Origin of the sequence: Paenibacillus sp. EKM211P, assembly GCF_011066175.1 — a bacterium.
Classification (GTDB): domain Bacteria; phylum Bacillota; class Bacilli; order Paenibacillales; family Paenibacillaceae; genus Paenibacillus; species Paenibacillus polymyxa.
Genome location: NZ_JAAMNS010000005.1, coordinates 1 through 57,671, shown reverse-complemented (window position 1 = coordinate 57,671; position 57,671 = coordinate 1). Strand labels below are relative to the sequence as shown.

Sequence of the window (57,671 nt, the reverse complement as noted above, 5' to 3'; positions counted from 1 at the left end):
GCAAAGTAGCCAACCAACAATATTGTGAGAACAACCCAGGACATACGGAACATCTTTGGATCTTTTATCGCATTTGCAGGCGTGATTAACTGTGTCGTATCAAACGTTTTAGGAATTCTTTTGCGAAAAAAGAGATACAGTACCACGATACTAGCCAATAAGGAAAACAGATTAGGTACAATCATACGACTCGCATATTCCATAAAACTGATTCCAAAAAAGTCGGCTGACACAATATTAACGAGGTTGCTGACTACAAGCGGAAGCGACGTCGTATCTGCAATAAATCCGCTCGCAATGATAAAAGGAAATACCATTTTCTCATCCAATTTCAGTGCCCGAACCATCGCCAGTACAATTGGTGTCAAAATTAAGGCCGCACCGTCATTGGCAAAAAAGGCAGCAACTACGGCACCCAGCAGGCTCACATAGACAAACATCCGAGTTCCGCTTCCACGGGCTATCCGTGCCATGTGAAGTGCTGCCCATTCGAAGAAGCCGATTTTATCAAGCACCAACGAAATCAGAATAATGGCTACAAATGCCAGTGTCGCATTCCAGACAATATGAGTCACTTCCCAAACATCATGTAAATCGACGACACCCACCAGCAAGGCGAGTATGGCACCGCCGCAGGCAGACCAGCCGATAGACAGATTTCTAGGCTGCCAGATCACCAACACTAAAGTGGCTAAAAATATAATGCATGCCAACAAAATCAATGCTCTTAACCTCCAATATATTACCTTATAAACATATACTTATATAATAGCACCGTTACGCCACAAGGAGATAAACGGAACACGCTTTAGCATGAACAAGCTGAGGAATCCGGTCCACAAGATGCGATCGGTTCCTCTTTATTCAGCGATTTCAAAATATGCTTGGAGTCTGGCATGCTCTCAAGAACAGCTTGTATATGCGGTTTGTCGTCTACGTTTAAGGAATAGTATACCCACTGACTTCGTCGTTCTTCTTTTACAATTCCTTGCGACTTTAATTTTCTCAAATGTTGGCTAATTGCTGGCTGCGACATATTAAAGATATCTACAAATTCGCAAACACACCATTCTCTTTCTCTTAGCAGGGATAACATGATCAATCGGGTTTTATCCCCCAATAGCTTTAAATGATCAGCTACATAACCTAGTTGATCCAATATATGCCCCCCTTTCACCTATATAACTACATGCTTATATACTAATATAGCTCAATTTTAATATCAAGAACGATCAATACTTATTCATTCACCAATTGCAGGAGCCAATCTTTTATATCCACAATTCGCAGTGTTTTGGGTCGTGTATTCGTCCCAGAAATTATTAACGGGACAAGGGAATCTTGTTCATGCAGCGATCCATGAGCTCCCCCACCGATGTGGGTAGGAGAACTTTCGCTGACGAGTTCATATCCCGGTTGGACCGTGACAACAACGTATCTTCCTTCATGTGAATTCATTGCCCCGTGTAGCCTCGCCAAAACGTCTGGATATTTTCCATATTTGATCCGGTTGTTATTGATCGTAATATCCACAAGATTCGTTTCGCCCGATAATGTCCATGATTGTCCATATTCATCGGTAAATTTTCCACCGGGATGATAAGAAAACAGGCTACCATTTCTCCCCTTTGTAACCTGGATATTATTTTTACCGTCTTTCATAGCAATAACGTCGAGCTTATTCTCATGCTGTAAAAGCTTCACCACGTCAGACAAATCTACGTTATTGTCAATTGCATAGATATAGGCCATCCGTTCATTAGCGGCAATCACGATTTGGTCATCACTTCTTACGGGTTGATTTAATTTTGCAATCCGGTAATGGCCCAAAAGAGGCCTTATATCAACAGTGGCTGCCTGTCGATCATTATAAACCGCACTTTGCCCACTGTCCCCCAAGACGATCCATGTAGCATTTTGTACAGCCTCTTCCCAAGAACCGTATGCGTTCAACACAGTTTGCAGTGCTTGATCGGCTTTTTCAATTCCCTCCAGTTGAGTCGGGCCTTTTCTATGCGCCAAATTATCATTCCCTGGAAAGTATGTGATGGTTAGGTTTGGAAGTTTTTTTTGATTGATTAGAAAAGCGGTTTCTTTTGCAGAAAATTCGTCGTTCATCCCAAGTTTTTTCCACGGAGAAGTATTCCAGCTATTCCCCGGATCCAGTTGAGCAAAAGTTGCATATGAAAACCATTTAGGTCCTGTTATTTTCACTTGTTCTGGCACACGGTTACTGTTTGCAATAAAACGAGGCACCTTTAAGGAATGTTCCGTTCTTCCTCTAAAAACAATAGCATTGATGGATGCAGATTCTTTCCCTTTGTCAGCTAATGCTTCATGTATTGTTTTCGTTTTTTTGTTCAATTGAACTTGGTTTAATTGGTAAATAGCGTCATTAAATACTTGCAGTTGGTCGATTTTCAAGGCTTCTTTGGCACCATTGCCGTAGAGAATCATGCGTTTCTTTTGATCACTGTACCAAACGAGCCCAGGCACATGATGTTGGTCTGCATACGTCCCCGTTAATAATGTGCTGTCGATGGTCACAGACATTGTGGGAAATGAGCTGACTACCTGCGGGAAATATTGCCCTTGATGAAGGAGAAATCGCATTGCGGGGGCACGGCCTTCTTGAATCGCTTCTTGCAAAGGCTTATCCATTAAAGAATCAATCAAGATTACAATGACAGGTTTTTTGCCCATTTGATTTGCTGTGTGATGTGGGTTCACGCTCTGTTGCTTTAGCTGTTGACTGGAGTCCGCTCTACAGCCCAAGATCAACAACAATAAACTTAACATTAGTACAACGGTAACTTTATTTTTCATGCTCATGTGTGTGTCCCCTTCTTAGAAAAACAGTGCCCTTGATCCTCTTATTTTTTCATATACAAAAAAAATTATTCCTACATTGGATCTTCGGGAAAAGAGAGAACTCCTGCATTCAAAGTTACAACTCCATGAATTTTTTGAATCTAATAAGCCAAATTTAAGATCAAAATCATTCAGGGAGAGAGCATAGCAATGACCACAACAAACATACACGAATATTTCATGCACTATATAGATTCCGGAGAAGGAACGGCCATCCTATTCATTCACCCTCCGGTACTCACAAGCTCAAATTTCACATACCAAATCCAAGGGCTAACGCCCTATTTTCGTACTATAGCTTTTGATATCAGAGGACACGGTAAAAGTCAGCCTTCCGAACAAACGGTTACTTACCCTCTCATCGCCCAGGATATTAAATATTTGATGGATCGGTTGAGCTTGGATAAAGTATTTTTGTGTGGATATTCTACCGGAGGTTCAATAGTACTTGAATTTCTCTTGACTTATCCGGATCGGGCATGGGGAGGGATTGTTGTCAGTGGAATGTCGGAGGTAAACGAATGGCGACTAAGAAACAAAATTTCTTTGGGCATTGCGCTATCCAAAATCGGCGCAGTCGGTACGATTGCGCTTTCTAATGCTTGGTCACAAACGAAACAATTATCTTTGTTCCGCAAGTTACTCAACGACGCGAAGCAGGGAAACCCTAGGAATGTCGAACAATATTATCGTTACAGCTTGAAGTATAACTGTACCTCACGGCTAGGAGAAATCCATCTTCCTGTTCTGCTCGTTTATGGTGAAGAGGATAAACACTTTCATCCATATGCCAACATATTGCATCAGCATTTACCGAAGAGTGAGCTTGTTTTCATTAAAAAAGCCGATCACCGCCTTCCTACGAAGGCCGCTGGAACATTGAATGAACTGATCAAGCAGTTCATAGATCGCTTCAGCCTTTAAGGCACATCCTACAGGAAAAGTCGCATACACATCTACATCCCACTCCTGATCTTATATCTTTGTCTGTATATGGCCTTGCATATGAGTTGCTCATCAAAGTAAAAAAAATTATATAATATTTTATACAATGTAAATATACAAATTATGCTAAAGTCATATATAGTTTAGGTTGGATAGGTATGTAAGTTCTGCTTCTAAATCTAAAGGGGTGTAAAAATGAAATGCTAAAGCGTATTCAAAATCTTTTCTTTATCCCTAACTACCCACTATTCATGATCTGTATGTTATTGCAAGGTATGGCTATTTCCATAAGCGCACCTTTTTTAGCTGTATATTTTACAAGTACACTTGGCGTATCGGTGGGGACCTTTGGTGTGTTTACAGCGGTGACTTTGATTTGTGGTATATGGATCAGCTCCCTTATTGCCAAACGCTCCGATACTGGATTGGATCGCAAACAAATTTTAGTGATTTGTACGTTATTTAATGCTGTCGCCTTTGCAGGATATCTTGTAATCCAAAACTTTTATGTACTTTTTATTTATATGACGGTCTTTACAGCGATTGGCGCCCCTGGGATGCCGCAGTTATTTGCCAGTGCACGTGAAGCGGTAGATCGCAGTAAATCTGCGGATCATGCCTTTGCGAATTCAACGCTTCGTTCTATGTTTTCTCTTGGCTTTATTACCGGGCCGCTCTTGGGTTCCTTCTTGATTGCACATACGGGCTTTAAAGGTATTTTTGTTGGTACGACCTCTATTTTTGTACTTATTGCCGTTCTTCTATTCTTTTTTATCAAGCAGCGTCCTGTTCAGGCTAAAAATAAGGATCAACTTTCACTTCATCACATTACATTACATAAAAATATGAAAATTCTGATCCCTTTTGTAGTTCTTACTCTGCTTTATACGTCTCACTGGATGAATAGTTTAAATATTTCCTTGTTCATCATTCACAATTTAAAAGGTGACACGAATGACGTTGCCCTCGTATCCAGTATTTGCGCAATCTTAGAAATACCCCTGATGCTCATGCTGGGCGTACTAGCAGCCAAATACTCCAACCGTTTGCTTATATTTTTAGGGGCTTTAACAGGCGTTGTCTATTACCTCCTCGTTCTTATGTCTACGGAGATGTGGCAACTATTTGCGGGACAGCTTCTCCTAGCCTTCTTTGTTGCAGTGATATCAGCCATTGGTATCAGCTATATGCAGGATTTGTTGCCATCTCTGCCCGGATACGCCTCGACACTGTATTCCAATGCGACAACGATCGGAAGATTGGCGGGGAGCTTGATGGGCGGATTGTTTGCTCAATGGATGGGTTATCGAAACTCCTATTGGATATGCTTATTCCTGATTCTCTGTTGCCTTGGTCTGCTGGCGATATCAAAAAAATTAGAGTTTGACCAATCGGCTGCTCTACAAGAAATAAATCACAGCCTATAGAGCACCATCAATAAAAGAAACAGCACGTAATCTGGACGAGAACCTAAAGTCTGATTACGTGCTGCTTTATTATGCTACCCTGCCATGCGTAGCCCAAATTGGTTATAATAAGGAGCTGACGCACACGCACCTTATTTTTCTATAGTAGAGAAACGGCTCATAATTGCATCGGCCGCATACGTATAACCGCCAGCCTGACGGAGTGATTCGCCAATTACATGCGCCTGTTGTTTATAGATGGCTTGATTTAAAACCTCTACCAAAGCAGCTTTTAAGATAGCAGGGGTAAGCTCATTTTTATTCACAGCAATCCCTGCTCCCAGCTCTTGGACCCGATTGGCCACAAGCGGCTGATCCGATGTCATGGGAACCAGAACCATTGGCACGTTGTAATACAAGGCTTCGCTTGCACTGTTCATTCCCCCATGTGTGATAAATGCATCTACACGCTGGAGCATTTCCAGTTGCGGAATATAGGGCTTGATCATAAAATTGTCCGGGATACCATCCGCCAATAACTCCATCTCCGCATATTGGCCTGATGAGAGTACAAATTGCACAGGCAAATCACGAAATGCTTCAAAGCAAAGCTTGTAAAACTCCAAATCTCTATTAAGAATAGTTCCCAATGATATATAAACAACCTGCGGATACAAAACACGAAGCTGGTCGAACGGAAAAGAGGGCGCATCTTTACGAGGTACAATAGATGGACCTGCAAAAATATAGCTGTCATCCAGCTTTTCAGCTTGCGGTTGAAAATAACGGCTTGTATACACGACCTTTAGGCTGTGGGAATGTGAATCGAGTTCATCAATAGCAGGGACGGTAACCTGAAACTCATCAGCTAATTGATGTACTACTTTCATCGTATCATCATAAAGCGCTCTCACTTTTATGTCATGATCATCCCCGCCTTGATCAGAACCCAGAGGCTCTACGAAAGCAAACGAACAGACCGTACATACCGCAGGTATTGCCAGCCTCTCTGCTATAATTTTGCCTCCCCAACCCATCAAATAGTCATAAATCAAATAATCATACACCTTATTTTCAATTGCTTTCATAACCTTTGGAATAATCGGTTCAATCAAACCTTTAACGATCATATTCACGAATTGATAATGATGTTTATATTCAGCCGGCTTTAATACAGGATTGTGAATAAATGCATCCACACTAAATGGATAGGTGATCAGGTTTGCTCCCGTTTGTTGAATTCTCGTACCAAATTCCTCTGAACACACATAATCTACTTCCTCTCCCCTATCGACCAATTGCTTAATTAATCCTAATGACGGGTTAACATGGCCTTCAGCAGGCGTGATCACAACCAACACACGTGCCATCCTACACCTCCGACAACATAATGTATTTAAGAAAAAATGTTAGTTTTGTCCTTGATGATTTACACACTTCCCTCATTCAATATATAAAATATTTACCATAAAAACAAATGGTTTCAATTTTAGATTATGTATGCATCACATCCAAAATTGCTCACAAACACGCACATAAGCGGGGGAAAACGCTTGAAGCGCATCCCCCGCTTATCTATTGAATATACAATTATAGACGCCAATTCCAATGATCTGTCCCGCTCAGAACAGCTTCAACAGTGTACTGGTTTGCTTCGTCAGCCGTAAGCTGTTTGGCCCAAGGTACACGCCCGCTGCTTTCTGCACCTGGTCCAAAGTTATCGTACTCTCCAAATCTTGCAGTCTGCTCATTGGATTCCTTACCCCAATTGTTCCAACCACCTGGCTTGATATGGTCATCCATATAGGTTTTCAAAAAAGTAACATGTGCGTAAGGACGCCATGGTCGCCCAAGATCCACCTTGCCTGTCAAGCCAGCTTCGGTTGTCAGACGACACTGAGTAAATACAAAACCTGGCTGGTTCTCTTCCGTTGAAGCGGCTGTTACGTATCCGGCACGCAGGCTGTGTATGATCGAATTATCAAACACGGCAGGGGCATTGCCAAATATAAAATCTACACTGCCACTGATGTAACTGTCCTTAAAATATTGTCTGCCACGGTTCACGAGCAGTGTATCCTGTAGGCCAGTAATTTTGACATTGTGATACTTTCCACGATCACCTTCGGCATATAACGCTACAGCCTGCACCTGCCCGGTCCCTTCTGTGTTGGCGACCGTCACATTTTCCAACACAAAGTCAGGACTTTGCACACGCATAGTATAGCTATTGCTCGTTCCTAATTCTTTTCCGTCCACTACGGTCTTGGCCGTATCATCAAAAGCAATGATCGTTTTGTCCCGATCTTCCCCGATAATACTCAGATTTTTTTTGGAGGAATTTACTTTTACTTTTTCGCGGTACGTACCGTTTTTGAGATGGATAACAGTCCTTGTGTTGCTGTTGTCAGGGACTGCATCAATAGCTGCCTGGAGAGAGGTGTAGTCAGCAGGGCCATAGGTCGATACAACCACACTAGTGGGAGAAGTTCCTCCTGAGTCTGTTAGCTTGCGGACCTTAACATTGCTGAATTCCGACGTATTATAATTCCACACTTCATTTTGTTGTTTGGATGCATCAGTAGCTAACCCGAACAATAGCGGTTGATGATCCGGCAAATCTATAACGGTTTCACCAACCTTCTCCCAGTTCGTCACACCGTCTGCGGATACCCATCCGGTAAGCTTTTGTCCCTGTCGCACCAGACGAACCGAATATGGCGTTGGAATAAACGTCTCCATTGACGCACGCGTGGTTTTACCATCTGTTTGATCACGACTGATAAGAATCCCCTGTTTACCATATTTAACAAATGCTAAAGACATAAAGGCCATTTTTGATCCAGGCTTCAGCGATTCACGAATCATTACCCCTGCCTCGGCATTATCATCCACAGGGGTAATCTTCTCCACACGAGCTGTAATTTCACCGTCTCCCTCCCATTTCTGATAAGCATAATGGAAAAGATCAGCTTTTCCGTCAATATCCCCCGCCGATTTCAGTCGGATACTGCTGCCGTTTGCATCTTCTTTTAATACCTGAGTATGCCCTTTGATATAGCCATCGTTACCATCAGAGCCAACCTCTTCGCTGAGCCAGTTCCCCGTTGGTGCAGTCGTGTTGACATGGATGGTGACAGGATTGGAAAATGTAGCAGTCCTCTTGCGGTCTGTCACCCGTACAATAATGTAATGGGTGCCGTCCGTCACATGATTCCAACTGATTTGATAAGGCGCACCCTCTACTTTTCCAGCAAGTTTACCGTCAATGACAAATTCAACGTGAGCAATGCCATCTTGATCCTTGGCCGTTGCAGTTATGGTCGCATCACGTCCGGCTTCCAAAATATCGTTATGCTTCAGTGAACGTCCACCTTCATCCGATACCTGAACGAAGGCCTCCGGATTATCCACCTCACTGCCATTGGACAGCTTCTCAATGAGATCATTTAAATAAACTTCCAGATTCGTATAGCCCTTGGCAAAATGAGCATACTCGCCTGTACCGGCAAGCTCCTGACCGTTGCGGTCGTCTGCATTTTTGGGATCCAGCCCATGGGCACGTTCCCATTCATCCGGCATGCCATCATGATCACTGTCAGTAAGCTCCGTGTTGGTTACGCTATAATCATCGTAAATCCAGCCTGCCTCACGCGGGGAGTTGATAAACGCACCCGTTCCATTCTTCACATCATTCATAATGCGGGCGTCCACCGCATCTCTTCTTGGCAGCGTGGCTCCTGAACCAGCAAGCACCTCAGTGTATGCGGTCTGTGCATCTGTCGCTTGATATGGACCATACGCATCCGGTGAAATCCCGTTGTCGTATTCCCCTCTGACTTCAATCGGCTCTGCCAAACGAGTGGAAGGGTCAATAATCGATCCAATGGATGTTCCAAGCTGCCAGTTGTCCTTAGTAACCGATTCGTTGCCGTACATGTAGTTGCCACCAATAAACATGCGTGTTTTATATTTTTTACTCCCCACGTCTACAAAGATTTGACTCCGCACGTCCTTATATGTGTTGGGGCCATACTTATAATAGTTATTCAGCACATTATACGATCCTTCACCGCCACCGTAGGAAGAGAAAAATCCCCAGTTATATATGACATTATTGGTCATTTCCACAGCGTCGATTTGTTTTTTATCAGTTGGGAACCGTGGATTGCGGCTTGCATTGTGAGCCAGCAAGTTATGATGATAGGTGGAATTCCGACCACCCCATATACCGCCATAGCCGTGGCGGCCTTTCTGGTGCGTAGTCATTAGCATACTTTCGGATGCAATAGACCATTGTACTGTCGTATTCACGTTATCGTACAAACTTAGTACCTCATCCACCGACCAGCTAAAGGAACAGTGATCAATCATAATGTTTTTATGGTACCTGGCTCCTAACGCGTCATCCTCACTGGGGTAACGATCAGTTAATCGAAAACGCAGGTAACGGAGAATGACGTTATCTGCATCAATCCCTGTTGTGTAATCGCTTACAATTATGCCGTCGCCAGGAGCTGTCTGACCTGCAACCGTCAGGTTGTTGCCCAGGATTTTAAGTGGCTCCTTCAGATGAATGGTTCCACCCACCCGGAATACGACCGTCCGATTATCGGAGCTGACCGCTGCACGAAGAGATCCGGGGATCACCTGCTCACCTTTGCCGTAGTCTGCCAGCGTGGTAACTTCGTATACTTCACCTCCGCGTCCACCGGTAACATATTTACCGCCACCTTCAGCCCCCGGAAACGCCGGAATATTCGTCGCTATATTTTCTACTTTCTCCACTTTCCCCATCTCTGTCCCTACCGCAGTCTCTGCTTGGATCAATGGTGGGCACAAGGTCAACAACATTGAACCCACAACCACATTGCATAGCACCTTTCTCCATGTACGCTGCTTGCTCATATTCTGTTTCCTCCCTAAGATTTTCTTTCACATCAGCGCATACTTTTATAAAAGAATGATCCGAGACGTTCAGAAGTGTCTTCACCTCCTTTCATCAATCTTTTCTGCTTTTACCGTGGGCAGGTGTCATATATACTATGGATATATGAATGCGCTTACTTATCTTAATTTGCAAAGGAAGAAGCACATGAATGAAATAAAGGAAGACAAATATGTCATCGGAGAACAACAATTCTCCATTCATCACATCTACCGTACCGGCTTCACCGTTATGCCCAGACCTCATGTTCATGACAATTATGAGCTGTATTTTTTGCTGCAGGGCGAACGCATCTACTTTATGAACGGCAAGGTATACACCGCTCGCAAGGGCGATCTGATATTCATCCTCCCTCATGACTTACACTCTACCGCCAGTACACAATTGGAGGAAACAGAACGCATTTTGATTCATTTTTCCCCGACGTTTCTCCCACAGCAGGATCATGACATTCTGGATCTACCGCCGTACCAGCAATCTGCGTTGCTTCGCTTACCGGCTAGAGAGCAAGTCGAAGTTGAACGGCTGTTCCTACAAATGAATACCGAATGTAGGAATAAGCAGCCTCTGCATGACCGCTGTGTACAGCATTTGCTGCTGGAAATGCTTATCCTGGTGCACCGATCGGAAGCGGCCGAGCGTAGTGAACTTGTTTCCTCTCATCCCATGCATCAGAAAATCACAGAAATCTCGTCTTTTATTCAGGACCATTTCAATGAGCCGTTAACTCTCGAACAAGTGGCCGCCTGCTTTTTTATTAGTCCGGCTTACCTAAGCCGCATCTTTCTAAAATTGACTGGCTTTCATTTCAGCGAGTACATCCGCGTAGTGAGGGTCAGGGCGGCTCAAACCAGACTGCGAACCACCAAAGACAAAATCCAGCACATTGCGGAGGATGTCGGCTTCGGTCATGCCTCCCATTTTAGTAAAATCTTTAAAAAAATAACCGGACTCTCCCCTCTTCAATACCGTAAACAGGTTCGATAGGTATTCAGTGTAAATAATTAGGCGTTAATTTTATACATCCACTCTTGTCTTGTTTTTCCATTTTTATATCTGCTTGCTCTTTCATGGAACTAAAGACAAGCCACTTGGATTAGGTAAATTACATAACAAAAAAGCCATACTTCGCTGCAATGTATGCAACGAAGTATGGCCTATTACATCATCCATTCTATAATTTCAAGATGATATTCATCGTTTATCCATGACCTTTATTGTAATGCTTTGATATCCTGTAGCAGCATTTCAATATTTTCTTTCTTTGTGGCCCAACTGGTGCAGAATCGAACAGCAGTATGGGTATCATCAGTCTTTTCCCAAAAGGAGTAAGTATATTTTTCGCTCAATGCCTGTAATATACGATCTGCAATAATCGGAAACTGCTGATTGGTTGTTGAATGATATTGGAAAGAAAATCCTTGCTCGGATAATCCTTTTTGCAGCAGCATGGCCATATCTATGGCGTGTTTGGAAATCTCAAAGTATAAACCGTCTTCAAACAGCGTTTCAAACTGAATGCCCAGCATTCTCCCCTTAGCCAGCAGCCCTCCTTTTTGCTTGATCATGTATCTGAAATCTTGTTTCAAAGCATCATTTAGGATAACTACGGCTTCGCCCATCATTGCTCCAATTTTAGTGCCGCCTATATAAAACACATCGCACAGCTTGGCTATATCTGCCAAAGATGCATCACTATCCTCTGCAACCAAACCATAGCCTAAGCGGGCTCCATCTATAAACAGCGGTAAACCATATTCACGACAGACTTTACTTAACACTTCCAGCTCCGATCGGCTATAGATCGTTCCATTCTCGGTCGGTTGAGAAATATAAACCATCCCGGGTTGTACACAGTGCTCAGGAGCAGAATCACTCCAGTGAGCGTCGTATAGTTCCTTTACCTGCTCACCCCGGATTTTCCCATCCTCGCTTGGCAATGTCAGTACTTTATGTCCAATAGCCTCAATTGCTCCGGTCTCATGCACAGCAATATGTCCAGAAGTTGCCGCAATCACACCTTGATGCGGACGCAAAATCGAAGAAATGACCGTTGTATTGGTCTGTGTGCCTCCAACCAAAAAGTGTACATCCGCATTTTCGGAGTCACATGCTTTTTTAATATAAGCTTTGGCTTTTTCACAATGATCGTCCACACCATAGCCTGGGGTTTGTTCCTCATTCGTCTCCAGTAGTCGCTTTAAAATACGCTCATGAGCACCTTCGGTATAGTCGCATTCAAATCGTATCATTCTGTATCCTCTCCGAAATATCCAATTTCTTCTGAATTAACAACATAGATGCATGTAATTCTGTAATCTCTTCTTCTGAAAGTCCTTGAACTAATCTTAGAATTTGTTCATCAGATCTTTCATTCAATTGGTTGTAGAACGTTTTTCCTTTGGGTGTCAGACGAATTAGATTTGTTCTATTATCCAACGTTGAATTTTCCTTAACAAGAAAGCCCTCTTTGCAAAATTTAGCAATGATCCTGCTCATATAGCTGCGATCAATTTGAAGAGATTCGACCAGAGTATTCGCAATACACGGTTCGATCAACCCGATCTCTATAATGACACGTGCCTCGGTAAAGGAATATCCGCTATCCAGCACATGTCTGTCTAAAACACCAAGTAAATTCGTATAGAACCGATTAAAACGCCTCATATCCGCTATGATATTAGCATCGATATTGACCATAACTCCCCCTATTTAGTGGACTTTTGCAACAATTATAGTAATGATATTTGTTGACTCTGTCAACAAATAAAAAGATCGTACATAAAGACATTCGCCTCATGTACGATCCGTATTTATAAGAAAAATTGCAGTATATTCTTATCTGTATTTACCTACATGGTCAATGAGCTATCGGTATTTATAGACTTTTCCTGCTTCTGCTTCCGCTTCAGCTTCAGATGAGCTACGACCATATACAGAGTCGGTACAACAAACAAGGTTAAAATGGTCGAAAAGATCAGTCCAAAAATAATGGTCGTTGCCAACGGTTTGAAGAGGATTTCCCCTATTGTGGCAATAGGGATCATACCCACAATCGCAGTTAGCGAAGTAAGCAAGATCGGACGGAAACGGGCAGAACATGCCATAAGAATTGCGTCTGTCAGTTCGGCTCCTTCACGCCGCGCATCTTCAATAAACTCTATCAACACAATACCGTTGCGCACGACGATACCGGCCAGTGAAATGATACCCATAATACTCATGAATCCAATTGGCATGCCTGAAATAAAGCTTCCAAGAATTCCGCCTGCCGCTGCCAGATACACAGTGGTCATAATAATGAGCGGTGTGGAGACGGAGTAAAACTGCATCGTGATCAAGAGTAGGATGAGAAACACAACAATAATAGCTAACTTGCCCAAATCTGTAAAAATATCAGATTGCGCGGATGTTTCTCCGCCCATCTCCCAGGTATAGCCTGGTTCAAACTGTGTATGGGTTAGTTTGCTACGGATGTCATTAGTGAGTTCTGTAGCCGTACGCCCATTTGCATTGGCTGAGATCGTTACTGTCCGCTCCAAATCATAGCGGTGGATTTGCTGAATGGAAAAGTCCGGTTTCATCGTGACTAACTGGGATAAGGGAATTTGCTCTTTTGCCGCATTGGTTACACTTAATTGCTGGAACAATACCTCAGGATCATCGTTTGGTTTATTCATGTATATATTGATATCCAGTAGTTCCTTACCTGTATCAAAATCCGTTACATTAACTCCGTCACCCATTAACAGCAGCGTACGTGTCAAATTGGAATAGCTAACCCGATATTTATCCAATGCTTGTGGATTGACTTGGAAATTCAGATTATAGCTTTGCATTCCCATATTATCGGTCACATCAACAGCTCCGGGGGTCGCCGCAACCATTTCTTTGACTTTAGCTGTCATGTTTTGCAGTTTATCGATGTCTTCTCCCTTCATACGGATAGACACCGCACTGCCGACCGGGATACCTAATTGAGGAACCCGAATGCTGATCAATGCAGATGGATATTTGGCTTGAAGCGTATGAGTCCAGCTATCCACTGTTTTTTGGAGATCGAATAGCCCCTCTTTTCCAACGACAGCAAGTTGACCGTTGACCGCTCCCCCGGAGCCGTGACCGCCTGCAACATCGCTATACATCTGAGGCGCTCCTCCACCTGCCGTTGCCGACAGCCGTTCTGTTTCTGGTTGTTTTTTGACCCACATGCCAATCTCGTTAATAACCCGATTGGTTGCCTGCAACGACGTTCCTTCTGGCATCGTTACGCTGATGGTGGCATCTGCTTGATCGGATTCTGGGAATAGTTGAATGGGAACAACCGCAAGTAGTCCATAAGCGGCTGTACCAATCATAAGACCAACCAGCGCTGTTAAAAGTGGACGCCGTAGTATTCTTGGCATCCAGTTTTTAGAGTACACATTGGATAGAGACTGGATTTGATGCCCCAGAAGCCCAGGTGGCTTAACGGTTTGGTTCCTCTCTTTTCCTTTACGACGTTGATCATACCATTGGCGGAAAATAGGAATAATCGTTAGTGACATAATCATGGAAGCCAGCATGGTTAACGAAATAACGGTAGGGATCGGTTTAATAAAGTCTCCGATATTACCCGGCAGGAATAACAGCGGGGCAAATGCTGCAACCGTAGCTAGCGTAGCTGTAATGATCGATAAGGACACCTCTTTGGTTCCTTTAATGGCTGCCTCCGTAGCATTTTCCCCAAATTCAGAGCGTCGGCGTTCAATGTTGTCATTGACCACGACCGCATCATCAACCAATATCCCTAGCACGATGATGAGTCCGATGACTGATATTTGATTCAGCGTAGTTCCTGTCATGGGCAAGAAAATAAAGCCGATGGCGATGGAAACAGGAATGGCCAACGCTACAAATGCAGAAGTTAGCAAATTCAAACCTAAAGTACATATCACAATGACCGATAAAATAGCAATAATCATCTCTTTGGTCAGATTTCCAAATATTTCACTCACTCGATCATTTTGTGCAAAAAGCAGTTCAAAATGTACATTCTTCGGCAAACTGCTCGCAAGTTCATTGATTTTAGCTGTTGTTGCCTTGGAAACTGTAGGCACGTCTGTGCCTATATCTCCACTCACACTGATCGAAATAGCAGGCTTGGTATTCACATACGTATAACTAGCTGCTTTTTTAAAAACAAGCGAGGCAGTACCTATATCCTTCAAAGATATCGGAAATCCATCGTCATTGCTTGAAATCTGGACATTATTCAGAATCGATGGGTCCGTTGAGGCATTTACCGTCAGCTGATAAGTACGCTCATTGAAATCCATACTTCCTGTAGGAACTCTATCATTCTCATCCTTGATCGCTTGGACAACCTGCTCCCAGGAGAGGTTATATTGTTGCATCTTTTGCGTGTCTAAACTAACTCGTACCTCTTGCTCGGGTACTCCTTGAATATTGACCTGCGAAATACCAGGGACTGTTTTTAATTGATCTTTCCATTTGTTCATTAATTCATTTAACGAATATAAATCCTCCACCTTATCAGAAGTAATCGCATATGAACCAATGAAAGAGCTAGTCATGCTATCATTGATCATAGGCTGCATCGCGTCCTCTGGAAGCTCAGATTGTGCATCCTGCACCTTTGTACGAAGATCAGCCCATACTTTGGTCGGGTCCGCATCATTCAAAGCTTCTATGATGATACTGGATTGGCCTTTCGATGAAGTAGAGGAAATCGTTTTGACACCTTGTACTGCTTTAATTTTCTGTTCCATGATCTTAGTAATGGTTTGCTCGATTCTTTCAGGTGAGGCACCCGGATAGATCGTTGTAACACTAGCTGTCATAGGAATAACATCAGGCTGCTCCTGTTTGGGTAATGATGTAAAATTGAAGAGCCCTAGCAGTATGCACATGCCAAAGAAAATAAGCGTAATTTTCTGCTTTTTAACAATATATTTAATCATTCGGACGACTCCTCCGCTTTCCCAAGCACATCATTCCCAATTAAATCGCCATTAAATAAGGTTCCTGCTCCTTGTGTAACGATTTGATCGCCTGCCTGTAGTCCGGAGAGAACTTCGAATTGATTATTCGTCACTTTTCCCACTTTAATCGTGGTTTTAACAGCCTTACCATTCACAGCTTTAAATATATAAGGGTCACTTCCATTGCTAATCACGGCTTCCACAGGCACTAACAGTGCTTCCGCTTGATTCACACTTTTAGATGCGCTGATGACTTGACCAGGTTTCCAATTCAGTTCAGGATTAGGAATGCTGACTTCCACATTAATACTGCCCGTTTTGGTATTCGTGGATGGATAGATCTGAGTAACAGTCCCTGTTCTAATTTCATCATAGAGAGAAATATTTACTTTTTGGTTTTTCTTCCATGATAAGATTTCGCTATCCGGTACGGGCAGAAGTACTTTTAAGGTCTTGATATTCCCGACAATGAATGCCTCACTTCCACTGGAACCCAGTTGACCATCGGCTACTTTTTTTTCAATGACCACGCCAGTGATCGGGGAGGTTAAAGTCGCTTTTTTAAGTGACAAGGATGACTGTTCATAAGCAGCCAATGCATCCTCATAGGTAGCCTGCGCTTGAGCTTTACTGGCTAGCCCTTGCTGTTTCGTAGCAATAGCGGTCTCCAGCCCTGCTCTGGCCTGCTCTATACCAGCTGAAGCCTGGGTACGTTGTTCCTGCGAGGCGCCTGCAAGCAAGAGAGACAGCTGCTCTTGTGCGTCACTTAAACTTTTTTGTGCATTCGTTAATTCCAGCTGTGCATTCTCATTTTCCGACAATGATGCTGCGCCTGCCTGGAACAGGCTCTGCGTCCGTGCGGCATCCGCCTTTTTCTTATTGTAAGCATTGGTTGCCGCAGTAACCGCATTTTGTGACTGGGCAATTTCCTGTTTTTTGGCGCCATTGTTCAATTCCTGCAATTTCGATTGGGCCGCATCGACCTGGGATTGCGAACTATGAATACCCGCCTGTGCCGATTGAACAGAAGCCTCCGCTTGGCTAAGACCAGCCTTTGCCTTCTCCATGGTTGCCTTGGCCCGATCCAGTTGCAACTGGTAAGCAGATGTATCCAACTTCGCAAGGACGCTCCCTTTTTCTACGGAGTCCCCTACCTCCACCATAGTGTTCAATATACGTCCATCCGCTTCAAAGGAAACACTAGCTTCATTACTTGCCTGCAATGTTCCCGCCAAATTAAAATCATTGGCTAAAGGTTTCATTACAAGTTTCTCTACTTTTACTGGGTGACTGGCTTGTGTTACAGAGTTCTCCGTTGCACTGGAGCAACCGGAAGCTACTATAGCTAATGCAATCCCTGTAATCATGATCCTGATTTCTTTTCTCTTCAACTTCATGTCATCCTCCCTGATTCTCTCTTCTAAAGGTGCTATCAGCAACCCGTGGGTCAAGTAAACTTTTTCATTTCTTGTTTCATGTTATAACAATGAACACACAAAAAAATCGTACAAAGGGGCAAGCACCTTATGTACGACTGGGCAATGAAATAACATATATTTAGTTAACATCTCTAAAGCTGTAAAATACCACGCTCCAACGAAACAGCAACGGCTTCGGATCTAGAATCAACACCAAGCTTGTTATAAATATTCGTTAAATGCGCTTTGACGGTACGCTCGGAAATTCCCATATCAAAGGCAATTTCTTTGCTTTTAAAACCGTGTGCAACCGACTTTAATATGTGCCTTTCCTTATCAGTAAGAACTAAGCTGCTTTCGTGCGGCTCTGGCTTGGCTTCTTTCTTATTCGTTGCAGCGAACACCCTAGCTGTTATTTCTGGCTGAAGCAACGTTTCGCCTCTAAGTGCTGACTCAATCGTGCGAAATAAGTTTTCCCGACTGGTATCTTTTAATAAATATCCCTTTGCCCCTAAAGAAAGTCCTTTAATCATGAGATCATCTTCGTTATAGGTAGTCAGGATAATGACTGGCGTTTCATTTTGTTTTTCTCTGAGGGCTTTCATAGTTTCCAAACCACTCATTTGTGGCATATATAAATCCAACAATATGACATCCGGTTGGAGTTCTTCGATCAGTTTAAGAGCTGTTGTACCTTCTCCGGCTTCACCAATAACTTCATAGCTGTCATTGGTCTCCAACACCAGCTTTAACCCTTCTCTAACGACCCAATGATCATCGACGATTAAAATCTTGTATTTCATGATAGGTCTCCTTTAGTAAGAGGCGCCTCTATTTTTATAGCTGTACCTTCTTGAACTATACTGTTGATATTTATGTTTCCACCCAGCATCCGTACACGTTCATGCATACCTATAATTCCGTAATGTCCTGTCTGCTTGGCAATAATATCCTTATCAAATCCTTTGCCATCATCGCGAATCTCGATTTCAATCTTGCCTTCGTTATCTAAAATATGAATCCATACGGTATTCGCATGTGAATGCTTCGCTACATTGGTTAAACATTCGCTTATTATAAACAATCCATGTTCGAACAACAGTCTGGGGACGGAAGCTTTAATTTTGATGTTGCGTATTACTCGAATGCTCGTAGCCATAGTAAATCGCTGTATTTCTTCCTCCACGGCCTCTGCAAAATCAACCTCCGAGATGGTTTTCGAACGCAGATTGTCTATAGCTCGTCTCGAATCAGACAATGTTCTTCGCACTTGTGACATCGATTGTTGGACGATCTCCTGAGCCCTTTGCGTACTTCCTTTTGTCAGATGAGCATCAATGGCTTCAAGCTGCATGATTAGCCCAGCAAGCCCTTGAGCCAGCGTATCATGCAGATCACGAGCCATACGTTGTCGTTCATTGGCAATTGTAAGTTCTTCCACCTTTTGATGTGCGGCTTCAAGCTCTTTCAGAACATTTTGCGTGCGGATTCGTGCTTTGACTTGTTTGAGAAAAAGAACCGCATAAGCTACTATAACAACGACAATTAGAAAAAATAGCGGGATGAACAACACAAATTGCCTGCCCTCATTGTGAGAGACCACAGCCACACAAAAAAGCACATAGGAGATCAAAAATACAAGAATAACCTTGAGCGGCTTATAATAAATACCTATACTCTGACCCACCAAAACGGGCATTAGCCCCACCAGTACTATGGAGAAACTGTCAGGTAGAAGAAATGCACTTGCAAAGATCAAGCCCCCTTGTACAACAAAATAAGCCCATGAAAAATATTTTGCAACTCTATGAGCATGCAAGTACAAGAGGATGTGCAATATGATGATTACAGTAAACAAGGAACTTTGCAGCAGATATAAACCACCGAACAAATGTTGAAGAATGACAGACTCACTATAAATTATAAAAATCCATATAATAGTTAATATTTTCGAAATGTCCTTGTTCTCAACTTCACCTGCACTTATTTCCGGATCTAGATTTTGAACCTGTACATTGAATTCATCGTTCATAATTCCCTCCTACAATTCTGAATTCATGCTTTTCAACTTATTAGAGACAATGCCGCTATGAGCAGCTGGTCCATTTCGTTTGAACAGAAATCATGTATAACTTATTTTACAAAAAAACGAAAAGAAAAAAACGTACACACGGGCAGCTTCACTTGTACGTTTGGGCATTGAATACTTTTTGTTCGATACGATCCAATTATACGTCATATAAAAAGCACGCAACAGGTTATCCTGTGCGCGCTTGTCCACTCCCTATTCTTCTTCCAACTCATCTGGTACATCATATTTATTGATATGCGAGGTCATTGCTGCAACAGCTTCGCTGGCATCTGTTGTGGCCGGTACTTCTCTGACCACATCGTCCGTCTGATCACGAAAATTCAAACGATCTGCCTCGATTTCTTTCTGTTGATTGGGTTTCACTTTTCATATCGCTCCTTTCTATTCAAGGGTTTGATCTCGTTCTGTTAACGCGTACAAAGGCACTTCCCGTTCCTCTTCCGGATTGTTCAGCGCATAGATTCGTGCCGTCTCACGTTGTTCGTTCACATGCTGAATGTAGATGGGTAACCCATCGCACAACACATTTGCCATGATGGAAGAGGACGCTATTTCTTGTGCTCTTTGGACATTCATTTAGAAAAAACCTCCCTCGCTAAATAGGTTCGTCTTTACTATGCACGAGGTAAATATTTGTTATACACATTTCATGCCAACATGTCCTTGTCTTATTCTTTTGAATTATGTTGACTGTTTTAAAACGCAATTATGAAAGGATATCATTTGAAAAAATAAATATTATTGTTATTATGGATTGAGAGATTCAGTTAAAACTGCATCTTAAATGAAAGAGAAGGAAAGGAGTAAGGATGGATGTTAAATGTATTAATGGTTAATTTTCCGGCAGAAGGACATGTAAACCCCACGCTTGGGATCACACAAGCCTTTGCAGCACGAGGGGACCAGGTTCATTACATTACAACTGAGAAATACAAGAATAGACTCGAAGCAGTTGGAGCGAAGGTTCACCTGCATCCTGATCTGGTCAGGACTGCTTCCATTGATACCAACACTCCGGCAGGACTGAACGCATTTTTGAATATTCATATCCAGACTTCGATGGACATCTTAGCCATCACTCAGGAGCTGTCCGAGCGTATTCAATTTGACTTGGTGTTCTATGATCGATTCGGAGCTGGTGAATTAGTAAGAGATTATTTGAATATTCCAGGCATTTCTTCATCCCCATCTTTTCTCATTTCAAATCATCTGATGGCTGCCAATCTCTTCCGCTCCGACGCTAAAGTACCGTTTCAGCCTGATGAACAAGTCACATCTTCACTGCATCTCATGAAAGAAAGGTTCGGTGTTGCTCCCAAAGAGCTGGTTCAATTTATGAACAATTCAGGAGCTTTGAATGTCGTATATACGAGCAGATATTTTCAACCGAATGGTGGACAATTTGGGGACGAGCATCTTTTTATTGGCCCCAGCTTCCCGGAGCGCAAAAGAGAAAATTCATTCCCGCTAGACAGACTACAGGGTAAAAAGGTTTTGTATATTTCGATGGGAACTGTTCTAGACCATACTGAGGACTTTTTTAACACCTGCATTGAGGCTTTTTCCGATTTTGAAGGCATCGTCGTGATTGCGGCTGGCGAAAAAGCTAACTTTACGAAAATTAATCCTGCCCCTGAGCACTTTATCATCTCACCCTATGTACCTCAATTGGAGGTATTACGTCATACAGATGTCTTTATTACTCATGGTGGAATGAACAGTGTGAATGAAGGAATTCACTTTAATGTCCCCTTGGTGGTGCTGCCTCAGGACAAAGATCAGCCCATGGTCGCACAGCGATTAACTGAACTTCAGGCTGGCTATCGAATAACTAAAGATCAAATCAATGCACAATCGTTAAGAGATGCCGTACGTGAGGTCGTGTCAAACGCAGCGTATAAAGAGGGCGTACAAAAAATTAATGAAAGCTTCCAGCAATCCGGCGGTACAGAAGAAGCCCTCACCAAAATTGATGCTTATCTTGATGCTTATCTGCAAAATAAGCGCGCCTAAAATTACACAAGCAAAATGGCCACAAAAAACAGGAACCTGACCATCAACGGTCAGGCTCCTGTTTGTCATGCGATTCTATGTGAGAATATCCCATTTCTGGAACGAGGCCAACGTACATTTTCCGCTTGCAAATGCACGAATACCTGTTGATTCCATTCCGGGATACACTCTTCCTGTGAGGACGTATTCACCGTCACCGATGAATATTTCCACAGAGCTTTTATCGACGAAAATCCGAAGCTCCAAACGTCCCTCTTGTAAGCCCAAGGGTACTCTTCTCTCTCCGCCCGGTCCGATACCGGCACGCTCACGGTTAAAACGGAACAGACCGTCATCGGGACGATACGACAGTACCGTCTCCTCTTCGTCGCCCACTCTCAGCTTCAAGCCGAATTCCTCCGTATGGCCAGCCTCGAACTCAAATACCGCCTTCAGCTCGTAGCTATCTCCGGACGTTTCCATAATATGCTCGCCTGTCAGTAAGATATCATGCTGCTCGAACAGATTGGATCGGTAATTCTCCACCTCTTCAAGCGGACGGAACAGCAATCTGTCGTGGTCGATCACCGCTTCCCGCGGAAGACTCATCGCCCCAGCCCAATGGTGCCCCTGCTGGGTCGGCATCTCCGACTCCCACATATCCATCCATCCGATGATAATACGCCGCCCTTGATCATCCAAGGTTGACTGCGGGGCATAGAAATCGAATCCGTGATCTACCTGAGCATACCGCTCTGCCGTAAATGTTCCAGCCTCCGCATTGAAATCACCTATACCGTACATGGTGGAATGCAGATTACGGTATGCTTCTCCCTGAGCAGGCATGCGCTGTGGAGATAGCATGAATACGTGCCGATCGCCGAGCGGGAACAAATCCGGACACTCCCAATTATCGCCGTAGCGTCCGTCACTCACAGCCAGCACATTGACATACGTCCAGTTTCTCAAGTCTTTAGATCGGTAAAGCAGTACAAGCCCGTTCCCTTGGGCATCATTAGATCCAAGCACGACGTAGTAATGATCTTCGTGCCTGAACACCTTGGGATCACGAAAATCTTTGCGGCTGACCCTGTCCGGTATGGCGTCATAACCGATGACCGGGTTGCCCTCCCACTTATCGAAGGTTACCCCGTCTTCTGATACTGCAATCCCCTGCGACTGCTTGTAATCCTTATCTTTGTCGGGCCCGGTTACAACATGTCCGGTATACATCAGGACAAGCTTCCCGTCCTGCTCAACCGCACTGCCGGAGAAGCAGCCATCCTGGTCGAACTCACTGTCTGGAGCCAAAGCAACCGGTAGATAGTCCCACTTCATAAGATCGCGGCTGACTGCGTGTCCCCAGTGCATCGGTCCCCACACCGATTTATACGGATAATGTTGATAGAACAAGTGATACTGCCCGTTATATTGAATGAAACCGTTCGGATCATTCATCCAGCCAAATTCAGCCATTAAATGATAGTTCAGCCGATAATCCGGCCGAAGCATATGCTTGGATTGGGAAATAAATTGATCAGCATTTTCTCTCGTATACACTCTAGTATGTTTGATAAGGCATCCTACTCCTACAGTTATTTAATCGAACCTTGCATAACACCCTGAATAATATATTTTTGGGCGAACAAATAGATGATAATGATCGGAAATATCGTGAGTACCAAACTTGCCATCAATGGCCCATAATCCACTGTGTAGGTTCCATAAAAGTTGTATGTGGACAATGGAAGCGTCCTTTGCTCGGGATCGACCAGAATGAGCGATGGCAGCAGAAAATCATTCCATATCCACAGTACATTGAGAATGGAAATAGTGGCCGTCGTAGGCATCAATACCGGAAACACGATTCGGAAGAAGGTTTGAATCCGCGTGCAGCCGTCAATCAGCGCCGCTTCCTCCAGTTCCTTCGGAATACTCTTTACAAATCCATGATAAATGAAGACGGCCAGCGAGCTACCAAAACCGATATACATGTAAATCAGCGACCATTTGCTGTTCAGCAGATCAAGTGAGCCGTAAATTTTCACCAATGGAATCATGATGGCCTGGAATGGAATAATCATGGAAGCTACCATCAGCATAAATGTATATTGGTTGAACTTGGTATTATTTCTGACAAAATAATGAGCCGTCATCGCCGCGAACAGGGAGATAAACAAGACACTTAACACCGTTATGACCAATGAGTTAGTGAAGGCAGTGATATAATTCATTTTATCAAATGCATTCATATAGTTGCCCATATTGAAGCTCTCTGGTAGCGATAACGGATTCGAAGTGATGTCTATATTATCCTTGAACGAATTAATCAGCAGAAAGACGAACGGTACGATGAACAATATGAGTATGATCGTCAGCACAATGAATTTGATCATGGAGGAAGCGATTTTTTTGCTTGCCATTACGCCTCCACCTCCAACTTCTTGCTAAAATAAACCTGGAGCAGAGTGATGAGAGCAACCATCAGGAACAGTACGAATGCTTCTGCCTGTCCCACACCATAATCACGGGAAAGGAATGCCTTTTCATACACATGCATCGACACCATTTGAGTACTACTGAACGGTCCGCCTTTCGTGAGCGCGAGGTTGACGTCATAGACCATAAACCCACGCTGCAGGGACAAAAATATACATACGATGAAAGAAGGAACCATCAAGGGCAGCACCATTTTCCGCAGTCTGGTCCAGCTGTTCGCCCCATCAATGCTTGCAGCCTCCATAATATCATTCGGTACACCCGTCAATCCTGCAATATAAATGACCATCATGTAACCCGCGTTCTGCCACACGGTTACAATCACGAGTGTCCAGAACGCTTTGTCAGGATCAGCCAGCCAAGTCGTGCTGAGCGCCTGAATATCGGCATGTTGCCCCAAATAGACCAGCACGTTGTTGAAGATGAACTGCCAGATAAAACCGAGTACAATGCCGCCGACAAGGTTGGGCAGGAAAAATCCTGCCCGGAAAATACTCTGTCCTTTTAACCCTTTAGTCAGAACATAAGCCAGCATAAAAGCGATGACATTGATAAGAACAACGGTATAAAATACATATTTGAGCGTCAAGGCGAACGATTTCCAAAACTCAATATCCCGAAAAACGGCCAGATAGTTTTGGATGCCAACCAGCGTTAGTGTCGTGGAAATACCATCCCAATTTGTGAACGTCAGATAAATGCCGTACAAAAATGGAATGATCATTACCGTTATGAAGGCAAACAAGGTTGGTCCGGTGAACAGCAGCCGTGACCGTAGCCGGTTCCATACTCCTTTTTCCGCAATCATGGTGATCCCTCTCTTTGTTTCGGATTTCTCTCTCTATTTCCGGGTAATTTGAAATAAGCCTTATTTTACGCTTTTCCAGTAGTTTTCGATTTCCTTAGCCAGTGTTGCGCGATCGCCCTGCTTCGCCAGATATTTTTGCATGGAAGATCCTAGCTTAGACCAGTGATCGGCCGGCAGCAAGCTCATCGACTGCTCTGACTTGCCTTTTGCAATATAATCCTGAATGGATTTGCCAAGTGGATCGGCCGCAGGCAGTGTAATATTTTTGAACGCTGGGATAATGTTCGCTTTGTTTACGAGGAAATCCTGGCCTTTCGCATCATAGACGATCCAGCTCAGGAACTTCTTCGCTGCCTCTTGCTGCTCCGGCGTACTCTTCTCCTTGTCAATGACAATACGCTTGGAAACAGCGGATGAAATTTCCTGATTGCCGTAGTCATCAGCATTGTTGCTGATGGGTACAGGCAAGAAACCATATTCTTTGTTAGCCGTATCAAAACCGCTGATTTGCGGCCATGCCCAGTTGCCCATGAACCAAATACCAACTTCGCCTTTACCAAGCAGTTCTGGTCCACGCTCATAAGCGCCTGCCAGTGGGGAAGCCTGATCGATATTGTATTTCATCATGACGTCGAATGTATCCATAAGTCCGTTAAATACTGGATTGGTAGCCAAGTTAGCCTGGCCCGCTTTCAGTGATGCCATAAATTTGTCCACTTCAGCCATGTCTTTGTTCTGGCCTGCATAAGCAAGTGGCAAATAATGAGCGCCTAGGGACCAATCCATTGGTGAAATCACCAATGCTTTCTTCCCAGATGCCTCGATTTGCTGAAACAGCTTTTCAAGATCATTTCGGGTTTTAATTGTGGTGGGGTCAAAGCTTCCGCCTACCGCTTTATCAACAACCGCTTTGTTATAGATGAATCCGTAGCCTTCAACAGCCAGCGGAAACGCGTAATTTTTACCGTCAAACGTCGTCGTTGTGGTAGCGTTTTCAACAGTGTCCGCATTCCACTTTTCTCCGCTTAGATCGAGGATACGATCCTTGAATTTCTCCACATCACCTGTATCAAGCATGATCATGGTCGGCGGGTTTCCGGATGCATACAATGCAGAGGCACGCTCAAAAGGCGATCCACCGGCCGGAACCGGCTGGATTTCAACAGTAATGCCGGGATTGTCTTTCTGGAACGCCTTGGCGGCATCCTCCAGTTGTGAAAGGATTTCACCCTTAGAGTTCAAAAGTGTAATTTTCACATTTCCTGAATCCGCTGATCCCCCTCCAGAAGCTGAATTGCCTTCTCCTCCGGAGCTGCCGCATGCAGACACCACCATAACCAAAAGAAGCAGCATTACCATCCATTGAACTCTTTTGAATTTCCTCACTGTTGTCATCCCCCTATTTCTGTAATGGCTCTGAACGCTTAAATAAAACGCTTACAAACGGATTATATGTCAAAGAATCATTCTATGTCAATCGTTTGACATGTTAAACCTTTAACATTCTCTAAAAAAAAATCTGTTCCCCTTGTTAGAGGAACAGATTTCATTCAGGTCGTTGCACGCTCAATCAGTTCAACAGGCAGCCGATTAACAGGCTGTACCTGCTCTCCCTCTGCCTGTCTACGAATCAGCTCGACCGCCAACCTGCCGATCTCTGCAATTGGCTGTCTTACCGATGTAAGTTCAGGCGTCAGCCAGGAAGCAGCGCTCACGTCATCGAAGCCTACAATACGCACATTCTCCGGTACATGCCGTCCGGCGCGGATATATTCTTTCAGCGCAAAGGCTGCAATAATATCGCTTGTTGCAAACACCCCATCCACATCTGGATGTTCATGAACGAGTTTGGAAATCAATCGCTCGTACTCCTTTTGGTCGAACACATTCAGGTCTGTTTGAACGATTACATGCTCGACACTATTCCTGTTCACGACATCCCGGAAAGCTGTGGTCCGCTCATTGGACAGCATGTTCAGCTCCAGATTTCCACATATATGCGCAATTTTCCGGCACCCTTTGCGAATGAGCAGTTCCGTAGCCAGCTCACCTCCGCGATAATTGTCCGAAGATATGTACGGGATTTGTGGATCAATCTGTCTGTCAAATGTCACAATTGGTGAATTCAAATGTCGGTACTCTTCTACTTCCAAGGTATGGCTGCCCATAATGATGCCGTCTACCCGGTTTCGTTTTAACATATCGATATACACTTTTTCCTTCACAGGGTCCATATGCGAATTGCAGAGTAGAACCTTGCACCCCTGCTGATAGGCATAATACTCCACCTGGTTAGCAAGCTCACTAAAGAAAGGATGCGAGACATTGGGAATAATAAGACCGATGATATTGGACTGCTTGCGTAGCAGGGATCGTGCTATTTCATTTGGTTGATAATTAAGCTCTTCCATTGCATCGAACACTTTTTTGCGTGTAGCTTCGCTGATATAGCCCCGGTTATTCATTACACGGGATACTGTAGTGACCGACACGCCCGCTTTTAACGCCACATCATGAATTGTTGCCATATGAACCTCTTTCCGAGCAAAATACATACATATAAACTATACCCCCTCCTCATCTTTTCGACAACCTTAGGTATTATGTGCTTCTCAGACATGAAAACAGCGACAGTTGAGAACTCGTCCTCAACTGTCGCTGTTTCATTAACTACCGTATCCCTTTAGTCTCCGTAACAATCCCAACACCATTCCTTTACATTGCCAGACATATCGCAAATTCCTAACTCGTTGGGTTTTCGTGTACCGATCGATTTTGTTTTATTATTGTTGCTCTCTATGATAGCCCAGTTCCAGTTTCCAGATAAGTATTTGTCTCCGGCGTTATTACCTTGTTTATGTTGTAATACGGTTATGTGCCCTCATCCTGCTTTCCCCGTGATGAAATGCCAATCGCTCCCGTTCGTTGAACCGTTTGCAGTTGAGTGGTTACCACACCGTTACGTTAGAGCTTCCACTACTCTGATATCCTTCTGTTGCTAACACTTGGTAAGACCAGTTGTTCCCCAGATGCATTCCTTTGCTCGCCCATGCGTTCACGTGGTTGCTGAAAGTGATCGTGGAGTTGCCCCCGGTCGGTCTTTTCGTCTGTCGAACACTCCAGTACTGAATAAACGTCGTTTTTTGGCCTTCAATGGAAGGTGCGTCGTATCGCATTGTTGTGTAGATGTCATATGTGCCTCCATCACTGGTCACCGTACCTTTATACGTTCCGGTAGGTCGATAAGTTCCCCAGCTATCCACGACGTAGTATTCGATAAGTGAGTTTCTCGTCCACCCGTAGAGAGCCAAATATCCATTACCAGACGGCGCCCAGACACCGGCATTGTAGTTAATCGTTCTGTTGGGCGATCCAGTAGTCCAGCCTTTACCGACAACAAAATTCCCGGTATCCTTCCATGTTACGCTGTAATTACCGCCTGATCCATTAACAGCATTGACCGTCCCACCACCATCGGTCCAATTTTGCCAATAGTCTGTCGCTGCACTTGAGGTTGTTGCAAACACCCCAAAACTCATGGAAGCTGCAAGAACTACCGTTAACATTTTCTTACTAAACTTAAACATACTTTACCTCCTGAAATTTTTATATTTGCATTCTACACCTGCTTTTCAGTCGATTCTCTGTTGCAGTACATCGCTTATGTGTACCATATTCCGTGTTTTCTTACTTTCACCTCCTTTCTAAGTAAAATTATATAATGATAGCGTTTACATAAAAACTCGACAAATTAAACATTAAACTCTATTATGTTTAGATTTCCTTAAGTTTTATAGAACCCGTCGAGCGTATATCAGGGTTTCTTTCTTCAGATTTTCTTTAGATATATCCTCGTAAAATCCTTAGATTTTTTCGTTACTATTTTTATATCGAAACGAAAAAAATAGGGAGAAAATAAATCATGGAGAAGAAACAAGAAACAAATGAATTTCAATGAATATCTACTTTTTTTGCAAGGTTTCCTCACAAATCCACAACGAGTGGGAAGCCTCATACCTAGCTCTCGATTTTTGGCAGCTAAAGTGGTTGAGTCTGTACCCTGGGATGAGGTAAAGACAGTTGCAGAGCTTGGGTCAGGTACAGGTGCTATCACACGTTGCATGAAGACACAATTAACTGGATCAACAAAAGTGTTATTGTTCGAAAGAGATAAGAAAATGAGAGAGAATCTGAAGGCAGAATACCCGGATTTCGTGTGCCATTCTAATGCTTGCCAATTAGTTAAAAAATTAAATCACGATGACATCGGCCAGCTGGACTGCATTATTAGCGGATTATCATTTTCTAATTTCACGAGTGAAATGCGAGAAACTTTACTTAATCAGATTATGAAGGCACTAAAACCTGGAGGAATTTTTGTTGCTTTTCAGTACTCGTTACAAATGAAAAAAAGATTTGCCGCAGACTTAACTATTGAAAAAATTGAGTTCGTGCCCTTCAATTTCCCTCCTGCTTTTGTATATATCTGTCGCAAAAAAGAGGTGCCATGTAATGGATACAATACTTGTTGTAGCTGACGATTCAGAGATTCAAGACGTTTTTCATGCATATTTGCGCAATGAGGGATACTTTGTCATAAAAGTTGCAGATGGTCTGGAAGCGCTAAATCTAGTAAAATCAATCTCTTTCGAACTGGTCATCCTAGATATTAAGATGCTACGAACGGATAGTATCCAGGCCTGTATTAAAATATGGAAAATGTCTGACACCCCTATGGTCCTCATCAAAGACCTAAGTAAAAAAACTTAAGCCCGAACAAAATATGTTCCTGGCTTAAGTTTTATTTTAGAACCTTTCGATTCAATTTTTCTCGAACTCATGTACTTAGCCCGTTTAACGATCAGCATCTACTCTATGAAAGGAATACCCTGTATATAATGCTTCAGTGATAAATTCATTTAGTGCCTCCAACATATATGCAGGTGCCTCCCTGTCTGCTCCGAACGTCTGTCCACTATCATGAAGAACAATGACAGCTCCCCCCTTTAGCTTGGACAGCAGCCTTTGCTTAATTTTTTGCTTGCCGCCAGAGCTTTTCCAATCACCTACAATAACAGACCAAAGAATCATACGAAATTTCCTCATCAAAAAAAAGTCAAACAGGTTGATAACTCCCCATGGGGGCCGATAGTAAAAGGTTCTTTTCCCAATAATACGATCAATGACGTTGGCCGTTTTGTTTACCTGCTCTCGAACCTTCTTTGGACTCATCAAGGCATTGGACCAATGCACGTAATTGTGGATTCCAACAAGATGTCCTTCACTGTGCATTCGTTGGATTAGATCGGGATATTGCTCTGCTTTTCGACCAAGGACAAAAAAGGTTACCTTGATGTTGTGCTTCTTTAATAAATCAAGCAAAAGAGGCGTATATTCTGGGTCTGGACCGTCATCAAAGGTCAAAGCAATGGGCTGCTTGCTCGTTCCTCTTTTATAAACCCCGATTCCAAATAGTCGAACCATAAGGGTTGGAATAATCGTGTAGATGAGTAATCCACTGATGATAATTATGAATGTCTGCTCCATAATCCTGCTCCTTTTTAACAGTAATGAATCAATGCTTGTCTTTCTTTAGGAGCATATATTTATTCCATTGACTCTATTGTTCATTTTCACAATTCCAAAAATAACTTCTAATGACGCAAACGCGGACTCTTTAGGATGGAACCGTTTAGTATTTGTCTTCATTTCCTGAAGAAGTTTTGCATCATTTAGCAATTTCGATAGCCGCTTTGTTAAATCCCGAGATGTCTCTGCATGAATGGCTACACCGGAGCGAACTAAAAAATCGACATTATCCTGTTCTTGACCAGGAATTGGCTTACAAAGTAGCATCGGCAGCTCCATAGCAATCGCCTCAAAAGTCGTGACTCCTCCTGGTTTGGTAATCATAATGTCAGATACGGCCATTAATTCATGAACATAATGAATATAACCTGTTAAATGGATGCGATGTTTGGAACCTTTCAGCTTCTCACTCAATTTAATTCGAAGCTTTTCATTATGCCCACAAACAATGATGAATTGTACAGGTTGAGGCAATTGATCAAATTCCTGAATCGTAGAGCTTCCATCGCCAATCATGCCGCAACCTCCTCCCATCACAAGCACAGTAGGCATATAAGGATCTAAACCATGCTTCTTTGCCGTTTTCACTCTTTCCATGGACTTAGAAAATTGCGGCCGAATAGGAATTCCTGTATCCGAAATCTGCGTCTCTTCAACACCTAACTGAATCAAAGAATCACGAACAATTTTGGAGCCTACGATATATTGATCGGTATAGGGATAGATTACTTTTTTCATTGATTACAGTTCTCCTTATATCGTTTCAAAAAATCAAACCGTGTTGTCTTATTTATTTCATTCATCGTTTCATGCAGTAAAGATCAACTTGAACCACTTCGTTATGATAAAAGTGCCAACGGCTATTATTAGGGCAGCCACGGCTAATTTAGGATCGATTGTATCTAGCAAATTTAATATATGATGTCCAAAGAATTTGCCAAAAGCAAAGAATGTAGTGGTCCAAGCAAACGCGCTCAAATACGAAATCAAAGCAAACTTCTTGTACGAGACACCGTTGAGACCAACAAATACAGGCAGAATATACCGAACGACTGGAATTAACATTCCAAGACACATTGCAATATCTCCGTGTTGCTCAAAAAGTTTCTCTGCTTTCAAGAAATGACGGTTGTTTTGAAACTTGGGTTTGAATTTCTCTCCAAAAATTCTGCCTGCAAAATAAGCAAATGTAATTGCTACAAACAAACCAGCGAGAATAACCATATATACAATCCACGGGTTTAAAACTCCGTTGTTACTCAAAATTCCACCTGTTAGTATAGTTAACTCATTAGGAACCGGAATCCCAAATGGGCCTAGGCAGAAGGCTAGGAAAAAAAACAAATATCCATAATGATCGACTAGCTGTAAGACAATATCGCTAATCATGTTCTAACCTCCTCGTTATGTCGATGAGAGTATATTAGTATAAAAATCTTAGGAGATTATAGGGATATTTCTAAAGAAATTCTAAAGTAATTAACTGTTTCTTCTTATAAAAAAGCCTTACCAACTTGATTGGTAAGGCTTTTTGGGTTGGATAACATAGACTTTAAGCCTTCCATAGATGAATTCTTTAGATTTTCTTTAGAAATATACTCATAAAATCCTTAGTTTTTTTCAATATGATTTGTGTATATAAACCGTAATGGAGGATAATCAGTTGAAACTCAATGAAAATCTTTTATTTTTGCGGAGCTTTATTCACAGTCCAAAAAATGTGGGAAGTGTTATACCAAGCTCCCGGTTTCTGGCGACCAAAATGGTTAAACAAGCGCCTTGGAACGAGGTTAGGGCAGTCGCAGAGCTCGGTTCGGGTACTGGTGCCATCACACGTTGTATCAATACCCAGGTAAGTGAGGCAACAAAAGTGTTATTATTTGAGATGGATGAGACGTTGAGGAATAATTTACAGACAGAATATCCAGACTTCTCCTGTCATCCGAACGCTGAACGTTTAGTAGACGCAATGAAGCAAGAGAACATTCAGCAGTTGGATTGTATTTTTAGCGGACTACCTTTTTTTAATTTTGAACGTGAATTGAGAGATACCTTGGTTGAACAGATTTATAAAGCTCTCAAACCTGGAGGCCTATTTATCGCCTTTCAATATTCACTTCAAATGAAAAAGCAGCTTTCCGAAAAATTTATCATCGAAAAAATTGATTTGGTGCCTCTCAATATCCCTCCTGCTTTCGTTTACGTTTGTCGTAAAAGGGAAACGATGTAAACGGTGGAATGAACGTGGGCTGATTATGGATAACAATTTAATATGGCACCTTTAATATCTTAATTCTACCAATTTTTAAAAAAGGAGCAGTCAGTAATGAATACAATCCTTGTTGTGGATGATGACTCCGAAATTCGAGATGTCATTCATGTATATCTACGCAATGAAGGATACCAGGTGATTGAAGCGGCTGACGGGGAGGAAGCTCTGAATGCTATAAAGAAAACATCAATTCATCTGGTTATCCTAGATGTCATGATGCCACGAATGGACGGGATCAAAGCATGTCTTAAAATAAGGGAAATCTCGAATATTCCGATTATCATGCTATCAGCCAAAGAAGAAGATATTGATAAAATCAATGGGCTGACTACCGGGGCCGATGACTACATGATCAAACCGTTTAATCCGTTAGAATTGCTTGCTCGCGTAAAAGCGCAGCTACGGCGTCAGTCATTAATAGGAAAAGAAGAATTTAATTCGCTTATCCTTATTAAGGACCTGGTGATTGATAAGAGTAAACATTCGGTAAAGTTAAAGGGGAATGAAATTTCGCTGACTCCTCTAGAGTTTTCTATCCTGATCTTGCTTGCCAGCCACCCTGGACAGGTTTTTAGTTCAGAGCACATTTACGAAAATGTATGGAAAGCGCCATACGGGTTCTCTGACAATACGGTGATGGTTCATATTCGTAATTTACGAGAAAAATTAGAGCAATTCCCAAGAAATCCACAATATATTAAAACGGTGTGGGGAGTTGGCTACAAAATTGAATGAACATATACAAAAGCCAAAACGAAAAAAACGCATCCAGGTCAACATTTTAATCAGGATGGTGCTGAGTCTCATTATCGCTATTGCTATAAATGATATTCTCATTTTACTTTTCCTGGAAATTAGCAATGTCATGGAATGGCATTGGTTTCGCAATTTTTTTACTTATCTTCTTACCCCCTTGTTTATGGTTACGTTTATCTTTACTTTTTTAGTTTTGACACGACGAATCGTTAGAGACTTAATTACATTGGAGCAAGGGCTTCAATTTATTTCTGAAGGCAATTTACATTATCGGGTACCTGTGGTTCGGCAAGATGAACTTGGACGGGTCGCGCACAACATCAATCGAATGACCGAACGTTTAGAGCAGCAGATTGTAAAAGAACGTGAAATAGAAAAATCCAAGATGGAGCTGATCACTGGTATTTCACATGACTTGCGTACGCCTCTGACCAGCATTATCGGCTATATCGAGCTTTTAAGAACAGACTCATATCAAAATAAAGATGAATATACGCGCTTTGTTCAGAACACCTATAACAAAGCGATTCATTTGAAGAAGTTGCTGGATGACTTGTTTGAATATACAAGGCTCACTTCGGTCGATACCCATTTAAATCTGAGAAGGATCAATTTATTTCAACTTTTGGATCAATTGTTGTTCGAGTTCGAACCCATTGCTCAAGAAAACGGTGTATATATCGTAAAGGATATCGGTGATTCCTCGATCATTACCTCCGTTGACAGCGATAAAATGGCCAGAGCAATCGATAATCTTCTCATGAACGCCTTAAAATATTCCTTAAAGCCGGGAGGCATTTGCATTCGACTGCAAGCAACTCCTGAGCAAATTACGATTGAGGTCGAAAATGAAGGAATTCCTCTCACGCAAGATCAAAAAGAGAAGCTGTTTGACCGTTTTTATAAAGTTGACCACTCAAGAAGCAGCGAAGGTATCCAAACAGGAGCAGGGCTGGGGCTTTCCATAGCAAGGAATATTGTTGAGTTACATCAAGGCACCTTAACGCTCAATCACACCAATAACACATTTATATTTCAGTTGAACTTACCTACAGATAGAAGCTTCAGTTCATAATCACTAAAAAGCATGAAAAAGCGGATGGATATTCAAATGGGAACATGTTTAATTGCACTTGGCGTTCCAACAATGTCAATTTTACTAACGATGGCAAAATGGAGCTTGGCTTAACGAGTTCTGCATACAATAAATTTGACTGCAGAGAATATCGATCTACGAACACTTACGGATATGGCTTATACGAGGTCAGCATGAAGCCTACTAAAAATATAGGTACCGTATCTTCCTTTTTCACGTATACGGGACCTGCTCATGGCACGCAATGGGATGAAATAGATATTGAATTTTTAGGTAAAGGCACGACCAAAGTTCAATTCAACTATTATACAAATGGGATCGGTGGTCATGAGAAGGTTATTGATCTGGGCTTTGATGCATCGAAAGGCTTTCACACCTATGCCTTCGATTGGCAACCAGGATACATTATGTGGTATATTGACGGGGCTCTAAAACATACAGCAACTACAAACATACCGAGCACGCCAGGCAAGATTATGATGAATTTATGGAATGGTACTGATATCAACGACTGGCTAGGTCCGTATAATGAAGTGAATCCGCTATACGCCGAATACGATTGGGTAAAATGCACGAGCCATTAGCCTGTAATATAAAAGCAGCCCTGAGTGGCTGCTTTTTTGATACGTTTACTCACCTTGTTTCGGCCATAAAGATAATCGCTGAAGTCTATTCAAGGCTGGCGATCCCCGATGCGTAGCTTGAATATAATCAAGTGTTTAATAAATTCCACAGTTTACCCCCATACATTTGCAAGCAAGTGGTTTATTTAGCATCTAACTGTAAGTTCAACAGTGTATCAAAATTTTGAATAGAAGAATATTGCTTTCTCATCTTTGTATTTTGAGTTTGAATAGAGCATAGTATCCACTGCTCGAATTTCAAATCCATTCTTCAAATAAAATCGGCAAGCGAGTAAATTAACATCCTGAGTTTCAAGCGTAAGTCCCTTCATACCTTTTGTAATGCCCATTCCTTTGCCTTCTTAAGCAATGCAGTCCCTATTCCTATTCCTCTGTTATTCTCAAAACGATTAGTTTGTCGATGGAAGCAAATTGGGGTTCGTCTATTGTTCCGAGTCTTATATGTCCTAAACATTCCCCTTCGGATTAGTCTAAAAAAGCAATGTTGTTATTGTTATCAATATATTCATCAAGCTCCTTGTTCTCAGGGTATTTTGACTCATATGGTTGTTCAAAAAGCTCCTCTTGATAACTCCATTCTCCGTTTTCTAATTTAGAAATAAGCCTTCCTATAGACATGAAAGGATAATCTTTTAGTTCGTAATCATCCTTGTTTTTAAATGTCATTTCAACAATTTCAATTTCTCTATGTTTTTCCAACCATATCTCCCTTTTTTCTTTTGATATTAAGGTGTATGTTTATGTAATTATAGTAAATAATTAAAACATACTGAAAGGTGAATTCAGACCTTGAACGTGCCTAATTGATTTGATCTCTTGTATCAATTTAGACACGCTTTTGATTTTGCTACTTTATCTACATAGAATTTCAATTGCTGCACTTGAACTATACTTCCAACTTAGAAACCATAGATGCTTAATCCACCGTCCACCAGTAAGGTTTGCCCAGTAATATAATTTGCTGCATCAGACGCTAGAAAAACAACAGGACCAACAACTTCCTGAAGTTGGCCAATCCGACCGAGTGGCGTCCTGTCTTCAATCTCTTTCAGGTACGCTTTATCACTAAGTACTTTCTCCGTAAAGGTGTTCTAATGTACTAAGGCCCTACGGAATTCACGTGAATGCCATATTTCCCCCACACCAGCGCTAGAACCCTCGTCATATGGATTATCGCTGCTTTGGTAGCTCCATAAACAACCCCAGTTCTTAATGCGGTATGTCCGCCAACCGATGATATGTTAAAGATTCGTCCACCCCCATGGTCTTTTATATATCTGCCCGCGATTTGCGATGCCAAGAACCCATTTCAAGTTGGTCTGTACAATAGTATCCCACTGACTGTCTGTTACACCTAACGCAGGGGTTCTAATATTCATCCCTGCGTTATTAACCAGAATGTCCAGCCTTTCTACACGAGAAACTAATTCCTCTATTGCTCTTTCAACCTCTTGACGATCTGTAATATCTGCCGGAAGTATATAAGCTTCTGCTTTAGTATAATCTCGGATAATAGATGCGGTTTCTTCAAGAGCTGATTTGGTGCGCGGGACAAGTGCTACATTCGCTCCAGCTTCGGCCAACCCGACAGCGATGGCTCTACCAATGCCTCTGCCTGCTCCGGTTATAATAGCAGTTCTCCCCTGCAAAGAAAAAGATGGTAGGTACACGTTCATTTCCTCCTAATTTTATTTTTTTGTTTTTTTCAATACGCTTTTACACTAGGGATAATGAACTATGCTCACTAAGAAAAATTACTCCCCATATTAGACCAAAAACAGGAACTAAAAAATTGACGATCATGGTCGGCCGATAACCAGTTCAATTGGCTTTTCTTTTTTTAATGTGTTGAAGAAAAGATTCGATGGTAGCTGATTTGAGAAATCAACATAAGCATTATTCCACCTGGTATGACCCGCAGTTTTCATTAATACTCTGGCCCAAGTGCTGTCGAGCCGATCCGAATAAACAGGTAGGAAGCCCCCCAGAGCCCGACAATTTAACCAGCATGGTAAAACTTTCTTTCCCCCTTAGCTCTTCCTTTCTTTATCCCTCTTCTCAATTCATTTGATGATGGTTATTTACGAATTGCCTTCATTATATGGTATGATTGACTATAGATAAAATTGAGGTTTGACAGACAATTATCATTTTTTCCAATACATAGTTAGACTAGGAAATGGAACTTAGGACTATTATTACATTTTAATTTTTTTCGAAATAGGAAGTTATACAGAAGCTACCTCAATCCTAGGCTATACTCAATTTACTCTGATATCTCATATACAGACACTTGAAAAAGAGATCGAGAACTGTCCAATTTTGCGAACAGAATTTTATAGCTTACTCATTTAGGTAAAGAATTACTGCCGTTAGCAGCCAATTTGCTTCTACTCATGAGCATATAAAGATCATTCGAAATACCCAAGAAGCAAAAAGCGTCTTAAAAATAGCTGCACCCCGAATCTTGCATTTCCTAAGGGCAATGCTTCCTCACTGATGTACTACAACTGCATTTTATCCTTTCAATTTTCCTCCTATCCCTTCGTCTCTAAAATATAAACTGGACAAGGAGCATATAGAGCAGTGTACCGCTAGCAATAGAAAATAACATATCTCTTTTCCAATAATGAAGTAAAATAATAGTAATGATTGAAATTAGCTCTGGTGACCCGTGGTTGCCAGAAAAAAAAGCAACGTCTCTAACGCTATAAACAACAAGCAGGCCTATTGCTGCTGAGGGAAGCGCGGTACCAAGGTATTGGACATACTTTGGCGAGGGGCGTCCTGCTGGAAACAAAATAAAAGGCATGAATCGGGTCATCATGGTACCCAAAACAACCCTGCTAATAGTGATGATTTTCTCCAACAAAGTCATCGTCACGTCATTTCACCTGCTCGCTTACTTTAATTTGGCTCGCATACGAGATAGAACGATAAGCAGTCCCAACATTGATGGAATGATAAAAAAATTCTCACTATTAAAGATAAGCAGGCATAAAAAGGAAATTGCTAAACCGAGCAATGCACTGTGATGTGTACTTTCCTTCATCCATTGCTCCATAAAGATGACAACAAAAAGTGCAGTCATAACAAACTCGAGTCCTTCCATATTGATCGTAACTAGAGGTCCAAAGAATCCGCCGATTGCGGTACCAATTACCCAATAGCTATGATTAAGCCAGGTAACGAAAAACATGTACCATCCTTTATCCCTTCTTTAAGAATATCCGCTGTGTAATTAATGGAAAAGGACTCCTCGCACATCCCAAAATTAAATACACCTTCTTAAAGCTTGTTCCTTTAAATTTTTTCCAGCATAGATACCGTAAAATAAGTGCCGTGCGTTCACCATCAAGGTTAACAGCAGTGCTCCTACTGGATTAAATGGATCAATAAGTAAATTTACTTCAAAAAATTCCTTTATCGTAAAAAAAGGCAGAGCCATCAGAATCGCATACTCGGCACCGAATCCGAACAAGTTCATTAAATCAACTAAATCGTCCACTTTACCGCTCTCTCACCTTATTGCTCGAATATGATATCTCATATGGATTTTTGGCTCCGGGCACCAAACTTCCTCCGCAACGGGAACTTGCCGATTATCTGGATGTGAATTTCACCACAATTACGCGTGTATACAAGCTGTGCGAGCTTAAGGGATTAATCTATGGGGTAACCGGAAATGATATTTTGTTTCAACCAATGCAGCGCGTTCGATAACCATTTCGAAAGATCCGTGTTTAAAAGACTCTATTGACCTTGGCTTCGTTACCCCATTCGAGCAGACTAATGCTCTGGTTACAGATGTTGTAAAGAGTGTGGTGCAAAAGAGCTATCTAGAACAGTTATTGAACTACAATGATCCTTCTGGAATCCCTCATCAGAAGCTGGCTACGCTTAATTGGTTGAAGGATTGGGGTATTGCATCCAGTTGCTGGAAATGGACTGGCGACTGGTTATTTAGTTTTTTTGAATGCGAATTGAGTTATAGTAAGTAATGTAGTCTCGAATGGTCCCTTCGACGATGGGCGTCGTCGTACAGGTTAATCCTTCGAGATAGAACGTTTCAGACTTTAGTGTGGAATGAGACGATTCGATAGGGACATTTTATCAGCGGGCATACCTTTGCGGGACATGCTCATGGTAATGCCTTTTCCTTCTACAGCCTCTTGATATGCCTGAGATGTGTAAACACTGCCCTGATCGCTATGGAGCATCATACCTGCTAGAACGGGTAACTGATTGAGTGTGTCCAGTACAACCCCTGTGTCTTGTTTGCCAGATATACTGTATGCCACAATCTCTCCATTAAACAAGTCCAAGATACTCGACAGGTACAACATTTTTCCGCCAGACGGCAAATACGTAATATCTGCATGGAGGCTCGGCCTTAAACTGGCGCTTTAATAGATGTTCTGCTAAGTAAGCAGGCTGCCCTGTAGCTCTGTGTTTCTTTACCCTGACACGACATTGCAGTCCCTGGCGCTGTATAATCCTCTACACGTATTTGTGATTAATCTTATGCGCTCTTCGAAGCAGTGCCGTGATTTTCCGGTAACCATAGCGAAATTTTGCTGCCTGCAGAGTTCGCCAACCATGTAAACCTTGGATGTGCTCCCATAGACGGCTTTCCAGCGATAGTAGATGGCACGAGGAAGCCCAATCCATGCACAGGACTAAGTCACACTAACCCCCCCCCCCCCCGGATAGACTCGACCCACTCTACTACAATCTTTGGTGACTCCCCCTTTCCATCTCCTCGAACTTTTTTAGTGGATCTAGTTGTTGCTTCAAAAACCGATTTTCATCCTTTACCTTTTAGAGTTCAGATGTATATTCGGGTCCTTTGCCGTAGCTATATTGTTTACCGACTGGCTGATCCAACCGGTTCCATTTACCTCTGAGATACCATCTCATTCAGATTTTCACTTCTACTCGGTAGCTAACTCTTGTTGCCAACGCAAAAACACCTCCAAGATTGTCTCCATATCTTACGACATGGCTGCATTCTCTTTAAGGTGTTTAATTTGTCTCATGCTTTGGGGTCAGCACCAAACATAGATTGAACCTAGAAGGTACTCCAATATCTAGCCTCGAAATTACACGGGAATCATGCGAAAAAAAGGTACAGTCCCTCCATATTCCGAAGGGACTGTACTTTTTGTTCATGCGATAGACTTCTTCCTTAGACTCAAATACACAGCCTTCTTCTGCAGCATTGATCGTCTCTTGAAGAGGCTTAATTTAATAACAGAATTACTTGGGGACTTCCATCAAATCCCGTTGTTGAATGAGTTGTCCTAGTTCCATTTTGATAATATGATCCGCCACATTGAAATATCGGTCATCATGAGTAATCGCAATAATCATTTTACCTCTTCTTTTCAATTCAGGAAGCAAGTCCATATAGAAAAAATGTCTGAATTCCGGATCCTGATCTGCAGCCCATTCATCAAAGAGGCAGAACGGCTTATCTTCGATATAACTGATCATGAGGGCCAATCGCTTTCTTTGACCGGTAGATAGTTTTGTCGTACTGAATGCCTTGTTATGGATGTGGAGCTTGTCCTCGATCTTTAATAATTTTAGATACGTATGGATCTCCGCTTCCTTCTCCCCGCTATCGATTCCGTAAAGCTTATCGAAGATATAAAAATCGCTAAATATTGTTGAAAAATATTCACCTAATGATTCCGAGACGATCTCCTTACCCTGTAACTGAATACTGCCTTCCGTTGGACAATACAATCCCGTAATTAGCTTGGCTAAAGTCGATTTACCGCTTCCATTGCCACCCGTTATAAATGTAATCTCACCAGCCCGAAACGTATAGTTTATCGGACCAACTGCAAAGTGATCCTGATTTGTTGTCGGGTATACATACGCTACATCTTTCAATTTCAACGCGAGGCTAGACGTGTTAACTGCTATTCGCTTAACATGTTGATCAGAATCCGATGCTGGTATTTGCTTAAGTATGGCATTTACTCTTTTCCAACTCACATTGACCTGAACGATATTGGGAATCACATTTAATATCCCATGGATAGGTCCCGTCATATACAGAAGTACAAAGACATAACTTCTTAAGTTTCCACTTTGAAATTCCTTGAAAACAATAGGAAACATAAAAGCCACACTTCCAAGCGCCAGCGTAAACAGCAACTCGCCCATGACATTGACATTTATAAATTTCAATGCAGCTTGTTTTTTCTTTTCTCGATAGATAGCAGACGTCTGATCCATGTCCAGTTGGAACTCTTTCCTCTTTTTCGAATTTAACCTTAACTCCTTAAATCCGCTATCCAAATCGTTTATAAACTTCAAAAATACATTTTGGACATCCCTACTGGCTTCCATTAGCTTACCGGCCGATCTTCCCGCCAAAAAGTAAAGGCTCGCTATGAAGAGTATAATGCAGAGGCTCAGAAGTAATCCATATATGTTAATTACTCCTAAATAGATGAAACAGCATAGTAACGTTACGAAGCTAGCCACAGCTTGAGTCACGAAATTGGCGACATTGCTGATCACCTCCGTATCGTTATTCATAGCGGCATGTATTTTACCTTTGTCCATCTTCTCTATTTCCTCATAGGGACTATTTAGTATTTTATTTAATAATGTCGTCCTCAGCGAGTAAACCAAATCATTTGTCAACTTAACAAGCTTCGTACTCGATATTTTGAGTCCGATGATATAGATGGCAATCCCCAATACAAAGAATATAAAGAACTGGAATTGAAAACCCGCTCCTCTCCCAAGGCTTTCATTAATCATAAATATAATGAAGGAATTTCCTAAACCGCTCAAAATACTGAATAAAATAATACTTAAATACGGTTTAGCATCATGTTTCTTAAAAAGCTGCGTCAATATCAGATTGATATACATCAGCACTCCAAAGATTACAACGCCCCAAACCGCAGCTAATAAGGAACTCGGTGCCCATACCTGAACAAAACTCCATGTTACTCCATTAAAAAAGGTTTTTGGTGCTTCATACAGATAATATCCGATAACCCCTAAAACCAGTAATGACAACAGCAATGTTACAAATTCTTTTAGGCCAATTCTGTTATATTTTCTTTTACCCGAGCGCAGTTGAAGAATCACGAAGCTGATAGAAATTATAGAACCAAGCATGCCTAGAAAGGTCATTAACATGATTGCTGTTGCCGTTTTATCAAGGCTTTGATAAGTATCACCCGATAATGACATGATTTCAGATCCGTTTAACAGCTCGGCGATTCCGTTTGCAATATCTGCCGTATAGGATGAGTTCATATTGGCTAGCACTGCAATACCCATTAGTTTCTGCTGATTCAGCAGCATGTAAGAAGAATAGTTCGGATTGTTTCCCCCATGCGAAACTTCTTTTTTATTCTCATTTACATACCACCCGCTTGCATAGGTTTCCCCACTTTCATTTACCGTCGCATTCATATCCGGTTCGTGGGATTTACGGATCAAATCACGATCGAATTCAGTAGAAGACGTTGCACCTGTATGAATTTTCAACCAAGTCTCCATGGCATTCGCATTGGCAATAAAATAGCCTGCCGGCGTATTTCCTCTATACATCGGCGCTTCATACGGTCTAGCCTTGAGGAAACTTATCTTATAGCCTTTAGAAAAATCCTTCAAAGCAGCTTCTTCTCTAGATAAGTATATCTCTGTTAACCCTAGCGGATTCAGAATATGTTCTTGCATGTACTCCTCGAAGGGTTGCCCCGATACCGTTTGAATAAGATAGCCCAATACATCATAATTGATTGTTGCATAAGAGAATTTGTCCCCTGGAGGGGTATCCAATTCAATGCCAACCAGTGTTTTTACCGTTTGTTCCAACATATCCTCGGTTTCACCAGGAGGAATATCTGCTATCGTTTTAAAGGGAATACCGCTGATATGATGCAAAAGTTGCTCGATAGATACCTTCTGTTCCGTCCCTTTGTACTTCATCTTCAGCCACGGAATATACCGATCAATCGGATCCGTGCCATGAATAAGGCCTTCTTTCTCCATCTGCAGAATTGCCAATGCCGTAAATGCTTTGCTGTTCGAGCCCAGCTCAAATAGCGTTTCAGGGGTTACTGATTGGGAGGCTGACACGTCAGAATACCCAAATCCCTTCTTGTAAAGAGTGTGGTCTCCTTCGGTAATGACAACAGAGGCACCAGGTATATTCCCTTGATTCATTTTTTCTTGCACGAATGTTTCGATGCGACTGATTTGCGTGCTCGACAGCTCAGCCTGTGGCATCGCCTGTACAGGAATCACTAGAACGGACAAGAGTGGCATCATTATCCATATGATTCTTATTATCTTTTTCATCATGTCCCTCCCATACCTCAGCAAACAGAATATCCAGGTCGGCCTGCTCTAAATCTATGGCATCAAAATCAGAAGGCGTAAATTCTCTGGCTTCTTTGTTACAACAATGATCTAATAGCCTTTGAATCTGTGCGATAAATTCAGCCAATAATTGCGCAACCGTTTCTAATTTAAATTTATTACGACTATACTGTATCGAAATGCTCAATTTGCCTTCGATGATGATGACATTAATATCCATTAAACTCGTCAGGTGATTCGCTCCATCCGACTCATTCCCAGAATCTTCCTTCGCGGAAGCAAATACCGTTTGATTCAACGAAGCACCTAAATCGCCTAAGTAATTAAACCGAATGTGTTTATCCGAATTTTCATCAATCTCGTTTTGCATATACGTAATAATTCCGTAGTCGAGGCCTTTCTTCGGAACATGGCGGATCTGTTCTTTTAATCCTTTAATTTGTGAACTTAAGCTGTCACTTTCGACATACAAATTAACAGGATACATACTTGTAAACCAGCCTATGGTCCTTGATATGTTCACTCGATTCGAAATTTCTTCTCGTCCATGCCCTTCTAATTCAAAAGTGACTTTTGATTGCCCCGTATTTTTTGTCGCTGCGAATACCAATGCAATGAGCAATAATTCATGGGCTTCCGTACCGTAAGCTGCATTTGCACTTCTTGTTAATCGTTGGGTGTCTATCTCGTTAAGTTCGCCTTGAAGAATGGCGCATTGGTCTATTCGATCTGCTCCCCGATCATAATCAACCGGATATACGGCCCGATCTCTGCACACTTGCCTCCAATATTCCCGTTCTTCTGCCTGAATGTGATCTCCATAGTTCTGCATCTCTTGGTTCCAAACCTGTAAGGCGTGAGTTTTCGGTGACAGCTCTACAGGCAAACCATTGCGTTGTTGCTGTACGACTCGATTCAAATCTTCTACCAATATCGTCCAGGAAACCCCATCCATAATTAAATGATGTGCCGTGATTAATAGACGATCCCCTCTCACGGGCCCCAAGTGAATTAGAACCGCTTTTAACAGTACATCACGAGTAATTGACAAAGATGACTTCAACTGGCTTCCGATTACGCTCATTTGCACATCTTGCTGATCGTGTAATTGGTCACGGATGTCTACTTCATTGATGCGGAATTCATAATCATCCCTTAGATAACGACTGTTGTAATACAGATGATCTAACTTTTCATCATAGTTCATACGCAATGCATCATGGTGTCGGATTAATTCACGAAACCCTTGTTCAAGCATTGCGCATGTCACTTCTGGATCGATTTTTAGTAATAGCGACTGATTCCAATGATTGGAGTTGCTGAAATGTTGAGCGAAGAACCACTTCGCAATAGGATTGAAACCTATCTCTCCTTCAACTGGTCCTTGTTCCGCTTCAGAAACTTGTTCCGATTTTAAGTAAACTGCCATTTCTTCTATAATCGTATGTGACATCAGTTCTTTTACTTTAATTACCCAGCCAGAAGCGTTTAGCTTATTGGCTATTTGAATCGCTTTTATAGAATCACCGCCTAGCTCATAAAAATCATCCGTCATTCCTATTCTTTCAACATTCAGAACCTCTTGGATCACCTTGACAAGAATTTCTTCCTTCTCATTCCGGTAAGCCACATACTCCATCTGTCCGCGATCTTGAGGTTCTGGCAACTGGCGGGTATTCACTTTCCCATTCACCGTCAATGGAATTTGCTCCAGTCGTTCCATGAAAGCCGGAATCATATAGCCAGGCAAAAATTGCCGAAGATGATTTTTAATCTCTCGATCCGAGATTGCTCTGAGCGATGTGTAGTAAGCATAAAGCTGCTGTTTTCCTTGCTTATCCTCCCTATTCACTACGACGGCATCATAGATACCGTTCATTTTCAATAATTGCTCCGCAATCTCTCCTAATTCGATGCGATGGCCTCTAATTTTTACTTGCTCTTCTCCCCGGCCAATATACTCGATATTCCCGTCTCTTCGGAATCTAGCTAAATCCCCTGTTTTATACATGATACATCCATCGTGAAAAGGATTCGGAATAAATCGTTGTCTGGTTAATTCCGTCTGATTCATATAACCTCTCGCTACACCATCTCCGGAAATATAAAGTTCTCCGGCAAAACCAACGGGGACTGGCTTATGATTTTGATCCAATATATAGATTTGAACATTATCAGCAGGCTTTCCGATAGGGACCGATCCATTCGTATCCATATCCGCCTGAAAGCGGTAGATCATACAACCTACCACCGTTTCCGTTGGGCCATATTCATTATAAATTTCCAGCCCATTATTGAAATTTCTGTGTATTTGAGCGGCAAGACTGCATTTCAGATCTTCTCCGCCTACAATAAAGCGTTTTACTGTAGAACTTTGGTAATCGGTATCTTTAAGTAATGACAGGTGAGAAGGCGTCAATTTGAGAATGTTCGTTTTGTTTTCCCTTAGGATTTTGTACAGCACAAACTCCGATCCATCGTCATCATAAATATGAATTTGATTCCCATTGATTAACGGGGTAAAGAGCGAAGTAACTGTTAGATCAAATGAAATGGAAGAGTACAGCGCAAAGGCCTCATCCCAATGGTTAATATACATTTTTCTAGCCCACCAAATATAATTCGTCAGCCCTCGGTGTTCAACCATTACCCCCTTAGGAACTCCCGTTGAACCGGAAGTATAGATCACATAAGCAAGATCGTGAGGAGTATTCCATTGCCCTAAGTTCCCTGATTCTCCAGAATATAAATCCGGATTGTCCAGTTGTACGATTTCCCCTTTGAAATCAAATCTCTCTTCTATATCCATATTGGTCAGAATAATAGATATTTGAGAGTCTCTAAGCATATAGTTTATTCTTTCTATTGGATAGGCACTGTCTATAGGCACATACGCTGCCCCAGCCTTGATTACACCCATAATTCCAATGACCATTTCCAGAGAATGCGTGACCACGATTCCTACCCGCGACCCTTTTTCAACGCCGAACATTTGCAGCTTTCTAGCCAATTGATTTGCCTTTGCATTTAATTGCCAATAGGTCAATTTCTCATCTTTAAAAGTTAGAGCAATCCGTCCCGGGCTTCTGTCTACCTGCTCTTCGAATAGAATTCCAATATCCCTGTTGCAAGGATATATTGCTTCTGTTGCGTTAAAATCATAAATTAGCTTTTGTTTTACAGGACCCTGGACCACATCAATCTTTTCTATTGGCTGACAAGGTTCCAATACCACGCAGTCAATCAGGGACATCAAATACTCCCAGAGATCAAGAATTTGATCATCGGAATACACGGAGGTTAGATAATCAAATGCCAGAGTAAATTTTCCTTCTTGGTTCCATTCGTCAACGACCATTTGAAGCTCGTAAGGTTGGCTGCCGTTATATTGTTCGACCAATTCCACTGACATTCCGTCTACATCATAGTCAATCGAAGTGTTGTAGAAATTAATACAATGTTTGAACAAACTGTTATAACCCTGTCTTGTTAATGTCAAGTCCTTTACCAATAAATCATAAGGAAACTTATGATGCATGAAGCATGAGGAGATTTCTTTGTGAACGTCTTTCAACAATTCATGAAATGGCAATCCCTTCTTCATGTCATACCTAAATGCCATGGTACCGGTATACATACCAATAACTTCTTTGTCCATTTTGGTTGGCCGATTGAGTAGGGGGATTCCGATTACAAGCTCTTCCTCAGCCTGCATGGTACTTAAATACGTAAAAAATAAAGCAATAAAAAATGTATTTACTGAGCAGTGATGGCGATCTGCGAATGCTCGAATGATAGATGATTTCGTATCATCCATGAGAAATACCTGTCTTTTCCCTTTGATGTTCTCATGAACAGACATAGTCATGCTCTCAGGAATATTCATATATTTATCATTCCAAAACGCTTGATCCTTTAAAAATCTTTTAGACGCCAAGTAGGCCTGCTCTCTTTCAATAAATGAAAAGTAAGCATCATCAAATTGTTCATCGGCGTTGATGTTTCGTACATACTGTTCATATGCACTGCATATCTTTTTTCCAACAAGACCAAAAGACCAGCCGTCTGAAATTAGATGGTGCATTTTAAGAAATATACCGTTTTCATGGTCACTTATTTTAAACATAGCAACATAATATAGAGGGGCACTCGTTAACAGAAATGGCTTTTGCATTTCTTGTTCAGACCAACTGAAAAATTCCTCTTTGGCGTTCGAATAAACACTAAAGTCCAAAAAATCAATGGAAGCTGATGTCACTTCGAGATATTGAACAGCGCTCTCCTCTCTCTCAACAAATCGTAAATGAAAGGCGCTATTACTCTTCACCACGTGCTGTATACTCTGTTCCATCTTCTGAAAATCAATCGGCCCGTTCAGCTTTAAGTAACCGCCAATGGAATACAACGAGCTATTATCATATACATTGGACATATACCAAATTCTTTTTTGCGGGTGAGATAGTGGATATTCCCGTCTCTCCATCACAATCTCCATCTTCCATCCTCCTGATCTACTTAATGCGAACATCACAGCCACACACAACGATTACCGCCCTATTCATTCAAACTGCTCTAGATATTTCAACACGATCTCCCCCACATTATCTACATAAGGTGGCAGCAAAACGGTTTCATGATCCCCAGGTGTTTCGTAATATTCCAATGAACCTTTAACCATCTTTCTCCATAACTCTTCTTTGAATAACCTATGCTGGTTGTCGTATGCCTTTATGACAAGCGTAGGTGCACTTATAAATCCAAGATAAGCATAATTCGAGCGAACCGACAGTTCTTCCCCGAAAAATTTTCGAATCGTGTTTCTTTCTTTCAGAATTTCCAACTGACGATCTTTAGAAATTGGCTTGGCCTTTGGAATTAGATTCATAAAGGTTTCCATGGTGAACATTTTTTCTTTACGACGGATTTTGCGCAAAACTTCAATGACATTCAGAATACTTCGATACAAGAAAATAGATTTCCTCAGTCGATCCTCGATGAAGGCTTCTTCATCCAGTTGAAGCAACGCTGTAACCTTATCGCCTTGCAACTCCATGATATTCACAAGATCGTAGGACAAATAGCCGCCAATGCAATAACCTCCCAAAATATACGGGCCTTCGCTTTGGATCATTCTGATTTCCTTAAGATAGTCATGTAACATTTGGAAATAACTATCCGGAAAAGGCTCTTCTCCGTTTAAACCTCTTGGCTGGATACCATATACGCTGTATTTATCTTCTAGCAACTTAGCCAAATGCCTATAATAAAAAATATTTCCGTCCGCTCCATGTACAATAAAAATATTTTTGGGACTGGTACTCTTATTGATTTTGAAAACATTTTTAAACTGCCCATTCAAAGAGGAATCTATCGTAAGAATATATTCCGATAACTCTTGAATAGTTTTATATACCATTAAATCAGCGACGGATACTTCAACACCAAACGCTTCTCGAATACGATTCGCAACCTGAATGATCGTGATTGAGGAACCTCCGATTTCGAAGAAATCATCCTGTATATAAACCTCATCCAAGCCCAATATTTGTTTCCATATCTCCGCAATGGTATGGTCGTTGAAATTCCGCGGAGGAATTCTAACACGGTTCTCGCTACCCGTTTCCTCCAATTTCAATAACGCGGCCCGGTCCAATTTTCCGTTATTCGTCACAGGCAACTTCTCAACCCTCACGTATGAAGAAGGTAACATATAGTCTGGTAGCTTTCTTCTTAACTCATTTTTGATGGGCTGTATTTCATTGCCTTCCATGGCTATATACGCACAGATATATTGTGGTTTGCCTTTATCCCCTTTAACGAGTACCACAGCACCTTTAACATTCTCCTGACTATTAATGATACTCTCAATCTCACCCAACTCGATTCGATAGCCACGTATCTTGACCTGATGGTCGATCCGGCCCAAGTAATCGACGTTTCCATCCGGCATCCATTTGGCCCAGTCGCCCGTTCTGTACATCTTTTCCCCTTGTTCGTAGGGATTGGACACGAATTTCTCTGCTGTCAGCTCCGGACGGTTCAAATATCCTCTCGCCAGCCCCACGCCAGCAATATGCAATTCTCCTGGCACCCCGATCGGTTGCATCTTCTGATTCTTGTCTAATATATAGAATCGCGTGTTATCGATGGGTTGCCCGATCGGAACAACACGGATTGCCTCTTCCTTCGAACAAGGAAAGAACGAGACTTCCACTGTCGCTTCTGTCGGTCCATACAGATTGATCAATTCCGTTCCCTGCTTGCGATACAGCAATTGATTGAACGATTCTACTTGCTTCGGCAGCAACGCTTCTCCACTTGCAAAAACACGCTTTAACGTCACTAGTTTCTCACTTTCCTTACTGCCCTTGATCTGTTCTAGGAAAATAGTTAGCATCGATGGTACAAAATGCAAGGTCGTTATCTGATAGGCCGCGATAGCTTCCACTATTTTCGCTGGTTCCTTTTCGCCGCCGGGCTCAAGCATGGCAACTGCTGCACCTTGGAAAGACCACCAGAACAGTTCCCGCACGGATACGTCAAAAGTAAACGCTGTCTTCTGTAGAATCGTATCTCCCGGGCCAATCGGGTATTTCTTTTGCATCCAGCTCAATTGATTGATGACGGAATGATGCTCGATCATCACCCCTTTCGGTCTCCCTGTAGAGCCGGAAGTATAGATAACGTAGGCCAAATCGGTAGGGTGATTGATAGGCTCCAGATTAGATTTATCCCCGTCGTCCGATAATTCTTCTTCCAGATCCAGTTGTTGTATCCGCTTAGGAAGCGCATCGTCTTTACGTCCCCGCGTTAACAGGATTTTCGTCCCGCTGTCAGTCAGCATGTATTCGATCCGCTCCCGCGGAAAACTCGGATCGATTGGCAAGTATGCCCCGCCGGCCTTTAAGATAGTATAAATTCCGATGACCATCTCCAAGGAACGCTCCATCATAATACCGACAATCTGATCCCGGCAGACACCATGCTGCCTCAATTTTCTGGCGAATTGATTGGCCTTTTCACTAAGTTCGCGATAGGTGAGCGAGGCCTCTCGGAACATGACCGCTACCGCATCTGGCGTTCGTTCGACCTGCTGTTCGAATAATTGGACAAGTGTTGCTTGGTTCTCATACGGAGCTGTTGTTTGGTTAAAGCTCATCAGATGCTGACGATCTTCATCGTCTACCAGCTCGATCTCTTTAATAGGCTTATAGCCCTCTTCGCTAATTTGTCTCAGAATACGGACAAAGTATTTCATCATAGATTGAATCGTAGCGCGACGAAACAGTTGGCTTTTAAACTCCACTTCACAGATAAGCCGTTCATTATGCTCTAATATCACTAGAGAGATATCAAACTTCACCCTCCCACTGTCAACCAAGGCAGGTGTGATCTGTACCCCAGGAATCGTCAACTCTTTTAACTCGTTATTCTGCAATACCAGCATGACATCAAACAGCGGATTCCGGATCATATCCCGATTTACTTGAACTTCCTCCACCAGTTCTTCGTACGGGTAGTCTTGGTTCTCATAGGCTCCAAGAAGTTTTTCTTTCACTTCTTGAAGATAATCCTCAATCCGCTTGTCTCCTACGGGTTTTGTTCGGATCGCTAATGTATTAACGAACATTCCTGCCATGTTCTCCACCTGAGCCAGTCTTCTTCCAGCGATGGGAGTCCCAACGACAATGTCCTCTTGCCTACTGTATTTTGACAATAGGATACTGAACCCCGCCATCAGTCCCATATACAGCGTTCCACCTACCGTGCTGGCTACTTTCTTTAGTCCCCGTACCGTTTCTTCCTCAATTTCAAACCGGAATTTCTCCCCTTGGTTATCTTCTGTCTTCCCTCTGGCTCCATCCGTAGGAAGCTCAAGTACCGGAATTTCTTCCTCGTATTCCTTCTTCCAATACTCTTTTTGCTTTTCCCATGAACCCTTTTCTTTTTGTTCTGCTTCCCATTGGGCATACTCCTTATATTGAATGGGTTCAACTTCCAGAGCACCGTACGCGTATGCTCTGACAAATTCCTCTGCTAAAATTCCCATGGTAGTTCCGTCACTAATGATATGGTGCATATCCAGTAGCAGTAGCAATCGATCTCCTGTTTCGATCACTCCACTGCGCATCAAGGGCGCTTTAGCAAGATCAAAGGGTCGAATCCAACCGGCGATCACCTGATCTGTGTGCTCTTTACCTGTTGTCTTGATATACTCCATTTCCGGTTCAACGTTATCGTGAACTTTTTGGACGATAGACTCCCTTTCCATGTGAAAGCTTGTACGCAGAACTTCATGTTTCATGACTAAAGCGCGAATAGCTTGTCTTACTTTATCTAGATCGATTTCCCCTCGGAGTTCCAACAACATGGGCATATTGTAAGCTATGCTATTACGATTTAGATTTTGAATGACATACAATCGCTTTTGAGCGGAGCTTACAGGGTAGCTCTCCTTTTTTTCCAGTGGCGATAAAACCTCGACTGTCTTTTCACTACATTCCTTTACTTTTCCCCCTAACTCTCGAATACTCGGATGATCAAAGATATACCGCACACCCATCTCCACACCGAATTCTCTTTGGATAGCTCCGACCAACTGAATTGCTTTAAGCGAATGCCCACCTAACTCGAAAAAATGATCATCAATTCCTACTTGTCCCACGCCTAGAAGTGATTCCCATAGTAACGCCAGCTTCACTTCTACTTCATCACGCGGTTCGATGTATTTATTCTTATTTTTAACTTCTATATTGAGATGCTGTAAGGATTTCCGATCTATTTTCCCACTGGCGGTCAACGGGATTTGATCCATTGCTATAAAATAACTTGGAATCATGTAGTCGGGCAGCCGGCCTTTCATATATTGCTGAATCTCTTTATCTACAGCCGTCTTCGTTATCGTATAGAAGGCAACAAGCTCGCTCTCCTCATCTCCTTTATCCCGTGCGACGACGGCTACATCCCGAATGCCCTGGATTCCCATCATACAATGCTCAATTTCGGCCAGCTCTACACGGTATCCTCTGATTTTAACTTGATTATCTTTTCGCCCCATCCATGTGATAGATCCGTCAATTTCCAACCTGCCCTTATCACCCGTCCAGTATAATCGACCTAGCTCCGGATCTGTATCGAACACCTTAGTAGTATCTTCCGGTTTCCCCCAATACCCTGGAGCAATATAGGCGCTGGCAATAACAATTTCACCTACACCTAACGGCATCACTTCTTCATTATGCTCATTAACGACGAAGACTTGGGTTCCTTCTATCGGATCGCCTAACCGGATCGGAGTATCGGTGGACGAACCTGCAATCCATTGGCTGGAATTAAAGGAAGATTCGGATTGCCCATATAGATTTACCAACACCGGTCCATCAAAAAACGTCTCAAATCTGACAATATCTTGAAGAACGACATGTTCACCACCTAGCACCACATGGGTTAAATCATGGAATGACTCCCGTCCCCTTAATGCCAAACAGAAATGACGGTAAAGTGTAGGAACGGAATGCCAAATGTTTATTTTCTCCTGTTTCAACCATGCCAAAACATGATGAAATGAAGCTTCCTCCCGCATGTCTTTCGGATACAACGTAGCCCCGTGTAATATACCGCTGAAAATATCAATTACCGCAGCGTCATGGCTAAAGGAGGAGAACAGCGTCATCTTCGTGCCCGGTTGAATATTCATACGAATAGCGTATTGTCGAGCATAATAATAAATATTCTCCTGCTTTTGCATGACTCCCTTGGGATTTCCCGTAGATCCAGACGTGTATAGAATATAGGCTATTTCATTAGGAAATGCTTTCGCATCGTTGCTACTTATCTCTCCCACAGCGTCTACCGTATCGATGTTGATAATTTCAATCGTATGATTTAAGAAGCTTTTGACGGCGTAGGCCTTTTCCATATTTCTTGTGTTTGTGACGAGGATTTCTGCATGAGCATCTTCCAATATGTATTTCATACGTAGATCAGGAAAGGAATCCGAAAGGGGAATATAAGTCATGCCTGCTTTCAATACAGAAAAAACAGACACAATCATATCGATTCCCTGTTCGAAGAAAAGAGCGACATGACCTTTCGTATACGCCTGGCTTTTCAAGTAAGAAGCCATTCGATCACTTCGTTCACTTAGCTCCTTATATGTCATTTCTTTATGCTCGGTTCGAGCCGCAATACGTTCGGGATGCTTTGCTGCTTGTTTTGAAAATTCGGTAATCAATATCAAACTCGTTGCCTCCTCACATGAATTGAGCTAATATGCAACTGCCCCCAATCACATACTAACCCCCCATCTAATCTCCGGGGTCCCGTATTGGAGGCAGTTACTTCTTAATCGTTCTGAGCTTGCTTACAAGGTATACTTATTTCGTGCCAATTTTTCTTCTGTTGTTACGCCCCATATCAGCAATATGTTGATTCCCATCACCACTAATTTCCTGGATGAGATTCATGTACTGTTGGAATAAAAACTCCATACTGGCATCATCAAATTTGCTTCTGCGATACTCACAGGTCAACCGGATTCCTTCATCAGGCGACGGAATAACATAAAACACAATATCAAACTTTACCTTTAGATGATCGGAGGAATCGGAGTCATAGCCTGTAATTACCTGATGTTGCTCGGATATATTCAGAACATTTAGAAACACCTGAATCTCTGGATAAGGTATCCCTATTTGATCGAGTACCAGCTCCAACGGGTAAGACTGATACGTTACGGCCTCAGATACATGGCGAGCTACTTTATTGAAGAAATGGAAATAAGTCTCCTCTTTCTCAACCCATTCTCGTAGCAAGAGTGTGTTGACGAAACACCCCATCATTTGTTCACTCTCAACATGTTCCCGACCAGACACGGCCGTCCCTACCGTTATATCTTGTTGACCCGTTATTTTATTGAGAAGCACGTAAAGAGCGGACAAAAATACGGAGAATAGGCTTGCATTACTTTTCGCTGCCCATTCATTCAGTCTTCGACTCACGTTCACGTCCAGCACAGTACTCACATGACCGTCACTGCTCTCGTCCCTTTCATTCATTCGTACTGGTAGCATTAACTTTTCCGGAGCTTTCATCAGCTTACTTTGCCAGTAATTCAACGCTTCTCCCATATTTTTCGCGATCATCTGGTTTTGCCAACGAGAAAAGTCCTTATATTGAACCTCCAGAGGTTTCATAGCGATAGGCTGGCCGGTTCTCAATGCATCGTACAGTGCATTAAACTCTGTTCGAATAATTTCCATCGACCAACCATCCGAAATACTATGGTGGATACAGAAAATTACCTCGTATTGGTCTTTATCGACCTTCACACATTTCACCTTGTATAACGGCGCTTGTGAAAGATCGAATATTGTACGGTACAATTCATTTTTCAGCTCCGATAATCGTTGTCGTTTTTCTATGTGCGAGAGTTCCGATAGATTTTCGATTTCAAGTCCTACCGGGCGGAACGCTTCTATTCTTTGAACAATAACTCCTTGCTTTTCAATGAATGAAGTCCTAAAGCCTTCATGTCTTTGAAGCAGTGCATGGAACGCAGCCTCGATCCAAGCTTCCGCCGACTCTCCCTGTAAAGGGATCGTACCTGGCATATTATAGGATGTACTGGTTGGCTCCAGTTGGTTCAGCAGCCACATTCTCTTTTGTGCAAAAGAAGTTTCATAATGATCTTGATTCTCTATAGGTTGAATTTGATCGTCTTGCTCAGCAGGGCTGCTAATGATGCAACTTGCAATACCGCGGACAGTCGGATTGGAATAGAGATCCCGATAAGCAAGTTTGATATGCCACTCTTGTTGTATGCTAGCAAGAAGTTTAATGCCTTTGATCGAATGTCCTCCTAGTTCAAAGAAGTTATCATGGACACCAACAGCGTCTACCCCCAGGATATTCTCCCATATGCGTGTCAATTTTGCTTCCGTTTCGTTCGCTGCAGCTTCAAATTGATTCCGCCTTACAGGAGTTATATCCATGCTCAGCAGGGATTTTCGATCCATTTTCCCATTGTTCGTCACTGGAATATATCCGATTTCCAGCATCACTCCGGGAATCATATAATCTGGGAGTTCCAACCGTAGTCCTTCCCAAATCGTCTCAACCGATACATCCGTTTCTTTGACGATATAGCTGCAGAGGTATTTGCTTCCGAATTCGTCTTGCCGATCTAATACTACAGCTTCTCGGACCCCTGGCTGCTTCCTAAGAACACTCTCAATCTCACCTAGCTCGATTCGATAGCCACGGATCTTAACCTGATGGTCGATCCGGCCCAAATACTCGACATTTCCATCCGGCATCCATTTGGCCCAGTCGCCCGTTCTGTACATCTTCTCCCCTTGTTCATAGGGATTGGACACGAATTTCTCTGCTGTCAGCTCCGGACGGTTCAAATATCCTCTCGCCAGCCCCACGCCAGCAATATGCAATTCTCCCGGCACCCCGATCGGTTGCATCTTCTGATTCTTGTCTAATATATAGAATCGCGTGTTATCAATGGGTTGCCCGATCGGAACAACACGGATTGCCTCTTCCTTCGAACAAGGAAAGAACGAGACGTCCACTGTCGCTTCTGTCGGTCCATACAGATTGATCAATTCTGTTCCCTGCTTGCGATACAGCAATTGATTGAACGATTCTACTTGCTTCGGCAGCAACGCTTCTCCACTTGCAAAAACACGCTTTAACGTCACTAGTTTTTCACTTTCCTTACTGCTCTTGATCTGTTCTAGGAAAATAGTTAGCATCGATGGTACAAAATGCAAGGTCGTTATCTGATAGGCCGCGATAGCTTCCACTATTTTCGCCGGTTCCTTTTCGCTGCCGGGCTCAAGCATGGCAACTGCCGCACCTTGGAAAGACCACCAGAACAGTTCCCACACGGATACGTCAAAAGTAAACGTCGTCTTCTGTAGAATCGTATCTCCCGGGCCAATCGGGTATTTCTTTTGCATCCAGTTCAATCGATTGACGACGGAATGATGCTCGATCATCGCCCCTTTCGGTCTCCCTGTAGAACCGGAAGTATAGATGACGTAAGCCAAATCGGTAGGGTGATTGATAGGCTCCAGATTAGATTTATCCCCGTCGTCCGATAATTCTTCTTCCAGATCCAGTTGTTGTATCCGCTTAGGAATCGCATCGTCTTTACGTCCCCGCGTTAACAGGATTTCCGTCCCGCTGTCAGTCAGCATGTATTCGACCCGCTCCCGCGGAAAACTCGGATCGATCGGCAAGTATGCCCCGCCGGCCTTTAAGACAGCATAAATTCCGATGATCATCTTCAAGGAACGCTCCATCATAATACCGACAATCTGATCCCGACAGACACCATGCTGCCTCAATTTTCTGGCGAATTGATTGGCCTTTTCACTAAGCTCGCGATAGGTGAGCGAGGCCTCTCGGAACATGACCGCTACCGCATCTGGCGTTCGTTCGACCTGCTGTTCGAATAATTGGACAAGTGTTGCTTGGTTCTCATACGGAGCTGTTGTTTGGTTAAAGCCCATCAGACACTGACGATCTTCATCGTCTACCAGCTCGATCTCTTTAATCGGCTTATCCGCCCACTGGGTAAGCAATCCCAGCGTTTTCACATAATGACGGATCATTCTTTCGATCGTGGCCTGAGCATAGAGACTTTTCTTATATACAAGCACACATGCAAGACGGCCCTCGACTTCTTCCACACTTATCGTCATATCGAATTGAGCTTTTCCGCTATCAAGTCCCCGTGGCATGAACTTCACACCTGGACGTTCCATCTCCTTCATCTCGGTATTCTGCAATACCAGCATGACGTCGAACAGTGGATTTCGGCTCATATCCCTCGTTACACTTACTTCCTCCACCAGCTCTTCGTACGGATATTCTTGATTTTCATAAGCGCTTAGCAACTTGTCTCTCACTTCCCGAAGATAATCTTGAACCTTCTTATCCCCTTCTGGTTGTGTACGAATCGCTAAGGTATTTA

43 protein-coding genes and 3 pseudogenes (1 of these 46 running past the window's edge) are annotated in these 57,671 nt (G+C 42.5%); 11 read left to right on the top strand and 35 right to left on the bottom strand.

What is annotated here, in order from left to right; genetic code table 11:
- The 3 genes from G9G57_RS10660 to G9G57_RS10650 all read right to left on the bottom strand — a co-directional run.
- Window positions 1-722: the 5' portion of an arsenic transporter gene (locus G9G57_RS10660; protein ID WP_274597698.1), read on the bottom strand. It extends 568 nt beyond the left edge of the window; the window shows 722 of its 1,290 coding nt (coding positions 1-722); the start codon lies at window positions 720-722; its stop codon lies off the left edge, out of view.
- Between the two features lie 86 nt (window positions 723-808).
- Complete coding sequence (locus tag G9G57_RS10655) at window positions 809-1,159, bottom strand: ArsR/SmtB family transcription factor (protein WP_117289970.1); 351 nt, start codon at window positions 1,157-1,159, stop codon at window positions 809-811.
- Between the two features lie 80 nt (window positions 1,160-1,239).
- The gene (locus tag G9G57_RS10650) at window positions 1,240-2,832 is read right to left on the bottom strand and encodes an alkaline phosphatase family protein (protein ID WP_164964926.1); all 1,593 of its coding nucleotides are present in this window, start codon (window positions 2,830-2,832) and stop codon (window positions 1,240-1,242) included.
- Window positions 2,833-3,021: 189 nt separating this feature from the next.
- Between G9G57_RS10650 and G9G57_RS10645 the strand changes: the two genes are divergently transcribed.
- Together G9G57_RS10645 and G9G57_RS10640 are read left to right on the top strand one after the other, a co-directional pair.
- On the top strand, window positions 3,022-3,795 hold the full coding sequence (locus G9G57_RS10645) for an alpha/beta fold hydrolase (RefSeq protein ID WP_017425597.1): 774 nt from the start codon (window positions 3,022-3,024) through the stop codon (window positions 3,793-3,795).
- A 221-nt stretch (window positions 3,796-4,016) separates the two neighbouring features.
- Complete coding sequence (locus G9G57_RS10640; protein ID WP_017425598.1) at window positions 4,017-5,243, top strand: sugar efflux transporter; 1,227 nt, start codon at window positions 4,017-4,019, stop codon at window positions 5,241-5,243.
- Window positions 5,244-5,374: 131 nt separating this feature from the next.
- Here G9G57_RS10640 and G9G57_RS10635 read toward each other — a convergent pair whose 3' ends face one another.
- Both G9G57_RS10635 and G9G57_RS10630 read right to left on the bottom strand, forming a co-directional pair.
- The gene (locus tag G9G57_RS10635; protein ID WP_017425599.1) at window positions 5,375-6,592 is read right to left on the bottom strand and encodes a macrolide family glycosyltransferase; all 1,218 of its coding nucleotides are present in this window, start codon (window positions 6,590-6,592) and stop codon (window positions 5,375-5,377) included.
- 220 nt (window positions 6,593-6,812) lie between these two features.
- On the bottom strand, window positions 6,813-10,130 hold the full coding sequence (locus tag G9G57_RS10630) for a pectinesterase family protein (protein ID WP_164964925.1): 3,318 nt from the start codon (window positions 10,128-10,130) through the stop codon (window positions 6,813-6,815).
- Window positions 10,131-10,317: 187 nt separating this feature from the next.
- Here G9G57_RS10630 and G9G57_RS10625 point away from each other — a divergent pair, with 187 nt between their 5' ends.
- The gene (locus G9G57_RS10625; protein ID WP_164964924.1) at window positions 10,318-11,157 is read left to right on the top strand and encodes a helix-turn-helix transcriptional regulator; all 840 of its coding nucleotides are present in this window, start codon (window positions 10,318-10,320) and stop codon (window positions 11,155-11,157) included.
- A 227-nt stretch (window positions 11,158-11,384) separates the two neighbouring features.
- On the opposite strand, the gene G9G57_RS10620 is transcribed toward G9G57_RS10625, so the two are convergent.
- The 8 genes from G9G57_RS10620 to G9G57_RS10585 form a co-directional block, all read right to left on the bottom strand.
- Complete coding sequence (locus tag G9G57_RS10620) at window positions 11,385-12,422, bottom strand: threonine aldolase family protein (RefSeq protein ID WP_102997584.1); 1,038 nt, start codon at window positions 12,420-12,422, stop codon at window positions 11,385-11,387.
- Window positions 12,409-12,870 carry a MarR family winged helix-turn-helix transcriptional regulator gene (locus G9G57_RS10615; RefSeq protein WP_016820414.1) on the bottom strand — a complete coding sequence of 154 codons (462 nt, stop codon included), beginning with the start codon at window positions 12,868-12,870 and terminating at the stop codon, window positions 12,409-12,411. The genes G9G57_RS10620 and G9G57_RS10615 overlap by 14 nt, the downstream gene beginning before the upstream one ends.
- Window positions 12,871-13,022: 152 nt before the next feature.
- Window positions 13,023-16,133 (bottom strand): efflux RND transporter permease subunit, encoded by a 3,111-nt coding sequence (locus G9G57_RS10610; protein WP_017425603.1) that lies wholly within the window; start codon window positions 16,131-16,133, stop codon window positions 13,023-13,025.
- Window positions 16,130-17,551 (bottom strand): efflux RND transporter periplasmic adaptor subunit, encoded by a 1,422-nt coding sequence (locus G9G57_RS10605; protein ID WP_017425604.1) that lies wholly within the window; start codon window positions 17,549-17,551, stop codon window positions 16,130-16,132. Before G9G57_RS10605 ends, G9G57_RS10610 begins: the two co-directional genes overlap by 4 nt.
- A gap of 173 nt (window positions 17,552-17,724) precedes the next feature.
- The gene (locus G9G57_RS10600) at window positions 17,725-18,375 is read right to left on the bottom strand and encodes a response regulator (RefSeq protein WP_016820417.1); all 651 of its coding nucleotides are present in this window, start codon (window positions 18,373-18,375) and stop codon (window positions 17,725-17,727) included.
- A complete protein-coding gene (locus tag G9G57_RS10595; protein ID WP_017425605.1) occupies window positions 18,372-19,604 on the bottom strand; it encodes a sensor histidine kinase in 1,233 nt (410 codons plus the stop codon). The genes G9G57_RS10600 and G9G57_RS10595 overlap by 4 nt, the downstream gene beginning before the upstream one ends.
- A gap of 252 nt (window positions 19,605-19,856) precedes the next feature.
- Window positions 19,857-20,027 (bottom strand): hypothetical protein, encoded by a 171-nt coding sequence (locus tag G9G57_RS10590; RefSeq protein WP_013373210.1) that lies wholly within the window; start codon window positions 20,025-20,027, stop codon window positions 19,857-19,859.
- Window positions 20,028-20,045: 18 nt separating this feature from the next.
- Window positions 20,046-20,240 (bottom strand): H-type small acid-soluble spore protein, encoded by a 195-nt coding sequence (locus G9G57_RS10585; protein WP_016820419.1) that lies wholly within the window; start codon window positions 20,238-20,240, stop codon window positions 20,046-20,048.
- A 237-nt stretch (window positions 20,241-20,477) separates the two neighbouring features.
- On the opposite strand from G9G57_RS10585, the gene G9G57_RS10580 reads away from it, so the two are divergent.
- Window positions 20,478-21,677, top strand: coding sequence for a macrolide family glycosyltransferase (locus G9G57_RS10580; RefSeq protein WP_017425606.1), 1,200 nt, complete (start codon window positions 20,478-20,480; stop codon window positions 21,675-21,677).
- A gap of 75 nt (window positions 21,678-21,752) precedes the next feature.
- On the opposite strand, the gene G9G57_RS10575 is transcribed toward G9G57_RS10580, so the two are convergent.
- From G9G57_RS10575 to G9G57_RS10545, 7 genes and pseudogenes are all read right to left on the bottom strand, one after another.
- Complete coding sequence (locus tag G9G57_RS10575; protein ID WP_017425607.1) at window positions 21,753-23,216, bottom strand: glycoside hydrolase family 32 protein; 1,464 nt, start codon at window positions 23,214-23,216, stop codon at window positions 21,753-21,755.
- Window positions 23,217-23,251: 35 nt separating this feature from the next.
- Window positions 23,252-24,079, bottom strand: coding sequence for a carbohydrate ABC transporter permease (locus G9G57_RS10570; protein WP_017425608.1), 828 nt, complete (start codon window positions 24,077-24,079; stop codon window positions 23,252-23,254).
- Window positions 24,079-24,963 carry a carbohydrate ABC transporter permease gene (locus G9G57_RS10565; protein WP_017425609.1) on the bottom strand — a complete coding sequence of 295 codons (885 nt, stop codon included), beginning with the start codon at window positions 24,961-24,963 and terminating at the stop codon, window positions 24,079-24,081. Before G9G57_RS10565 ends, G9G57_RS10570 begins: the two co-directional genes overlap by 1 nt.
- A gap of 60 nt (window positions 24,964-25,023) precedes the next feature.
- Window positions 25,024-26,349: an ABC transporter substrate-binding protein gene (locus G9G57_RS10560; protein ID WP_017425610.1), complete on the bottom strand. Its 1,326-nt coding sequence runs from the start codon at window positions 26,347-26,349 to the stop codon at window positions 25,024-25,026.
- Window positions 26,350-26,513: 164 nt separating this feature from the next.
- Entirely contained in the window at window positions 26,514-27,518 is a 1,005-nt protein-coding gene (locus G9G57_RS10555; protein WP_017425611.1) for a LacI family DNA-binding transcriptional regulator, read from the bottom strand.
- 131 nt (window positions 27,519-27,649) lie between these two features.
- Window positions 27,650-27,808 (bottom strand): annotated as a pseudogene (locus G9G57_RS10550) (SUMF1/EgtB/PvdO family nonheme iron enzyme); the annotation flags it as partial.
- Window positions 27,809-27,911: 103 nt separating this feature from the next.
- Window positions 27,912-28,550 carry a glycoside hydrolase family 11 protein gene (locus G9G57_RS10545; RefSeq protein WP_017425612.1) on the bottom strand — a complete coding sequence of 213 codons (639 nt, stop codon included), beginning with the start codon at window positions 28,548-28,550 and terminating at the stop codon, window positions 27,912-27,914.
- 357 nt (window positions 28,551-28,907) lie between these two features.
- Between G9G57_RS10545 and G9G57_RS10540 the strand changes: the two genes are divergently transcribed.
- Complete coding sequence (locus G9G57_RS10540; protein WP_164964923.1) at window positions 28,908-29,501, top strand: class I SAM-dependent methyltransferase; 594 nt, start codon at window positions 28,908-28,910, stop codon at window positions 29,499-29,501.
- Window positions 29,476-29,733: a response regulator transcription factor gene (locus tag G9G57_RS10535; protein WP_016820428.1), complete on the top strand. Its 258-nt coding sequence runs from the start codon at window positions 29,476-29,478 to the stop codon at window positions 29,731-29,733. The genes G9G57_RS10540 and G9G57_RS10535 overlap by 26 nt, the downstream gene beginning before the upstream one ends.
- An 84-nt stretch (window positions 29,734-29,817) precedes the next feature.
- On the opposite strand, the gene G9G57_RS10530 is transcribed toward G9G57_RS10535, so the two are convergent.
- The 3 genes from G9G57_RS10530 to G9G57_RS10520 all read right to left on the bottom strand — a co-directional run bounded on the left by G9G57_RS10530 (window position 29,818) and on the right by G9G57_RS10520 (window position 31,941).
- Entirely contained in the window at window positions 29,818-30,510 is a 693-nt protein-coding gene (locus tag G9G57_RS10530; RefSeq protein WP_016820429.1) for a polysaccharide deacetylase family protein, read from the bottom strand.
- Window positions 30,511-30,555: 45 nt separating this feature from the next.
- Window positions 30,556-31,290, bottom strand: a complete 735-nt coding sequence (locus tag G9G57_RS10525) for a glycosyltransferase (RefSeq protein WP_238799281.1) — start codon at window positions 31,288-31,290, stop codon at window positions 30,556-30,558.
- A gap of 69 nt (window positions 31,291-31,359) precedes the next feature.
- Window positions 31,360-31,941 carry a DedA family protein gene (locus tag G9G57_RS10520; protein ID WP_045244974.1) on the bottom strand — a complete coding sequence of 194 codons (582 nt, stop codon included), beginning with the start codon at window positions 31,939-31,941 and terminating at the stop codon, window positions 31,360-31,362.
- Window positions 31,942-32,215: 274 nt separating this feature from the next.
- On the opposite strand from G9G57_RS10520, the gene G9G57_RS10515 reads away from it, so the two are divergent.
- From G9G57_RS10515 to bglS, 4 genes are all read left to right on the top strand, one after another.
- Entirely contained in the window at window positions 32,216-32,782 is a 567-nt protein-coding gene (locus G9G57_RS10515; RefSeq protein WP_164964922.1) for a class I SAM-dependent methyltransferase, read from the top strand.
- A 96-nt stretch (window positions 32,783-32,878) separates the two neighbouring features.
- Window positions 32,879-33,559 carry a response regulator transcription factor gene (locus G9G57_RS10510; RefSeq protein WP_017425615.1) on the top strand — a complete coding sequence of 227 codons (681 nt, stop codon included), beginning with the start codon at window positions 32,879-32,881 and terminating at the stop codon, window positions 33,557-33,559.
- On the top strand, window positions 33,552-34,655 hold the full coding sequence (locus tag G9G57_RS10505; protein WP_164964921.1) for a sensor histidine kinase: 1,104 nt from the start codon (window positions 33,552-33,554) through the stop codon (window positions 34,653-34,655). The genes G9G57_RS10510 and G9G57_RS10505 overlap by 8 nt, the downstream gene beginning before the upstream one ends.
- On the top strand, window positions 34,652-35,260 hold the full coding sequence (bglS, locus tag G9G57_RS10500; protein ID WP_446724830.1) for a beta-glucanase: 609 nt from the start codon (window positions 34,652-34,654) through the stop codon (window positions 35,258-35,260). Before G9G57_RS10505 ends, bglS begins: the two co-directional genes overlap by 4 nt.
- Before the next feature lie 215 nt (window positions 35,261-35,475).
- Here bglS and G9G57_RS25855 read toward each other — a convergent pair whose 3' ends face one another.
- From G9G57_RS25855 to G9G57_RS26285, 6 genes and pseudogenes are all read right to left on the bottom strand, one after another.
- The gene (locus tag G9G57_RS25855; RefSeq protein ID WP_371317252.1) at window positions 35,476-35,649 is read right to left on the bottom strand and encodes a hypothetical protein; all 174 of its coding nucleotides are present in this window, start codon (window positions 35,647-35,649) and stop codon (window positions 35,476-35,478) included.
- 136 nt (window positions 35,650-35,785) lie between these two features.
- Entirely contained in the window at window positions 35,786-36,019 is a 234-nt protein-coding gene (locus G9G57_RS25850; protein WP_238799280.1) for a hypothetical protein, read from the bottom strand.
- A gap of 200 nt (window positions 36,020-36,219) precedes the next feature.
- Window positions 36,220-36,990: pseudogene (locus tag G9G57_RS10490) on the bottom strand (SDR family NAD(P)-dependent oxidoreductase).
- Window positions 36,991-37,871: 881 nt separating this feature from the next.
- A complete protein-coding gene (locus G9G57_RS10485; RefSeq protein WP_202984224.1) occupies window positions 37,872-38,204 on the bottom strand; it encodes a branched-chain amino acid transporter permease in 333 nt (110 codons plus the stop codon).
- An 18-nt stretch (window positions 38,205-38,222) separates the two neighbouring features.
- Window positions 38,223-38,519 (bottom strand): hypothetical protein, encoded by a 297-nt coding sequence (locus tag G9G57_RS26290; protein WP_185156683.1) that lies wholly within the window; start codon window positions 38,517-38,519, stop codon window positions 38,223-38,225.
- 75 nt (window positions 38,520-38,594) lie between these two features.
- The gene (locus tag G9G57_RS26285) at window positions 38,595-38,828 is read right to left on the bottom strand and encodes a hypothetical protein (protein WP_185156682.1); all 234 of its coding nucleotides are present in this window, start codon (window positions 38,826-38,828) and stop codon (window positions 38,595-38,597) included.
- Between G9G57_RS26285 and G9G57_RS10475 the strand changes: the two are divergent.
- Window positions 38,792-39,246, top strand: a pseudogene (locus G9G57_RS10475) (GntR family transcriptional regulator); the annotation flags it as partial. The gene G9G57_RS26285 and the pseudogene G9G57_RS10475 overlap by 37 nt on opposite strands.
- A gap of 37 nt (window positions 39,247-39,283) precedes the next feature.
- On the opposite strand, the gene G9G57_RS26395 reads toward G9G57_RS10475, so the two are convergent.
- From G9G57_RS26395 to G9G57_RS10445, 6 genes are all read right to left on the bottom strand, one after another.
- Window positions 39,284-39,421, bottom strand: coding sequence for an IS3 family transposase (locus G9G57_RS26395; RefSeq protein WP_164964955.1), 138 nt, complete (start codon window positions 39,419-39,421; stop codon window positions 39,284-39,286).
- Window positions 39,397-39,693 carry a DDE-type integrase/transposase/recombinase gene (locus tag G9G57_RS10465; protein WP_257127106.1) on the bottom strand — a complete coding sequence of 99 codons (297 nt, stop codon included), beginning with the start codon at window positions 39,691-39,693 and terminating at the stop codon, window positions 39,397-39,399. The genes G9G57_RS26395 and G9G57_RS10465 overlap by 25 nt, the downstream gene beginning before the upstream one ends.
- 886 nt (window positions 39,694-40,579) lie before the next feature.
- Window positions 40,580-43,660, bottom strand: a complete 3,081-nt coding sequence (locus tag G9G57_RS10460; protein WP_164964918.1) for a cyclic peptide export ABC transporter — start codon at window positions 43,658-43,660, stop codon at window positions 40,580-40,582.
- A complete protein-coding gene (locus tag G9G57_RS10455; RefSeq protein ID WP_164964917.1) occupies window positions 43,575-48,176 on the bottom strand; it encodes a non-ribosomal peptide synthetase in 4,602 nt (1,533 codons plus the stop codon). Before G9G57_RS10455 ends, G9G57_RS10460 begins: the two co-directional genes overlap by 86 nt.
- A gap of 63 nt (window positions 48,177-48,239) precedes the next feature.
- On the bottom strand, window positions 48,240-53,921 hold the full coding sequence (locus tag G9G57_RS10450; RefSeq protein WP_164964916.1) for a non-ribosomal peptide synthetase: 5,682 nt from the start codon (window positions 53,919-53,921) through the stop codon (window positions 48,240-48,242).
- Between the two features lie 136 nt (window positions 53,922-54,057).
- A partial coding sequence (locus G9G57_RS10445; RefSeq protein WP_164964915.1) for a non-ribosomal peptide synthetase occupies window positions 54,058-57,671 on the bottom strand: 3,614 nt, incomplete at its 5' end.

Bases quoted from the DNA above. Each gene is read 5' to 3' on its own strand.
- G9G57_RS10540 (WP_164964923.1), top strand. From the start codon at position 28,908: ATGAATTTCAATGAATATCTACTTTTTTTGCAAGGTTTCCTCACAAAT.
- G9G57_RS10645 (WP_017425597.1), top strand. From the start codon at position 3,022: ATGACCACAACAAACATACACGAATATTTCATGCACTATATAGATTCC.
- G9G57_RS10460 (WP_164964918.1), bottom strand. From the start codon at position 43,660: ATGAAAAAGATAATAAGAATCATATGGATAATGATGCCACTCTTGTCC.
- G9G57_RS10585 (WP_016820419.1), bottom strand. From the start codon at position 20,240: ATGAATGTCCAAAGAGCACAAGAAATAGCGTCCTCTTCCATCATGGCA.
- G9G57_RS10570 (WP_017425608.1), bottom strand. From the start codon at position 24,079: ATGGCAAGCAAAAAAATCGCTTCCTCCATGATCAAATTCATTGTGCTG.
- G9G57_RS10545 (WP_017425612.1), bottom strand. From the start codon at position 28,550: ATGTTTAAGTTTAGTAAGAAAATGTTAACGGTAGTTCTTGCAGCTTCC.
- G9G57_RS10650 (WP_164964926.1), bottom strand. From the start codon at position 2,832: ATGAGCATGAAAAATAAAGTTACCGTTGTACTAATGTTAAGTTTATTG.
- G9G57_RS10640 (WP_017425598.1), top strand. From the start codon at position 4,017: ATGCTAAAGCGTATTCAAAATCTTTTCTTTATCCCTAACTACCCACTA.
- G9G57_RS10455 (WP_164964917.1), bottom strand. From the start codon at position 48,176: ATGGAGATTGTGATGGAGAGACGGGAATATCCACTATCTCACCCGCAA.
- G9G57_RS10600 (WP_016820417.1), bottom strand. From the start codon at position 18,375: ATGAAATACAAGATTTTAATCGTCGATGATCATTGGGTCGTTAGAGAA.
- G9G57_RS10635 (WP_017425599.1), bottom strand. From the start codon at position 6,592: ATGGCACGTGTGTTGGTTGTGATCACGCCTGCTGAAGGCCATGTTAAC.
- G9G57_RS26290 (WP_185156683.1), bottom strand. From the start codon at position 38,519: ATGTTTTTCGTTACCTGGCTTAATCATAGCTATTGGGTAATTGGTACC.
- G9G57_RS10565 (WP_017425609.1), bottom strand. From the start codon at position 24,963: ATGATTGCGGAAAAAGGAGTATGGAACCGGCTACGGTCACGGCTGCTG.
- G9G57_RS10605 (WP_017425604.1), bottom strand. From the start codon at position 17,551: ATGAAGTTGAAGAGAAAAGAAATCAGGATCATGATTACAGGGATTGCA.
- G9G57_RS10625 (WP_164964924.1), top strand. From the start codon at position 10,318: ATGAATGAAATAAAGGAAGACAAATATGTCATCGGAGAACAACAATTC.
- G9G57_RS10525 (WP_238799281.1), bottom strand. From the start codon at position 31,290: ATGAAAAAAGTAATCTATCCCTATACCGATCAATATATCGTAGGCTCC.
- G9G57_RS10555 (WP_017425611.1), bottom strand. From the start codon at position 27,518: ATGTATTTTGCTCGGAAAGAGGTTCATATGGCAACAATTCATGATGTG.
- G9G57_RS10520 (WP_045244974.1), bottom strand. From the start codon at position 31,941: ATGATTAGCGATATTGTCTTACAGCTAGTCGATCATTATGGATATTTG.
- G9G57_RS10580 (WP_017425606.1), top strand. From the start codon at position 20,478: ATGTTAAATGTATTAATGGTTAATTTTCCGGCAGAAGGACATGTAAAC.
- G9G57_RS10620 (WP_102997584.1), bottom strand. From the start codon at position 12,422: ATGATACGATTTGAATGCGACTATACCGAAGGTGCTCATGAGCGTATT.
- G9G57_RS10630 (WP_164964925.1), bottom strand. From the start codon at position 10,130: ATGAGCAAGCAGCGTACATGGAGAAAGGTGCTATGCAATGTGGTTGTG.
- G9G57_RS10535 (WP_016820428.1), top strand. From the start codon at position 29,476: ATGGATACAATACTTGTTGTAGCTGACGATTCAGAGATTCAAGACGTT.
- G9G57_RS10610 (WP_017425603.1), bottom strand. From the start codon at position 16,133: ATGATTAAATATATTGTTAAAAAGCAGAAAATTACGCTTATTTTCTTT.
- G9G57_RS10615 (WP_016820414.1), bottom strand. From the start codon at position 12,870: ATGGTCAATATCGATGCTAATATCATAGCGGATATGAGGCGTTTTAAT.
- G9G57_RS25855 (WP_371317252.1), bottom strand. From the start codon at position 35,649: ATGGGCATTACAAAAGGTATGAAGGGACTTACGCTTGAAACTCAGGAT.
- G9G57_RS10595 (WP_017425605.1), bottom strand. From the start codon at position 19,604: ATGAACGATGAATTCAATGTACAGGTTCAAAATCTAGATCCGGAAATA.
- G9G57_RS10530 (WP_016820429.1), bottom strand. From the start codon at position 30,510: ATGGAGCAGACATTCATAATTATCATCAGTGGATTACTCATCTACACG.
- G9G57_RS10510 (WP_017425615.1), top strand. From the start codon at position 32,879: ATGAATACAATCCTTGTTGTGGATGATGACTCCGAAATTCGAGATGTC.